We start from the raw sequence: 57032 nt of genomic DNA, 5'->3' as shown, positions 1-57032 counted from the left end.
CGACCGGAGCCACCGTCTGGCTCACGGGTCTGCCGAGTGCCGGCAAGACCACCATCGCGTACGAGCTGGCCGGCCGGCTGCGCGAGGAGGGCCACCTCGTCGAGGTGCTCGACGGCGACGAGATCCGCGAGTTCATCTCGGCGGGCCTCGGCTTCAGCCGCGAGGACCGGCACACGAACGTGCAGCGCATCGGCTTCCTCGCCGAACTGCTCGCCCGCAACGGCGTCAAGGCGCTCGTCCCGGTGATCGCGCCCTACGCCGACAGCCGCGAGGCCGTCCGCAAGCGCCACCAGGAAAACGGGACGGCGTACATCGAGGTGCACGTGGCGACTCCGGTCGAGGTGTGCTCCGTACGCGATGTGAAGGGTCTGTACGCCAAGCAGGCGGCGGGCGAGCTGACGGGGCTCACCGGGGTCGACGACCCGTACGAGGAGCCGCTCTCCCCCGACCTGCGTATCGAGTCGCAGGACCAGACCGTGCGGGAGTCGGCGGCCACGGTCCACGCGCTGCTCACCGAGAGGGGACTGGCATGACGACGACCGCAGCCGAGGTCGACGAGGGCACGGACACCCCGTACGCCCTGTCGCACCTGGACGCGCTGGAGTCCGAGGCGGTGCACATCTTCCGCGAGGTGGCGGGCGAGTTCGAGCGGCCGGTGATCCTGTTCTCCGGCGGCAAGGACTCCATCGTCATGCTGCACCTGGCGCTGAAGGCGTTCGCCCCGGCGGCGGTCCCCTTCTCGCTGCTGCACGTGGACACCGGGCACAACTTCCCCGAGGTCCTGGAGTACCGGGACCGTACGGTCGACAAGCACGGCCTGCGGCTGCATGTCGCGTCCGTGCAGGACTACATCGACCGCGGTGTCCTCAAGGAGCGCCCGGACGGGACCCGCAACCCGCTGCAGACGCTTCCGCTGACGGAGAAGATCCAAAGCGAGAAGTTCGACGCGGTGTTCGGCGGTGGCCGTCGCGACGAGGAGAAGGCCCGCGCCAAGGAGCGGGTGTTCTCCCTGCGGGACGAGTTCTCCCAGTGGGACCCGCGCCGCCAGCGGCCCGAGCTGTGGAACCTCTACAACGGACGGCACGCCCCCGGTGAGCACGTCCGCGTCTTCCCGCTCTCCAACTGGACCGAGCTGGACGTGTGGCAGTACATCGCCCGCGAGGGCATCGAGCTGCCGCAGATCTACTTCGCCCACGAGCGCGAGGTGTTCCAGCGGGCCGGCATGTGGCTGACCCCGGGCGAGTGGGGCGGCCCGAAGGACACCGAGACCGTCGAGAAGCGGCAGGTCCGCTACCGCACGGTCGGCGACATGTCCTGCACCGGCGCGGTCGACTCCGACGCCACCACGCTGGACGACGTGATCGCCGAGATCGCCGCCTCCCGGCTCACCGAGCGCGGCGCCACCCGCGCCGACGACAAGATGTCCGAGGCCGCGATGGAAGACCGCAAGCGCGAGGGGTACTTCTAAGCATGAGCACCATCACGACCGAGGAACTCTCGGCGACCACCCTGCTGCGGTTCGCCACCGCGGGCTCCGTCGACGACGGCAAGTCCACGCTCGTGGGCCGGCTGCTGCACGACTCCAAGTCGATCCTCACCGACCAGCTGGAGGCCGTGGAGCGCGTCTCGGCGAGCCGCGGGCAGGACGCCCCGGACCTCGCGCTGCTGACGGACGGCCTGCGCGCCGAGCGCGAGCAGGGCATCACCATCGACGTGGCCTACCGCTACTTCGCCACGCCCCGGCGCCGGTTCATCCTCGCCGACACGCCCGGACACGTGCAGTACACCCGCAACATGGTGACGGGTGCCTCCACGGCCGAGCTGACGGTGATCCTCGTCGACGCCCGCAACGGCGTCGTCGAGCAGACCCGCCGCCACGCGGCGATCGCCGCGCTGCTGCGCGTGCCGCACGTGGTGCTCGCCGTGAACAAGATGGACCTGGTCGAGTACCAGGAGTCCGTGTTCGCCGCGATCGCCGAGGAGTTCACGGCGTACGCGCTCGAGCTGGGCGTCCCGGAGGTCACCGCCATCCCGATCTCGGCGCTCGCCGGCGACAACGTGGTGGACCCGTCCGCGAACATGGACTGGTACGGCGGGCCGACCTTCCTGGAGCACCTGGAGTCGGTCCCGGTCGCCCACGACCTGAGCCACTGCCACGCCCGGCTGCCCGTGCAGTACGTGATCCGGCCGCAGACCGCCGAGCACCCGGACTACCGGGGCTACGCGGGCCAGATCGCCGCCGGTTCCTTCCGCGTCGGCGAGCAGGTCTCGGTGCTGCCGTCGGGCCGTTCGACGAAGATCGCCGGCATCGACCTGCTCGGCAAGCCGGTCGACATCGCCTGGACCACTCAGTCGGTGACCGTCCTGCTGGAGGACGACATCGACATCTCGCGCGGCGACCTGATCGTGCCCAGCAAGGACGCGCCGCCCACCACCCAGGACATCGAGGCGACGGTCTGCCACGTGGCCGACGCCCCGCTGACCGTCGGCCACCGGGTGCTGCTCAAGCACGGCACCCGCACGGTCAAGGCGATCGTCAAGGACATCCCGTCCCGTCTCACGCTCGACGACCTGTCCCTGCACCCGCACCCGGGACAGCTCGTCGCCAACGACATCGGCCGGGTGAAGATCCGTACCGCCGAGCCGCTGCCCGTCGACTCGTACGCCGACTCGCGGCGCACCGGTTCGTTCATCCTGATCGACCCGAACGACGGCACCACGCTCACCGCCGGCATGGTCGGCGAGTCGTTCGCCTCCCCGGAGCCCGTCAAGGACGAGACGGACGACGACGGGTGGGACTTCTGACATGAACTCCACCGATTTCTACTCCTCGTTCGCGAAGGAGGGCGGCCGCGTCGGCAGCGGTGCTCTCGGCAGCGGGCAGGGCGGGGTGGCGCGATGTGTGCGCTGACGTACGCGCACTGCCTGCGCGCCCGCACCCCCCACCGCCGTAGACGAAAACCTGCCGACCTCCCGGCCACGACCTGAGAGACCGTGACCGCCGGGCCAACGAGGGGAAAACCTCCCGTGCCTGTCAACCGCTCAGCCCTTCTTCGCCGCGGCCTGGCCGCCGTAACCGCTCTTCCGCTGCTCACGCTCGCCGCCTGCGGCTACGGCTCCGACGCCAAGGACGACGGGACCGCCAAGGTCGCCGCCGGGGCCGAGAAGATCGACGGTCTCGACTCCGTCAAGATCGGCTACTTCGGCAACCTGACCCACGCGACCGCGCTGGTGGGCGTGCAGAAGGGCTACTTCCAGAAGCAGCTCGGCGCCACCAAGGCCGCCTACCAGATCTTCAACGCCGGTCCGTCCGAGATCGAGGCCCTCAACTCCTCGTCGATCGACATCGGTTTCATCGGCCCGTCCCCGGCGATCAACGGCTACACCAAGTCGGGCGGCAAGAACCTGCGGATCATCGGCGGTGCGGCGTCCGGCGGGGTGAAGCTCGTGGTCAACCCGGACAAGATCAAGTCCCTGAAGGACGTCAAGGGCAAGAAGATCGCGACCCCGCAGCTCGGCAACACGCAGGACGTGGCGTTCCTCAACTGGATCGCGGACCAGGGCTGGAAGGTCGACGCGGAGAGCGGCAAGGGCGACGTCTCCGTCGTCCGCACCGACAACAAGGTCACCCCGGACGCCTACAAGTCCGGCTCCGTCGACGGCGCATGGGTGCCGGAGCCGACCGCGTCCAAGCTGGTCGCCGAGGGTGCCAAGGTGCTGCTCGACGAGTCGACGCTCTGGCCGGACAAGAAGTTCGTGATCACGAACATCATCGTGCGGCAGGCCTTCCTCAAGGAGCACCCGAAGGCGGTCGAGGCCGTGCTGAAGGCCTCGGTCGAGGCGAACAAGTGGATCAACGCGAACCCGGACGCGGCGAAGGCCTCGGCGAACAAGCAGCTGGAGTCGGACTCGGGCAAGCCGCTGCCGGCCGCCGTCCTCGACCCGGCCTGGAAGTCGATCCAGTTCACCGATGACCCGCTGGCCGCCACCCTCAACACCGAGGCGGCGCACGCGGTCAAGGCGGGTCTGCTGGAGAAGCCCGATCTGAAGGGCATCTACGACCTCACGCCGCTGAACAAGGTCCTCAAGGCCGAGGGCGAGAGCACGGTCAGCGACGCCGGTCTCGGCGTCGGCTGAGTCAGGTCCCGATGAGTTCCCAGGAGGTGACGACCATGGCCACGACCTTCGCCAAGGCCGCCGAGTCGGTGGAGCACGCGGCGCGCATTGAGCATGTCTCGAAGTCCTTCGCGGGCCCCGCCGGGCAACAGCTCGTGCTGGACGACATCAGCATCGATGTCGCACCCGGCGAGTTCGTCACCCTCCTGGGGGCCTCGGGCTGCGGCAAGTCCACGCTGCTGAACCTGGTGGCGGGGCTGGACGAGCCCACCGTCGGGTCCATCACGACGGAGGGCCGCCCGGCCCTGATGTTCCAGGAGCACGCCCTGTTCCCGTGGCTGACCGCGGGCAAGAACATCGAGCTCGCCCTGCGTCTGCGGGGAGTTCCGAAGAACGAACGGCGCGACAGGACCGAGGAACTGCTCGAACTCGTCCGGCTGAAGGGCGCGTACGGCAAGCGGGTGCACGAACTGTCGGGCGGTATGCGCCAGCGTGTGGCGCTGGCCCGGGCCCTGGCCCAGGAGAGCAACCTGCTGCTGATGGACGAGCCGTTCGCGGCCCTCGACGCCATCACACGGGACGTGCTGCACGACGAGCTGACCCGCATCTGGGCGGAGACCGGCGTGTCCGTCCTGTTCGTCACGCACAACGTGCGCGAGGCGGTGCGGCTCGCGCAGCGCGTGATCCTGCTGTCCTCCCGTCCGGGCCGGATCGCGCGCGAGTGGACGGTCGACATCCCGCAGCCGCGCCGTATCGAGGACGCGCCCGTGGCGGAACTGTCCGTCGAGATCACCGAAGTACTGCGTGGGGAGATCCGCCGCCATGGCCAGCACTGACACGAAGACGACCGGCGCGGGCACCAAGGACGGCTCCGCGCTGGGTGGCATCGAGGCGGGCCTCGACGCGCTGGAGACCTCGGTCACCGGCCGTCCGCCCTTCCGGCAGACCTTCCGCGAGAAGATCTTCCCGCCGATCGTCGCCACCGTCGTGGTGCTCGCGATCTGGCAGGGGCTGATCTCCCTGAAGATCGTCGACGACCCGTCGAAGCTGCCCTCCCCCGGCGCCGTCTGGGCCGAGGCCGAGGACGCGTGGCTCAAGGGCACCCTGCTCGACTACATCTGGACGAGCGTCTCGCGGGGCCTGTTCGGCTTCGTGCTCGCCCTGATCATCGGCACGCCGCTCGGCCTGATCGTGGCGCGGGTGAAGTTCGTGCGCGCGGCCATCGGTCCGATCCTGTCCGGCCTGCAGTCGCTGCCGTCGGTGGCCTGGGTGCCGGCCGCCGTGATCTGGCTGGGCCTGAAGCCCGAGATGATGTACGCGGTGATCCTGCTCGGCGCGGTGCCGTCGATCGCCAACGGTCTGGTGTCCGGCGTCGACCAGGTCCCGCCGCTGTTCCTGCGCGCGGGACGGACGCTGGGGGCGACCGGTCTGCGCGGCACCTGGCACATCGTGATGCCCGCGGCGCTGCCCGGCTATGTGGCGGGACTGAAGCAGGGCTGGGCGTTCTCCTGGCGTTCGCTGATGGCCGCCGAGATCATCGCGCAGGCGCCGGACCTCGGCGTGGGTCTCGGCCAGCTGCTGGAGGTGGGCCGCACGAACAGCAGCATGGCCACGGTCTTCCTCGCCATCCTGCTCATCCTGTTCGTCGGCATCGCGATCGACCTGCTGATCTTCAGTCCGCTGGAGCGGTGGGTGCTGCGCAGCCGCGGTCTGCTGGTGAAGAGCTGAGTCCCATGCACACCTTGTCCAAGAAGCCGGTCCTCCTCGTCATCGCCCACGGCAGCCGCGACCCGCGGCACGCCGCGACGGTGCACGCCCTCGTGCGGCGGGTGCGCTCCCTGCGCCCCGACGTGCGGGTGGAGACCGGCTTCCTGGACTTCAACATCCCGTCCGCCCAAGGGGTGCTGGAGTCCCTGGCGGCGGAGGGCGTCCGTGACGTCGTAGCCCTGCCGTTGCTGTTGACCCGCGCGTTCCACGCGAAGGCCGACATCCCGGCGGTCCTGCGGGACGCACCGCCGCAGCTGCGGATCCGGCAGGCGGAGGTGCTCGGCCCCTCCCCAGTGCTGCTCGCCGCACTGGAACGACGTCTGTACGAGGCGGGGCTGACGCCCGCCGACAAGTCCTCGACCGGGGTCGTACTGGCCTCGGCGGGGTCCACCGACCCGGAGGCGATCGCAGTGATCGCAGAAATCGCGCGGGAGTGGCGGCACACCGGTTGGTGCGCCGTGCGGCCTGCGTTCGCCTCCGCTGGTTCTCCCGCGGGGTTCCCCCGCACCGAGGACGCGGTGCGGGAGCTTCGGGCCCTGGGCTGCGCGAAGATCGCCGTCGCCCCCTACGTCCTGGCCCCCGGCTTCCTCCCGGACCGCATCGCGCGGGGCGCGGCCGAGGCGGACGTACTCGCCGACGTACTGGGCCCGGCGCCCGAGGTGGCGCGGGTGCTGCTGGCTCGGTACGAGGCGGCGCGGATGCCGGCGCTGGCGGCGGTCGGCGCCTGACGGTCGCGTGCCTTGCGCGAGCGCGTCCGTCGGCGATACCGGCCTGATGGCTGAGGTCCTACCTGATGGCTGAGGTCCTACCTGATGGCTGAGGCCCTAGTCGCGCACCGCCTCGGCCAGGCGCGGGTCCCGACCGCTCGCCGCGAGCGCCCGCTCGAAAGCGGGCGCGTCGTCCGGCACCGGCACCGGGTCGGCGAAGCCGTCGTACTGCCGGTAGAGGTCACCGTGGGTGACAACCACGTCGAGGACCAACCGGGCCACGCCCTCGGAGACGTGGAACTCCTGGCCGGTGGCCGCGGCGACGTCCCAGCCGTGCACCGCCGTCTCCTTGATGATCAGCGAGGCGAGTTCGGGGGCTGGCATGGTCCCCATGCCCAGGTCCACCTCGCCCTCCCACACCGCGGGATCCGCCCAGGCGGCGACCGCGCGGTCCAGCTGGGCGGCGTACGCCTCGGCCCAGTCGGGGTCGGCGGTGAAGTCGCGGGCGGTCAGTTCCTCGGGGAGCTGTTTGCGCAGGGCGCGGTGCTCCAGGCCGTGGGAGGTGTAGAGGACCCAGTGGTTGACCAGGGCGCGGACGTCCCAGTCCGGGCAGTGGGTGGAGTCGGCGAGCTGTGCCGTCGTCACTCCGCGCGCCACGCGGGCCGCCTCTGCGGCGCATTCCGTCATGTACGGATACAGGTCGTCCTTGTTCATGCGTCCCACGCTAGGGACAGCGCTGCGAGGTCTCTTGAACAAACGCGACAGCAGTGCGCCCGGGGTTGACTCTGCCCCTGGGGCAAGCCCGAGGGTCCCGGGCATGGACCTCTACCTCAGGCAGACGCCGTACAGCGACCCGGGCGACCTGGACCTCGACGACCTGCCACGCGATCCTTCCGAACTCGCCTGGCTCGTAAGGAGTCTGATCATCCATCGGGGGGAGGGTGAACGCCTCGGTCATCCGATCCCCGAGGACCGGCAGCTGGACGACCCCGAGTCACGGTACGTCCGCGAGATCCTGCGGGTCCTGCGCGAGCGCGGGGACGGACCGCTCACCGCGAAACGGAGGTACGACGAGCGGTTCGCGGGCACGTGCCGGGACTTCTCGCTGCTGCTGTGCGCGCTGCTGCGGGCCACCGGTACGGCCGCCCGGATCCGCTGCGGCTTCGCCGCGTACTTCGTGGAGGGTTACCACGACGACCACTGGGTCACCGAGTACCGCCTGCCCGACGGAAGTTGGCGGCTGGTCGACGCGCAGGTGCTGCACCCCGCCTACGAGCTCGCCTTCGACCCGCTGGACGTGCCGAGGGACCGGTTCCTGGTGGCCGGGGACGCGTGGCGGGCGTGCCGGGAGGGCGGGGCCGACCCCAAGACGTTCGGGGTCTGGTTCCACGACGATCTCGACGGCCTCTGGTACATCCGCACGAACGTGTTCCTGGACCTCGCAGCGGTCCATGGCGTGGAGCTGCTGCCCTGGGACGTCTGGGGCCGGGTGGTCCGCGGCGACGCCGGTCTCACCGCGGACGACCTCGCCGTGGTGGACGCGGTCGCCGCGGCCCGTACGGACGACGACTTGCGCCGGCTGTACGAGGACCCGCGGCTCGCGGTGCCGGACGAGGTCATGTCGTACACCGCGCGCAGCGGCTACCGCGAGCTCCGGACCGTCAGCCTCCCGAGGGTCGCGTCAGCTCCACGAGCTTGACGACGGTGTTCCAGTTGCGGGTGGTGGCGATCACGCCCTTGTTGATCCGGGGTTTGGAGAGGTGCTCGGCGAGCTTGGAGCGGCCGAGGCCGTTCGGGGCGTAGAGGTACAGGGCGCGGTCGCCGAGCCTGAACTCCTCGGGCAGGTAGGCGGCTTGGTCGATCTCCGCGAAGCGTTCCGCGTCGACGGGCGCGGAGAAGTAGGTGACGTGGAGCTGCTTGGCCTCCAGTTCGGCGGCCGGGAAGGGGCAGGCGTCGGCGATCGCCTCCAGATAGGCGTGGTCGCGCACGATCACGTCGACGGCGAAGCCGAACCGCTTCTCGATCGCCCCGGACAGCTCCGCGGCGAGGGACTCCTCGTCGCCGTGGACGCTCGCGAACACGGCCTGGCCGCTCTGCAGGTAGGTGCGTACGTCGTCGTGGCCGAGGCCCTCCATCAGCGTGCGCAGGTCGGCCATCGGGACCTTCTTGGCGCCGCCCACGTTGATCCCGCGCAGCAGCGCCGCATACGTCGTCGTCATCCGCACACCATAAAGCGGCCGTCGTGCCCGACTCGTGCGACGAGGCACTGCACCGGCGAACGGGGCTCCCCGGTAGATGTAGGGGGCCGCTGTCCTACCCAGTGGGGAGGAGGTGGGGTCCAGGGGGATGATTCCCGCCCGCAGCACCTCACCGGGCAGCACGACGAGATGGCTTTATCCGGCCCATACCTTCGAAACGGAAGGTGGCGGCAGGGGGCTGCCACCGCTCACAAGGGGGCAAGCCGGTCATGGCGAACGGAGATACACGGGTACGGGGGCTGGCCGCCCGGGCCGGCGGCTGGAGCGCCCGACACCGATGGGCTGCCGTAGGCATCTGGGTGCTGTTCGTCGTCCTGGCGATGGGGCTCGGTTCGGCGGCAGGCCGCGTCGACGTGAAGGACAGCGATCAGCTGAAGGGGGAGACGCACACCGCCGCGAGGATCATCGAGGACGCCGGCATCGACGAACCGGCCGGTGAGACCGTTCTGATCCAGGCGAAGGACGGTGGGGTCAAGGCCACGGACGCCGAGTTCAGGGCCGCCGTCACCGCCGTCGTCCAGGCGGTCGAGGGGACCGGCAAGGTCACGGACGTGACCTCGCCGTACGACACGGACACGATCTCGAAGGACGGCCGCAGCGCGCTGGTGCAGTTCGACATGCGCGGCGACGCGGAGACCGCGGGCGAGCGGGTCGAGCCGGTGCTGAAGGCCGTCGAGGGGGTGCAGAAGGAGCACGGGTCGCTGCGGATCGAGGAGATCGGCGGCGCGAGCATGATGAAGACGTTCGACGACGCGTTCGGGGACGACTTCAAGAAGGCCGAGTACTCGGCGGTGCCGGTGGCCCTCGGCATTCTGCTGATCGCCTTCGGCGCGCTGGTGGCCGCGCTGCTGCCGGTGGCGCTGGCGGTCACCGCGATCATGGCGACGATGGGCCTGATGGGCGTCGTCAGCCATGTGATGCCGATGAGCGACACCGCCAACTCCGTGATGCTGCTGGTCGGTCTGGCCGTCGGCGTCGACTACTGCCTGTTCTACCTGCGCCGGGAGCGCGAGGAGCGCGAGGCCGGACACGACGCCCAGACGGCCTTGCGGATCGCGGCCGCGACCAGCGGCCGCGCGATCATCGTCTCGGGTGTCACGGTGTGCGTGGCGATGGCGGGCATGCTGTTCACCGGGCTCGCCGAGTTCGAGGCGATGGGTCTGGCCTCGCTGATGGTGGTGGCCGTGGCCATGGTCGGTTCCGTGACCGTGCTGCCCGCACTGCTGTCGCTGCTGGGCGGGCGCGTCGAGAAGGGCCGCATACCCTTCCTGGGCCGCCGTCGCCGCAGCGGCAACAACGACAGCCGCTTTTGGACGGCCGTGCTGAAGGCTGTGCTCGCCCGGCCCGTCATCTCCGTCGTGGTGGCGGCCGGCGCGCTGCTGGCGATCGCCGCGCCCGCGGTCGGCATGAAGACGCAGAACCTCACGCTGGACCAGGAGTTCGGCGACTCGCTGCCCATCGTGCAGACGTACAACCGGGTCAACGACGCCTTCCCGGGCGGCTCCGAGCCGGCCGAGGTCGTCGTCAAGGCGGACGACATCAACGCTCCCGAAGTCCGGGACGCGCTCGCCGCCTTCAAGGCGGAGGCGGTCGCCTCGGGCGCCTCGCGCGGCCCGGTCGAGATCAAGCTCCACGATCAGCAGAACCTCGCCTTCGTGTACGTCCCGCTGGTCGGCGGCTCCGACCTGGACAAGGCGGGCGCGAGTCTGGAGAAGCTGCGCGACGAGGTACGGCCCGCCACGCTCGGCAAGGTCGACGGCGTCGAGGCGCCGATCACCGGGCAGGTGGCCGGTTCGCAGGACTTCAACGACCAGCTGGCCGGAGCCGTCATTCCGGTCTTCGCGTTCGTCGTGGTCTTCGCCTTCCTGCTGATGCTGCTGTCGTTCCGCTCGCTGACGGTCGCGATCACCTCGATCGTGCTGAACCTGCTGTCGGTGGGAGCGGCGTACGGCATCCTCGTCGCGGTGTTCCAGCACGGCTGGGGCGCTTCCCTGGTGGGCGCGGAGGGCGTCGGCGCCATCATCACCTGGCTGCCGCTGTTCCTCTTCGTGATCCTGTTCGGCCTGTCGATGGACTACCACGTGTTCGTGGTCTCGCGGATCCGCGAGGCGCGACTGCGGGGCCGTACGACGAGGGACGCGATCCAGCACGGGGTGGTCACCACGGCCGGGGTCGTCACCAGCGCCGCGGTCATCATGGTCGCCGTGTTCGCGATCTTCGGGACGCTGTCCATGCAGTCCATGAAGCAGATGGGCGTGGGCCTCGCGGCGGCGGTGCTGATCGACGCGACGATCATCCGGGGCGTGCTGCTCCCGGCGGTGATGGCGCTGCTCGGCGAGCGCAACTGGTACCTGCCGAAGTGGCTGCACCGGCTGCCCGACCTGACCCACGACGAGTCGCCCGAGACGGTGGCCCGGCCCGTGGCGCGGGACGACGAGGGTGAGCGGCTGGGGGTCTGAAGGTCCCGCAAGGTGAACCGCCCATGACTGAGGGCCCGTTGGCGACCGGGGTGCCAACGGGCCCTCTGCTGTGCCCGCTGTTCTAGGCCTGCCGTACGGGCAGTTCGGCCTCGATCAGATCGGCGGCCCGGCGCGTGCCGCCCTCCCCCGCCATCCCGGCCCGGATGTCCGCCAGTCGGCGGGCGACCTCGGGGTCGTCGACGAGTGCGCGGGCGGCCTCCCGCAGCGCCTCGGCGGTCGCCTCCGCCGTGTCGAGGCGGCGGGCGACACCGAGGCCCTGGAGCATGTCCGCGTTGCCGAACTGGTCCACGGCCTGTGGTACGGCGATCATCGGGGTGGCCGTGGCCAGACCCTCCTGGCTGCCGCCCGCGCCGGCGTGCGTGACGAACAGGTCGGTCTGCTTGAGGATCGCCAACTGCGGTACCCAGGAGCGCACTTCGACGTTCTCGGGTACGTCCCCCAGCTCGGCCGCGTCCACGCGCCTGCCGACCTGAAGCACCAGGTGCCAGCCGGGCAGCTCGCCGAACGCCTTGACGCACTCCCGGTAGAAGGCCGGCTGCTTGGTGAAGGAGGATCCGAGGGACACCAGGACGACCTTCTCGGCGCCGGCCGGCCGCTGCCAGTCGCCCTCCGCGCCGCGGTCGCCCTGGCAGGCGCCGACGAAGGTGTACACCCTCTCGTCGACCCGGTCTGCGTTCGGCTGCAGCGCCTTGGGGATCAGGACGAGGGAGCGGGCGGGGCGGCCCGCGAAGTCGTCCGGGTGCTGGGTGATGCCGTTCTCCTCCAGCCAGGCGTGGAAGCGGGCGTAGTAGGCCTGTCCGCGCTCGGTCTTCTTCGGCTCCGCCCACATCGGCTCGGCGACCTCCTTTTCGTAGCCCTCCCAGGCGACGAGGTTCGGGGAGAGGGAGACGGCGGGCACGCCCCAGCGGTGGGCGAGGACGCGGGCCGGATAGGAGGTGATGTCGTGCAGCACGAGGTCCGGTTCGTCGCCCTCGTACGCCTCGACGAGCTGCGGCAGCGCCTGGATCGCGTCGGCCAGGAACGGCTCCACGTTGTCCAGGAGGGTGGTGCCCCAGGCCTCCGGGTCGGCGTCCGGGCCGGGTAACGTCGAGTTCCAGAGCTTCACCTCGGCACCGGTCTCGGCGACCTTCTCGGCGAACAGGGGCGGGATCGCGTACGTCACCCGGTGCCCGCGTGCGACGAGCTCGCGGATCACCTCGAGGCTGGGGTTCACGTGGCCGTGGGCGGCGATGGAGAACATGGCGATGTGAGCGGGGCGACTGGTCATGTCACCGACCCTAGGCAAGACGAGACGTCTCGTGCAACGCGGTTTTTCGGGACGGTACGGCCGTCAGTCGTCGGGGCAGCTCGCGGCGACCCTCTCGACCCGTCGGCCGCCCGCGCCCGTGACCGTCACCGGTTCGGCCCGGGGTCGGCGACACGCTGCGCCCCGAGGGCCGTACAGATCAGCTGGTCCGCCGCGAGGCCGGTCACCTCTCTCAGCGCTGGTAGCGGGCGAGCACCAGGTTTCCGTCCTCCTCCAGGCGTTCGCGCAGTTCACCGAGGCCGATGGCGCCGCTGTAGTACTCCTGGAAGGCGGGCGTGGCGACCTTGTCCTTCCATTCCGGGTAGCCGCGCACGGACTGCGCGGGCGCCGGGCGCAGGTGCGCGGCGAGGGCGGTGCCGGTGGCCCAGCCGTCCTTCGCGGTGTGCAGGGCGGGGTCCTTGAGGGCCTGGGTGCCTGTGGGCAGCATCCAGTCGCCCAGGGCGAGCCGGACCATGTTCCGCGGCCGGAGCAGGAAGTCGAGGAAGGCGACGGCCTCCTCCTTGTGCGGGCTGTCCTCGGCGACGGACAGGGTCTGGGGGCTGACGCCCTGGGTGAGCCCGCCGGCGCCGGCCGGAGCGGGCAGCACCTGCCACTCGAAGCTCTTGGGTGCCTGCTGGACGATCTGCTGACGGTAGGAGAAGCCGAGCGGGACCATCGCGTACTTGCCGCCGAAGAAGCCGGGCAGGGTGTCCGAGCCGCCGCTGCCCAGGGTGGTGGGCGAGGCGCTGCGGTCGGTGTTCGCCTGGTCGTGGATGGTGCGCGGCACGGTCTGGTCCGCCGCTTCGAACCGGATCGCCACCTTGCCGTCCGCACCCCGGTGGAAGAGCTGTCCGCCCGCCGACAGGGAGAGGTTGAGGGTCGCGGAGACGGGCTCCTTGAGGGGCCAGGCGACACCGTACTTGCCGTCGCCGCTGAGCTGTTCGGTGATCCGCCGGAACTCCGGCCAGGTCCACGGCTCTTCGGGGGTCGGGATGCGTACGCCGGACTGCGTCAGCCACTTCCTGTTGGCGACGAGTACCCGCGGCTCCTGGAGGAACGGCACGCCGTAGACGCCGTCACCGAAGGTCGCCGTGTCCCAACTGCGCTGCGGGACGTCCGACTTGAGTCGCCGGGGCAGCAGGTCGGTCAGGTCGGCGAGGTAGCCGCCGTACGCGAAGTCCGCGAGGTCGTCGGAGGCGTCGTGGATGATGTCGGGTGCCTCACCGCCCTCGAAGGAGGTGAGGAGCTGGTCGTGGACGCTGTCCCAACTCCCCTGGACGTACTCGACCTTGACGTCGGGGTGGGTCGCGTTCCACTCCTTCACCAGTTCCTGGTTGGCCTCGACGGACTCCTGCTGCCAGGCGAGGGACTGGAAGCGCAGGGTGACCGGGCCGGTGCCGGAGTCGCTGCCGCCACTCGTACAGCCGGCGAGCAGCACGGCGAGGACCAGGACGAGGGTGCCCGCGATTCTGGTGCGCATCAGCTCTTCACCGCCCCGGCGAGCATGCCGCCCGTGATCCGCCGTTGGATGATCGCGAAGACGACCAGTGAGGGAAGGGTCGCGAGGAAGGCGGCGGCCGCCAGCGGGCCGAGGTCGGCGACGCCCTCCGCGCCGATGAAGTGGGTGAGGACGACCGGCAGGGTCTGCTTCTCGGGCGCCTTCAGCAGCACGAGTGCGAAGAAGAACTCGTTCCACGCGGTGATGAACGCGAACAGCCCCGTCGCCACGATCCCCGGCGCGAGCAGCGGCGCGGTCACCGACACCAGCGTCCGCACCCGCCCGGCCCCGTCGACCGCCGCCGCCTCCTCCAGTTCGGCGGGCACGGCGCGGACGTACCCGACGAGCATCCACAGCGCGAACGGCAACGCCCACACGACGTACACCATGACCAGCCCCGCCAGTGAGTTGATCATCCGCAGGTTCTTCAGCACCAGGAACAGCGGGATGATCACCAGCACGAGCGGGAACGCCTGGCTGACCACCACCCACCCCGTCGCGGCCTTCGCGAGGCGGGTGCGGTGGCGGGCCATGACGTAGGCCAGCGGGGTGGCGATCAGTACGGCGATCAGGGCGGCGCCGAGCGCGGCGAGCAGGGAGTTGCCCGCGGCGCGCAGCAGCGGCTGTTCGTCGAAGGCCTGCCGGAAGTTGTCGAGGGTGGGGTCCTCGGGGAACCAGGAGGGATGCAGACTGCCCAGCTCGCGCGGCGACTTGAAGGCCGTGGAGACCAGCCAGAGGAAGGGGAAGGCGAGGAAGACGAGATACGCGAGCAGGACGACGTACTGGCCGACCCGGCCGCCGGTGCTGGTCCTCATGTGTCGTCGCCTCCCCTGAGCCGGCCCACCAGGAAGAGGGCGAGAAGCATCGAGATCACGGCGACCATCACACAGCCCATCGCGGCCGCGTAGCCGAACTGGCCGTAGCGGAAGGCCTCTTCGTAGGCGAAGAGCATGGGCAGGCGGGTGCGGCCGCCGGGGCCGCCGCTGGTCAGCACGTAGACCAGGGCGAAGGAGTTGAAGTTCCAGATGAAGTTGAGGGCCGTGATCGCGAGTGCGACCGGCCGCAGTGCCGGCCAGGTGACCGTCCTGAAGCGCCGCCAGGCGCCGGCGCCGTCCATCGCGGCCGCCTCGTGGAGTTCGCGCGGGGTGTTCTGCAGACCGGCGAGCAGGGCGACCGTCGTCTGCGGCATGCCGGCCCAGACACCGACCACGATCACGGCGGGCAGGGCGGTCCCGAGCCCGCTGAGCCAGTCGCGGCCGTCTCCGAGGCCGAGGTCGCGCAGGGTCTCGTTGAGGACGCCCGCGTCCGGGTTGTAGACGAGCCGCCACATCACGCCGACCACGACCTCGGGCATGGCCCACGGGATGATGGCGAGGGCGCGGGCCAGCCAGCGCAGTTTGAGCTCCTGGTTGAGGAGAAGGGCGAGGCCGAGCGCGAGCAGGAACTGCGGGACGGTCACCCCGACCGCCCAGACCAGGCCGATCCGGAACGACTCCCAGAACAGTGTGTCGTGCAGCAGGTCCCGGAAGTTGAGGCCGCCGATCCACTGCGTGGGCCGGGTCCGGCCCGACTGGGCGTCGGTGAAGGCCAGCAGGATCCCGTACAGCAACGGTCCGACGCTGAGCACCAGGATCGGGATCAGCGCGGGCAGTACCAGGAACCAGGCCCCGTGGTCCGGCGGCGGCCGGCCCCCGTCGGTGCGTGGCGCCCCCTGCGCCGACCGCTTCGTCGCGGTCACCAAGGTCACGGGATCGGCTCCTTCACGCGGCTCACGACGAGTGTTGGACAGGTCCTGGGCCCGGCGGGGCCTCCGTCATGGTCGTGAAGGCGTGGTATGCCGTCAAGGGACCGCGCACATCGCTCGACCTGTGCGAATGCGAGACTGGCCGACAGATGGCGGGATCCCGACGTCGGGTGCCGGGGGGGCACACGGTGGGCGAACCAGCCCGTCCAGGACATCGAAGACGCCGAGGACGGAATACGGAGGCGGACGCATGGACGAGGCACGGGCCCGGGAGGTGCTGGCCGCGGCGGGTGTGCTGCCCGGCCCGGCGCGGGAGGCGCGGCTGCTCGCCCTGGGCGAGAACGCGGTGTTCGCCGCCGGTGACCTGGCCGTCAAGGTGGGCCGCGACGCCGAACTCCTCGGCCGCGCGCGCCGCGAGGTCGACATCGCGGCGTGGCTCGCGGAGGCGGGTGTGCCAGCGGTACGGGCCGCCGAGCCCGAGGCGCTGCTGGTCGAGGGACACCCGGTGACCGTGTGGCACCGGCTGCCCGACCCCGTACGACCTGCCGAACCCCGGGATTTGGCCGAATTGCTCCGGTCCGTCCACGCCCTGCCCTCCCCCGGCTTCGCGCTGCCGCCCCGCGAACTGCTGGGCGGCGTGGAACGCTGGCTGCGCCTCGCGGACGACGCGATCGACCCGGCCGACGCGGCCTATCTGCGTGAGCGCCGCGACGGCTTCACGACGGCCGCCGCCGCGCTGACGCCGCATCTGCCGCCGGGCCCGATCCACGGCGACGCGCTCCCCCGCAACGTGCACGTCGGGCCGGACGGGCCTGTGCTGGTCGACCTGGAGACCTTCTCCGCCGACCTGCGCGAGCACGACCTGGTGGTCATGGCGCTGTCCCACGACCGCTATGGCCTGCCGACCGAGGCCTACGACTCCTTCACGGAGGGGTACGGCTGGGATGTGCGGGAGTGGGAGGGGTGCTCGGTGTTGCTGGGCGCCCGGGAGACGGCGAGCTGTGCGTGGGTGGCGCAGCATGCGCCGAGCAATCCCAAGGCGCGGATCGAATTCGAGCGGCGGGTGGCGTCTCTGCGGGACGGGGACGAGAAGGTGCGGTGGTTTTCGTTCTGAGCGCCCACTGGCTCGGTGCGTGACGTTTTCCTGCGACTGCGGGCGTCATGTGGCTGGTCGCGCAGTTCCCCTCGCCCCTTGGGGCGGCGTCACCTTGCCGTCGGTGTCACGGTCCTGGATGGTTCGCGCGGCGCGGCGCAGTTCGGTCAGAACCCTCTGGACCGCTCCCCGGGCTGTGCGTTCCGGGCGGCAGAGGGCGTCGATGTGCCGACTCGCCTGCACCCCGCTGAGCGGCCTCAGGACCAGCGCGGGGTGCGGGCGCATCGTCCAGCGCGGCATCAGCGCGATGCCGCCGCCCGCGGCCACCGCCTCCGCCGCCACAGTGAAGTCGTTGATGGTGTGGGCCAGTCGGAGCCTCCGCCCCGCCGCCGCGGCGATCGCCTCGATGGTCGCCCGGACCGGGAAGCCCTCGTGCACGGTGATCCACGGCTCGTCGGCCACGTCGTCCGGGGTCAGCCGGCGTTTGGCGGCGAGCGGGTGGTCGGCGGGCAGCGCCACGTCGAGCGGTTCCCGCAGCAGCATGGTCGCGGTCACCGCGCGCGGCCACGGCGGGGCGTGGTCCAGGCGGTGGGCCAGCACCACGTCGTACTCCCGGGTCAGCCGCGGGAAGTCCTCCTGCGCCACGTCCTCGTCGGCGAGCGCGAGCACCGGGTGGCCGGGGCCGGCGAACGCGCGCAGCAACAGGGGGAAGAACGCCGCACCCGCGCTGTGGAACGCCGCCACCGACACCTCGCCGTCCGGCCGACCCACGAACTCCTCAACGGTGTGCCGGGCGCGCGCCAGCGCCGTCTCCACCTCTACCGCCGCACCCGCCAGCGCCTGTCCGGCGTCGGTGAGCACCAGCCGCCGCCCCTCGCGCTCGGTCAGCGGCACGGGGATCGAGCGCTGCAACAGCCGCAGCTGCTGCGAGATCGCCGACGGTGTCACCAGCAGCGCCTCGGCGACCGCGGTGACGCTGCCCAGTTCGCCCAGCTCCCGCAGGATCCGCAGCTGCCGTTCGTCCACCCCCTCAGTGTAGAAGGACTTTGTAGGATCGCTAAAAGATTGTTTTAGAAGGTGGCCCTGGGCTTCAGTGGTCTCGCCGGTGCACGGTGGGCGGGTGTCCAACACCCGCCGTACCGATGCGGTACTCCTCCTCGTCGCGCTCGTCTGGGGTTCCAGCTATCTGTCCGCCCAGACCGCCACCGCCGCCCTCCCCGTCCTGATGGTCCTCTTCGTCCGGTACGCCCTCTCCGCACTCGCCTGTCTCGGCATCGTCGCCGCCCGCGCCGGGTCGCGGCACGGCTCCCGACGCGACTTGCGTGGCTGGACCCGCGAGGAACTCCGGGTCGGCGTGCCCCTCGGTGTCACGCAGGCCGCCGTCCTGGTCGTGGAGACGTACGGCGTCGCCCACACCACCGCCGCCAACGCGGGGCTGATCATCAGCCTGACCATCGTCCTCACCCCCTTCCTCGACCGCACCGGTCATCGCGGCGGCCTGCCTCCCGCCTTCTACGCCGCCGCCGGCGTGTGCGTCCTGGCCGTCGGACTCCTCATGTCCGGCAACGGCTTCCACGCGCCTCGCCTCGGCGACCTGCTGATGCTGGCCGCGGCGTTCGTCCGGGCCGCCCATGTCGCGCTGGTCGGCCGGCTCACAGCGGGCCGCGCGATACGCCCCCTGCACCTGACGACCGTGCAGACCCTCGTCGGCTCGGCGCTGTTCCTGGCACCGGCCGCCCGGGAGCTGCCGACACTGGCCCGCACCGACGCCGCGACCTGGACGCAGCTCGTGTATCTCGCCCTGTTCTGCAGTGTGTTCGCCTTTCTCGCCCAGACCTGGGCCGTCCAGCGCACCTCCGCCAGCCGGGCCAGCCTGCTGCTGGGCACCGAGCCGATCTGGGCCGCGGCGGTGGGCATCGCCCTCGGCGGTGAGCACCTCACCGCGCTCACCGGCATCGGCGCGGCCCTGATGGTCGCCGGTACCTACTGGGGGCAGGCGGTGGAACGCGCCCACCGGGCGGCGACGCCACCGAAGACCCCCGTCACCACAGATACCTCCCCGACCGCAGAGGAACCCGCATGTCCGGCCACGACACTTACGAGCGCCTGATCTCCCTGCTCGACACCTCCTCCGTCGCCTACCGCCTCATCGACCACGCTCCCGAGGGCACCACCGACAAGGTCAGCGCACTGCGCGGACACCCCGCCTCCGAGGCCGCGAAGTGCCTCGTGCTGCGGGTCAAGGTCGAATGGCGCACCACCCGCCACGTCCTCGCGGTCGTCCCCGGGGATCGACGGGTGGACCTGGATGCCGTCCGCGCATTGTTCGACGCCCGGTATGTCGGTTTCAGCGACTCGGAGACGGCCGAGCGGCTGGCGCGCGCGGTGCCGGGCACGGTCCTCCCCTTCAGCTTCGACCCCGGCCTCGAAGTCGTCGCCGATCCGCACGTGGTGGCACAGCCCAGGCTGTACTTCAACGCGGCCCGGCTGGACCGCTCACTCCTCATCTCGGGCTCCGACTACGAGCAGCTCGCCCGGCCCCGCGTGGAACCCGTTTCGAGCCCTGTGGAGGCGTGACGCGTCAGACCGGCTCGTCGGCCGGCTCCCGCAGCGGCCAGGTGCCGTCCACCACCGCGTCCGCCTCGCCCTTGCGGCGCAGGAAGCTCTGGAAGTCCGCGGCCCACTCGGCATACCACTCGATCTGACGGCGGTGCAGCTCCGCCGGACCGAGGGCGGCGATCTTGGTGTGGCGCCCGGCTATCGCGCAGGCCAGCCGGGCCGCGGCGAGGGCGTCGGCCGAGGCGTCGTGGGCGTCGTCGAGTGGGACGCCGTACTCCGTGCAGACCGCCTCGAGGTTGCGCTTGCCGCGGCGGTAGCGGTCGGCCCAGCGGTCGATCGTGTACGGGTCGACGACCGGGGCGGGGTCGACGCCGCCCAGGCGGTCCCGCAGGGACGGCAGGCCGTACCTGCGCAGTTCGGCGGAGAGCAGGGTCAGGTCGAAGGCCGCGTTGTAGGCGACGACCGGCACGCCCGTCTTCCAGTACGCCACGAGGACGTCGGCGATCGCGTCCGCGACCTGGTCGGCCGGGCGGCCCTCGGTGGCCGCGCGTTCGTTGCTGATGCCGTGTACCGCCACGGCGTCCGCCGGGATCTCCACGCCCGGATCCGCCAGCCATTCCCGGCGCCCGAGGGGCTGCCCGTCCTTGACCTCTATCACGGCCGCCGTGACGATGCGCGCCTCGCGCGGATCGGTCCCGGTCGTCTCCAGGTCGAAGCCGATCAGCAGCTCTCGGTGCCAGCCCATGGGTGGTCCCCCTTCGTGGTGGTGCTTTCCCCCAGTGGTCTCCACGATCCCATGGGCCACTGACAATCCGAGGACCGCATTCCGCTTACGGGCTTGCGGCGGGGGACAGTTCAGGACACCGGCCGCGAATCCGCCCAGGCCACCTCGAACTCCTCGCGATAGGTCGGGAAGAGACCGGCCTCATCGACTTCGTCCGACTTGACCAGCTTGCTCCCGCCACGCAGGACCAGCACCGGCGCCTCCATGCCCCGCGAGCGCCGCAGATAGGACTGCACCACGGCGATGCCGTCCGAGCCGTCGCCGTCGACAAGGTACGCCGTGAAGCGGGGCGTCTCGTCGTAGACCTGGATCTCGAAGGCCCCGGGGTCGCGCAGTTTGGAGCGCACCCGGCGCATGTGCAGGATGTTCATCTCGACCGCGCGGCTCAGTTCGCCCCGCTTTATGCCGAGTTCGCGCTCGCGCCGCTTGACCGCGCTGGAGGCCGGGTTGAGGAACAGCAGCCGTACCCGGCAGCCGGACTCGGCCAGGCGCACCAGGCGGCGGCCGGAGAAGTTCTGCACGAGCAGGTTGAGGCCGATGCCGACGGCGTCGAGCCGACGGGCGCTGCCGAAGATGTCCTCGGCGGGGAACTGGCGCATGAGCCGCACCCGGTCGGAGTGCACGGCGACCACGTCCCCGTACCGGTCGCCGACGAGGTTCTCGACCGCGTCGACGCGCAGTCGGCGTGCGGAGGGCACGTCGCCGGCCGTGCCGAGTATCTCCAGGAGCCGGGCCGAGGCCCGCTCGGCCTGGCCGAGGACGGCCTCGGACAGGGCCCGGTTGCGCGAGACGACGTTCCGGGTCACCTCGAGCTCGTCCAGGGCGAGTTCGACGTCCCGGCGCTCGTCGAAGTACGGCTCGAAGCATGGCCAGTGCTGCACCATCAGCTCGCGCAGCTGAGGCAGGGTGAGGAAGCTGAGCACGTTGTCGTCGGCCGGATCGAGCAAGTAGCCCTTGCGGCGGCTGACTTCGCGTACGGCGACGGCGCGCTGCACCCACTCCTGTCCGGCGGGCCCGGCGGCGGCGACCACCCAGTCGTCGCCGTGGACGGGTTCGTAGATGGGGCGCAGGACGGCGGCCACGACCGCGCGCAGCCGCTGTTCGACGAGGTTCAGCCAGATGTAGGCCCGCCCGGCCCGCTGGGCGCGCGTACGCACCTCGCGCCAGGCGTCGGCGTCCCAGTCCAGCTCCGGCCCGATGGCACCCGCGTCCATCGGTCGGGCCAGGGACACCGTGCCGGGCGGGGCGTCTGCGGAGTGCCCCTCGTGACCCTCGTCACCAGGGGGCAGCTCCAGCCCTCCCGAGCCCACCCGCGCACCGCCTTCCGCTCCCCCGAGCTCCCCACTCAACGATCAAGGAAGGGTACTCCGGGAGCGGTCGGCGGTGCAGCCGGATGGACAGGTCGTTTCTCAACTACCGTCCGCCGGGCGCCCGTTCTCTCCGGCGAGGGCTGGCGGAGTGAGCGGATTCATAGCGGTGACGTCCCGCGGGGCGATGGAGAAGCCCTGCCAGTGGACCGGCATGGGCTGCTGGTCCTCGTCCCGGGCTATGTGATGGAAGCCGACGTTCACCCAGGCCACGGGGTGGGTGAGGGTCTGCCCGTTCACCCACTTGTCGACGGACTTGGGGTGGTTGCGGTCGCAGCGCGGGTTGTTGCTGGCGAACAGCTCGCACTTGTCGTACTGGGTGAAGTAGACGTCGTGCTGAGTGAAACTGCGACCCGGGTAGCGGGTGGTGGCGCCGGGGACGAACTCGTACGACCGGGCGTGTCCGTCCTTGTTCTTGCCGGTCGCGCTGACCATGCGCCACCAGCGATAGGCCTTGGCGTCGCCGGCGCGTTCCTTGGTGACCTTGGTGCGGGTGGTCTTGGTGGTCGGGGTCAGTCGGCCGCGGGCGGTGACGGCCGAGTCGTACTGCTCGACCCGGTTTTTGGTGGAGCCGTCGAGGGCGAAGTCCAGCCGCCAGAAGGCGTTGTGGCTGTGGCTGGTGGCCTTGCCCTTGGCGCCCGTGCCGATGGGCCAGCCGCGCCCGTCGCCCGCGTCGTAGTCGAACGGGGAGAGGCTCCCGGTCGCGCCGACGTTCATGTTGATGGTGCCGTCGTCCTGGAAGCGCCACTCGGTCATGTACTCGTACCAGCCGACCTGGTTGACCGTATAGACAAGGAGGTCCTTGCCCTGGGCCTGGTAGACCTTGTTCCCGGTGTCGCTCTGCATGCGGTAGGCGTGGCCGCGGGAGCGCGTGGTGGTGCACAGGCCCTTCACGTTCGGGTTCTCGCCCGGGTACTGGTCCGGGATCTTGACCGTCTTGATGGTGCCGCCGGGGCACTCGGCCGGCGCCAGCGGCATCAGGTCCTTGGCGAAGTCCTGGCCCGTCAGGTCGTCGTACTCCTCGTTCCCGTCGTCGTACGGGACGTGGATCTGACCGAGCCGGGCGCTGTCGAGGACCTTGATCGGCTTGCTCTCACCCTTGGGCTGGTAGGAGACGTCGTCCAGGACGAGGCCGGCCAGGCCGTCGTAGCGCCAGCACATCCGCCAGGTCGTGCCGGTGGAGAGCTTCTGCTCGATGCGGTAGGCGGCGCTGCAGTCGGCGGCCGCCGCGGCGGCCGCTCTCGGCTGGGCGGCGGCCGGTCCCGTGCCGGTGGTCAGACCGGCGGCCAGCGCGGCCACGGCGAGGCCGAGGGCGGCCGTCCGCTTGCGGGCACGGCTGATTCTGTTCACGCGCATGAAGAAGTGACTCCCTCGCAGGAGGTGCGGGTTCGAAAGGTGGACGGAGGCCGGACGAAAGGCCGGGTCAGCGGTCGAGCTCGGCGACCTTGCGGGCGCTCAGGTCGATCACCAGGGACCTGGCGTCGATCCACGGCCCGTTCTTGACCTTCGGGAACAGCCGTACGCAGCGGTGCTCGCCGCACTTGTCCAGCGCGGCGGGCTGGGCACCCGGCGTGGCCCGGTAGACGCCGCCGCTCAACCGCAGCTGGTCCGGGGAGGTGAGGTCCTTGCCCGTGGCGTCCTTGTAGTCCGCCCTGAGGCCCGCGCCCAGCGGGTCGGCGATCAGGAGCCTCGCCGCCTCGAGGCTCTCGGCGCGGCTCGGCGGCGGCTGGACGCCCTGCTGCTCGCCGGTCCGCACGACCTTCCCGGAGTCCAGGTCGACGGTCCTGGTGACGAGGGTGTCGTCCCGGTAGTCGTAGAACGTCACGTCGGCGCGCCGGGGCGCGTCCGTGGCGTCGGCCTCGTCCGCCTCCGGTTCGGCGAGGTCGACGGTGAGGCGCTGCGGGCCGCGCTCGCCCTCGACGTCCTCGCTGGCGTTGAACAGCTGCCGGCTCACGGCGATCTGTTCGACCCGCTCGATCTCATCGTCGGTCAGCGGGTCGCTGCCCCGGCCCTTGTCGCCCTCGGCCGGGGCCTGCTCGACGACACCGGGTGCGACGGCCGCGCCCTGCTCCCGGCCCTGGCCCTGATCTTGTCCTGCCTGTTGCGTGGACCGGCTGCCCGCCTGCCCGCCTGTGTCGTCGGCCCCCGCCGCCCCCGGTAGCGTGATGCCGACCATCACGGCGGTCGAGGCCACCGCGATCGCCGTACCGGCCATCACCTTGCCGAGATGGCGGCGCACTGTGTCGCGCACGTCTTCCCCCTACTCCCCCAAGATCCCGGGAGTACGAATTTGCCCCACTGGTTCGGCATACCGGCCGCATGAGGCGGGGTATGCACTGGTCGCTCGGTAAGAGGGACCTACGTCATAGGTGGTTCCATCACTTTCGTGGACACTCGGGGCCAAGGCGCCCCCAGCGGCGCGGGACACCTGGAAGAGTCGTATCCATGCAGGTCTGGCCTGGAGAGGCGTATCCGCTCGGCGCTACGTATGACGGCGCCGGCACCAACTTCGCGGTCTTCACGGAGGCCGCGGACCGAGTAGAGCTGTGTCTGTTGCACGACGACGGCTCGGAGACGGCGGTGGAACTGCGGGAGAGCGACGCGTTCGTCCGGCACGCGTATCTGCCCGGCGTCATGCCGGGGCAGCGGTACGGCTTCCGTGCCCACGGGCCGTACGCCCCCGAGCGCGGTCTGCGCTGCAATTCGGCGAAGCTGCTGCTCGACCCGTACGCGCGCGCGATCAGCGGCTCGATCCACTGGGGCGAGGAGGTGTACGGCTACCACTTCGACGCGCCCGACAGGCGCAACGATCTCGACTCGGCGCCGCACATGATGGCGTCGGTCGTGGTGAACCCGTACTTCGACTGGGGCGACGACCGGCGGCCGCGCACCGAGTACCACCACACGGTGATCTACGAGGCCCATGTCAAGGGCCTCACGATGCGGCATCCCGGGCTCCCGGAGGAGCTGCGCGGCACCTATGCCGCGCTCGCGCATCCGGCGATCATCGAGCACCTCACCGAGCTGGGCGTCACCGCGCTGGAGCTGATGCCCGTACACCAGTTCGTGAACGATCACCGGCTGGTCGACATGGGCCTGAACAATTACTGGGGCTACAACACCATCGGCTTCTTCGCCCCGCACAACGCGTACGCCTCCTGGGGCGACCGCGGGCAGCAGGTCCTGGAGTTCAAGTCGGCGGTGCGGGCGCTGCACGAGGCCGGTATCGAGGTCATTCTGGATGTGGTCTACAACCACACCGCCGAGGGCAACCACCTGGGCCCGACGCTGTCCTTCAAGGGCCTCGACAATCCGCAGTACTACCGCCTGGCGGACGATCCCCGCTACTACACGGACACCACAGGCACCGGGAACTCGCTGCTCATGCGGTCCCCGCACGTCCTGCAGCTGATCATGGACTCACTGCGTTACTGGGTGACCGAGATGCATGTGGACGGGTTCCGCTTCGACCTCGCGGCCACCCTGGCCCGCCAGTTTCACGAGGTGGACCGGCTGTCGTCGTTCTTCGACCTGGTGCAGCAGGACCCGGTGGTCTCCCAGGTGAAGCTGATCGCCGAGCCCTGGGACGTCGGTGAGGGCGGCTACCAGGTGGGCAACTTCCCGCCGCTGTGGACCGAGTGGAACGGCAAGTACCGCGACACCGTACGGGACCTGTGGCGCGGTGAACCGCGCACGCTGGCGGAGTTCGCGTCCCGGCTGACCGGCTCCTCCGACCTGTACCAGGACGACGGGCGGCGCCCGCTCGCCTCGATCAACTTCGTGACCTGCCACGACGGCTTCACCCTGCGAGACATGGTCTCGTACAACGAGAAGCGCAATCAGGCCAACGGCGAGGACAACCGGGACGGCGAGAGTCACAACCGGTCCTGGAACTGCGGGGTGGAGGGCGAGACCGACGACCCGGCCGTGCTGGAGCTGCGGGCGAGGCAGATGCGGAACTTCATCGCCACGCTGATGCTGTCCCAGGGTGTGCCGATGATCAGCCACGGCGACGAGGTCGCGCGCACACAGAGCGGCAACAACAACGCGTACTGCCAGGACAGCGAGCTGGCCTGGGTGCGGTGGCCGGACGACGAGGGGCCGGAGCGTGAGCTGCTGGACTTCACGCGCGCGATCGTGCGGCTGCGCAAGGAGCATCCGGTCTTCCGCCGGCGGCGCTTCTTCCACGGGCGGCCCGTGGAGGGCACGCACGACGACCTGTCGGACATCGCCTGGTTCACGCCCGGGGGCAAGGAGATGACCCAGCGGGACTGGGACCGGGCGCAGGCGTCCGCGCTGACGGTGTTCCTGAACGGCAACGCGATCTCCGAGCCGGGCGCGCGCGGCGAGCGGATCACCGACGACTCGTTCCTGCTGATGTTCAACGCCTCACCGAAGGCCCTTGAGTTCGTGGTGCCGGTCAACCACGGCCGGCAGTGGCAGGTGCTGGTCGACACCGCCCGCACGGACGGGGTACCGCCGGGCACGGTCGCGAAGGTGCAGGCGGGGGACCGGCTGAGGCTGGTGGACCGGAGCATGGTCGTGTTGCAGCGGCCGGTCTAGGAAGGCGCGCCCATGCGTCTGTCGTGCCGGTCGCCGGGCACGCGCGCGTGGAAAGCGCTTTCGATGCGTCCGGCATACGGCGCCGGGGCACCGTCACCGGGATAGCAGAGGCGGGTGGGCGAGCCGGACGCGGCGGTCCGCGGGGGATCTCGCGGACCGCTCCCGGCAGGGCTTGGCGCGTCGATGACACGAAAGGCGGCGGGGCGGGTACGTAGGTTTGCATGACACCTGAGCGATCTGACCCGGCGGTGCCGACGGCCACCTACCGGCTGCAGCTGCAGCCCGAGTTCCCGTTCCCGGCCGCGGCGGCGGCCGTGCCGTACCTGGCGTCGCTCGGCGTCTCGCACCTGCACCTCTCGCCCGTCCTCGAGGCGGTCCCCGGCTCGGGTCACGGCTACGACGTCGTGGACCACGCGCGCGTGCGGGAGGAACTGGGCGGCGAGGAGGGCCTGCGGGCACTGGCGCGCACCGCGCGGGAGCACGGGCTCGGCCTGGTGGTGGACATCGTGCCCAACCACATGGCCATGGCCCCGCGGCACAACCGGGCCCTGTGGGACGTCCTTCGGGAGGGCCCCAAGTCGCCGTACGCGCGCTGGTTCGACATCGACTGGGAGGCGCAGGGCGGCCAGGTACTGCTGCCGGTGCTCGGGCACCCGCTCGGCACGGAGACGGAGCACTTGAAGGTCGACGGCAGCCTCCTGCGCTACTACGACCACGTCTTCCCGCTGCGCGAGGGCACCGAGGAGCTGCCGCTGCCGCAGCTGCTGGACGCGCAGTGGTACCGCCCGGTGTGGTGGCGGCTGGCCCGTACGGAGCTCAACTACCGGCGTTTCTTCAGCATCTCGGAGCTCATCGGCGTACGGGTCGAGGACCCGGAGGTGTTCGAGGCCACCCACGCCAAGATTCTGCAGTTGCTCCACGAGGGCGTGATCGACGGCCTGCGCGTCGACCACCCCGACGGCCTCGCCGACCCCGACGCCTACCTCCTGCGGCTGCACGAGGCGACCGGCGGCCGCTGGACGGTCGTGGAGAAGATCCTGGCGGACGGGGAGGCCCTGCCGGCCTCTTGGCCCGTCGCGGGCACCACCGGCTACGACGCCCTGCGGCACGTCGACGGTCTCTTCGCGGATCCGGCGGGGGCCGGGGAACTCCTCGGCCAGTACCGGCGGTTCGCGGCCCCGCAGACGGACCGAGGCGGGGACTGGGACGCGACCGTGCGGCGGGCGGCGTACAAGGTGCTCACGCACGAGCTGGCGACGGAGACCGACCGGCTGACCCGGGTGGCGAGCCGCCTGTGCGCCCGGTCGCCGGAGCCGGCGCTGCACGACCGGGCGCCCTGGGCGCTGCGCACCGCGCTCCAGGAACTCCTGGTCCGCCTGGAGGTCTACCGGCCGTACGCCTCCGGGGACGCGGCCCGGGTCGTCACCGAGGCGGCCGCGGCCGAGGCCAGGCTCGCCTTCGTCGTCCCGGAGGAGGCCGACGCGGTCGACGTCGTACGCGACCTGGTGCTCGGGCGGTACGGCGACGGGCCCGCACACGTTGAGTTCCGCACCCGGTTCGCCCAGACCTCGTCGGCGCTGCGCGCCAAGTCCGTGGAGGACACGGCGTTCTACCGCTATGTGCCGCTGCTGTCGGCGACCGAGGTGGGCGGGAACCCGGGGAGCCCGACCGTGTCCCCGGAGGACTTCCACGCCTACTGCGCGCGCGTGCAGCGCGACTGGCCGGTGTCCGGGACGGTCGTGTCGACGCACGACACCAAGCGCAGCGCCGACGTACGCGCGGCCCTGGCGGTGCTCACGGAGTGCCCTCAGCACTGGGCCGACGTCCTGGCCGAGGTCACGCGCACCGGCGAGGGCGTGCCGGACCCGCAGCTGGCCTGGGCGGCCTGGCAGACGGTGTTCGGTCTGGGGCGGGCGGCCCCGGAACGCGTCCAGGAGGCCCTGCTGAAGCACGTGCGCGAGGCCGGCCTGTACACGAGCTGGACGGAACAGGAGCCCCCGTACGAGGAGGCGGTGGCGGCGTTCGTCGCGGCGGGGCCGTGCGGAGTGCCCGGCGAGCACGTGACCGCCCTCCGGGACCGGCTGGAGCCCCACATCCGAGCCAACCTTCTCGGCACGGCTCTGGTCCACCTGACCATGCCGGGCGTGCCGGACATCTACCAGGGCACGGAGAGCGAGTACCGCGCCCTGGTCGACCCGGACAACCGCCGGCCCGTGCGGTTCCCTCCGGAGAACCCCGGTGCCAAGGACGCGCTGACGCGCGCGGCACTGGGCCTGCGCGCCCGACGCCCCGACGTCTTCGGCGACTCGGCGACGTACGCGCCCCTGGCCGCCGAGGGCCCGGCGGCGGCTCACTGCGTGGCGTTCACCCGTTCCGGAGAAGTCCTCACGGCCGTGACCCGGTTGTCGCTGCGGCTGGCGGAGGCGGGCGGCTGGCGGGACACCCTGCTGCCGCTGCCACCGGGCCGGTGGGCGGACGTCCTGGTTCCGGAACGGGAGTTCACGGGGCACGCGCTATTGGAGGAGCTGTTCGAGGGGCTGCCGGTGGCGCTGCTGGAGCGGACGGGCTGAGGCGGGCCGAGAGGGGCCGACGGAGGGGCGTGCGCCCCTCCGCCCGCACCGCGGCCCCGCCCTCGCGACCGGCGTGCGCCCGCGCGCGCTCCCGGGGCTCGTGCCGGAGAGGCGGCGTGTGATGGCGAGTACCGGGGGGCCGGCCGCCGGGGGGCTCGACGACGGCGTACCCGCGCATGGACGCGCGGCGGTCGGTGAGAGATACCGGGTTTCGGCCGGGTGTGAAACGCGGCAGAGCGGGTATCCGGGCCCGGTACCCCGACGGGCCGGGCGCCCACAGGCCCGCTGGCACGAACGGCTCTACCTGCTGCCGGTAAGTGCATCTGGGCGCCCCCTGGAGCCTCCCCCGTGCCGTCCTTGACACGTCAACGGGAGCATGGAGTACTGCGGATTGCGAAGCCGGGCGGATGTGACGGGGGTGAGTGTCCTGCCGGAGCTGCGCTACCCCACGGTGACCGAACTGGTCACGGCCGCAAGGGCGTTGGCCGCCCACCGGCACGGCGCATGCGCCCTGAGACAGGTGGGCGTCTCCCGGGCGGGCAGGCCCCTGTATCTGCTGTCCGTGGGCCAGGCCCGCCGTGCCGTGCTGGTGGTCGCGGGCGCCCACGCCAACGAGCCGACCGGCGGTGCCACGCTCCTCGCGGTCGCCGAACGGGTCCTGCACGAGCGGGAGTTGCGCACCGACACGTCCTGGCACTTCCTGCTGTGCGCCGATCCCGACGGGGCGAGCCTGCATGTCACCCCGGCGCCGCGCAGCCTGTTCGACTACCACCTCGGGTTCTTCCGGCCCGCGGGACCGGAACAGCCGGAGTGGTCGCCCTCCGTGTTGCCGCCCGACCGGCTGCCGCCCGAGACGCGCGCCCTGACCGGGGTCATCGACGAACTGCACCCCTACCTCCAGGTGACCCTGCACGGGACCGATCTGGGCGGCACCTGGGTGCAGTTGACCAAGGACGTCCCGGGTCTCGCCGAGCCGTTCGCCAAGTCCGCGGCGGAGCTGAACATACCGGTGGAGACGGGCGCCTCGGACGCCGCGGGCTGGCCCGCCTCCGGGCCCGGGGTGCACGTCATGCCGTCGCCGGGCGCGGAGGCGGCGTACCCGAGCCTGCCGGACGACGCACGGCAGAGCACTTGGTACCACGCCCACCGGTACGGCGGTCTGACCGCGGTCGTCGAGGTGCCGATGTGGGCGAGCGACCTGGTGGACGACCCGGTGCCGCACCCGGCGCCGGCCGCGGCGCTGCGGCAGCTGGCGGGGCGGCTGTTGCGGGACTCGCTGGAGGTGGAGGAGGTGCTCGCCGACGCGCTGCCACGTCTGCGGGGCGCCGACGGACCCCTGTTGCGGGCCGCCAAGTGGGGCCTCGAGCTGGTGCCGGGGCTGGCCGCGGACTGGGTCGGCACCCCGCCCGCCGACAACACCAGGGCGTACGTCGGCAGCGTGGACGCCTTCGCACGCCGGGTGCCGCTACGGGCGGCGGCCATGCTGCTGCGGGTCCTCCGGGAGACCGACGACCCTGCGGCACCGCGTCTGGAACGGCTCGTGGCGACCTGGAGCCACGCCTTCGCCGACCGCTTCCGGGCCCGCTGGGTGCCCCTGGAGCACCAGGTCGAGCACCAGTCCCGCACGGTCGTCGCGGCGGCGCTGCACGCCCGCGACCGGGTGGCATGAACGGCCGTACTGGCTTGGTCGCCACACGGCCGTAGGGCTTGGTCGCCACACGGCCGTATGGACTTGGTCGCCACACGGCCGTACAGGATCCGTCGCCACGCGCGCGTGCAGAGCGCCTCGCGATCTGCCGCCTCAGCCGTCCAGCGCGAAGACCGCCCCGGTCCGCGCCGCCAGTACGCACTTGTTGGAGAAGGTCTCCCTGTACTGGACGGGCCGTCCGTGCCACTGTCCGCGCGCGTGGGCGGTCACCGGCGCGTAGATCATCGGGCAGTACACCTCCCAGGACGAGATCGCGCCGATGTCGCCGTCGGCCGACTCGAGCTGCGCGCAGGCCTCGGCGGCGCGCCCGTGGCCCTGGGGCGGGTCGCATCGCAGCAGGGTGCTGCGGGTGTCTCTGGAGCGGGCGTCGCCCGTGGTGAGCGTGACGAAGAGCCAGTCGCCCCGGGTGGACTCCTGGGGTGCCGCCTGCGCCGAGGGGGCGGTGGCGAGGAGGAGGGCGGCCGCCGCGAGCAGCCCGCCGCGTACCGCTGTCGTTGTGTTGGTGTGTGTCATTCCCGATGCATCGGCACGGCGGCCTCGGAACCCCACCCCGACTCACCCGAACGGGAGCGGGCGGGTGCGTCGTGCCCGGCGAGCTCGAACGCGGCGAGTACGACCCGTGACTGGTACTCCACCTGGCGTGCGACGGGGATCCAGCGCGCCCCGCAGCCGTCTCGGTAGTCGGCGCACCACTCGTCGACCAGCCGGTCCAGGTCCGGCAGGACGCCGGCCGGATCGGTGCCGGAGCGGGTCAGGAGCTGGTGCAGCAGCCCCGCGGTCCGCAGGGCGAGGCGTCGTCCGGCGATGCGCAGGGCGGTCAGATGGGCGGTGCTGAGGGGTGGCAGCGGGCGCTCACCCACGGCGACGTCGGGGTCCCACGCGTCGGCTAGGCCGGGGCAGACCAGTAAATAGTCCTCGACCGGGGCGAGCAGGCGGGCCGCGTCCGGTGCGGCCGCGAGGTGGGGCCGGATCCGGGCGAGGATCCGCTCCAGGAGGTGCGCGTCGTGGCGCAGGGTGTGGCTGACGGTGCGCAGCACCGCGGCGGCGTCGGCGGGCGGTGTGGCGTCCTCCACGGCGGCCACCCCCCACATGGGCGCTTCGACGACGGCGGTCACCGTGCCGTGCCGGTGCGGGTGGAACCAGGTGGACTCGACGGCTGCCTCGGTGATCGCCGCGGCCAGGTCGGTCGGCCTGGGCGGCGGTATTCGGTACACGGCCGGCCCGAGATTCGGCCAGTACAGGGTGTCGTACGGACCGAGTTCGCGCGGTATGCCGAGGCGGGCCGCGGTGTGCGCGACGCGCTGCGCGAGGCCGGGCAGGTCGCGGGTGAGCTCGACGAAGCCGCCGCCGACGTCGACGCCGTGCAGGGAGCACTGGAAGAAGGGCCGCAGTTCGTCCTGGACGTCGAGCAGGGCCCGGGTTTCGGGCAGTATGGCGCCGGCCGCGCCGTCGGGCAGCCATTCGGGCTGTTCCAGGAAGCCGGGCCGGAAGAAGTTCCGGAAGTAGTGACCGAGGGTGTACGGGCCGCGCAGCCAGCGTTCGTTGCGGCGCAGGCCGTCGGGGTCGAGGCAGAGCAGCAGGTTCCAGGTGGCGTCGGCGCCCGCGGTGAGGGTGGGGTCGGCGAGGGCACGCTCGGCCAGCCGCAGGACGGTGGCGCCGCCCACGGGCTCGTTGGCGTGCGGGCCCGCCACGACGAGGGCCTGGCGGCTGCCGTGACCGATGGAGAGCAGCCACATGGGGGTGCCCGCCCGGGAGGTGCCCGCCCGGCGCAGTCGGGCGTCCTCGGGATGGCGGGCGACGAGGGCAGCCGCCCGGGCGCCGAGTTCGTCGACGGTCGGGTAGCGGAGGAGTGGCGGCAGGGCACACCTCCACAATGCGGTGCCGTCGGTTCACCTGATGTGCATGGTGTACGCACAGTCAGTCACGACTTGGCGGGTACGTCAACACTATGCAGAGCAAAGGGACTTGAGGCACAGCAGTGCGTAAAGCATGGGCCAGAGCTAAGCGTTGACTCAGTGCATCTAGTGGACTCGGTGGGCGGACTCAGCCGGTCGCGAGGCGGAAGGCCATCCGCCCGAACCCGACCTGGTCTCCCTCGCGGACGACGGCCGCACCGATGACCCGACGGCCGTTCACCGTCGTGCCGTTGGTCGAGCCGAGGTCACGCAGCACCCACATGCCGCCCTGGCGGCTGAGTTCGGCGTGCACACGGGACACCGTCTCGTGGGTCAGGCGCAGCCCGTTGGCGGGGTCGCGGCCGATCCGCAGGGCGTGGCCGGATCCGGGGTGGGGCAGCAGCAGCTTGGGCAGCCGCTCGGCCTGCCAGGCCCGGCGCAGCCGTACCGTGAAGCCGGAAACCGCTTCCACGGCGCCGAACACCAGGCGTGAGACGCGGCTCTCCGTCGGCAGGTCGGCGGTGAGCACCGCGAGCTCGTCGGAACGGCGGGCCGAGAGCGCCAGTTCCATCCGCCGCACGAACGTGTCGTGCGAGAGCCGACCCATGGCGACGCCGTCACGGAGCACCTTCAGCGCCTTGTCGCGCTCCGCGTCGGACAACCGCGCGGGGTACGTGTTGAACTCGAAGGACGACGTCACGCTCGTGATTGTCGGACAGTGAACGCCGGGTGTCCAGAAAACACGGAAACGGCCGCCACGCGCGCGTACCTTGCGACACCTGCCGCGATAGGGCGGATTCACCGACGTATTGATCGCGTTTGAAGCACGATGGACGGGCTACATCACGGTGAGCAGACGAAGGGGAACCGTCCGTGCAGTTCGAGGTGTGGGCACCGCAGGCCGATCGTGTGACGCTCCATTGTGACGGCGCCACGCGCGCGTTGGAGCGCGATCCGCGGCGCGTGGGCTGGTGGTGGGGAGAGGCGGACGCGCGGGACGGCACCCGGTACGGCTTCGCGGTGGACGACGGCCCGGTGCTGCCCGATCCGCGGTCGCGCCGGCAACCGGACGGGCCGGACGGGCTGAGCGCGGTCGTCGAGCACGAGCGGTACGCGTGGCGCGCCGACTGGGCGGGCCGTCCGCTGCCGGGTGCGGTGCTGTACGAGCTGCACGTGGGCACGTACACGCACGAGGGCACCCTGGACGCGGCGGCCGAGAGGCTCGGGCACCTCGTGGAACTGGGCGTCACGCACGTCGAGTTGATGCCACTGTGCCCCTTCCCCGGGCGGCACGGCTGGGGGTACGAGGGGGTCTCGTTGTGGGCGGTGCACGAGCCGTACGGCGGCCCCGAGGCGCTGAAACGCTTCGTCGACCGGGCGCACGAGCTCGGTCTGGGCGTGGTCCTGGACGTGGTGCACAACCACCTGGGCCCGTCCGGCAACTACCTCCCCGCGTTCGGCCCCTACTTCACGGACACCCACCACACGCCCTGGGGTTCCGCGGTGAACCTGGACGCGCCCGGTTCGGACGAGGTGCGGACGTATCTGGTGGGCAGCGCGCTGGCGTGGCTGCGCGACTACCGGATCGACGGGCTGCGCCTGGACGCGGTGCACGCGCTGGCGGACACGCGCGCGTGCCACTTCCTGGAGGAGCTGTCGACGGCCGTGGACGGTCTCGCCGGCGATCTGGGCCGGCCGCTGTTCCTGATCGCCGAGTCCGACCTGAACGATCCGCGGCTCGTCACCCCGCGCGCGGAGTGGGGCCTCGGGCTGCACGCGCAGTGGAACGACGACTTCCACCACGCCCTGCACGCCGCGCTGACCGGCGAGTCGCAGGGCTACTACGCCGACTTCGCGCGCGCCCCGCTGGCGGCGGTCGCCAAGACACTCACCGGCGGCTACTTCCACGACGGCACCTACTCGAGCTTCCGGGACAGACACCACGGTCGGCCCCTGGACCGCAACCGCGTCGCGGGGCACCGGCTCCTCGGCTACACCCAGACCCACGACCAGATCGGCAATCGCGCCCTGGGCGACCGGCTGTCCGCCTCCCTCTCCCCCGGCCTGCTGGCCTGCGCGGCGACGCTGACGCTCACCTCGCCCTTCACGCCGATGCTGTTCATGGGCGAGGAATGGGCGGCGGGCACGCCCTGGCAGTTCTTCACCGACCACACCGATCCCGAGCTCGCGGAGGCCGTACGGCGGGGCAGGCGGCGGGAGTTCGCAGCGCACGGCTGGGCCGAGGAGGACGTACCCGACCCCCAGGACCCCGCCACCCGCGACCGCTCCTGCCTCGACTGGTCCGAGCCCGAGCGCGAGTCCCACGCGCGCGTGCTGGACTGGTACCGCCTGCTCATCGCCCTGCGGCACGAGCAGGCGGACCTCACGGATCCGGACCTCGCCGACACCAAGGTGGCGTACGACGAGCAGAGCCGGTGGCTGGCCTTCCGCCGCGGTGACGTCCGGGTGGTCGTGAACCTGGCCAAGGAGCCGGCGGCGATCCCGCTCGGCACCCGCCCCGCGCGCGTACTCGCCGCGTGGGAGCCGGTCGAGGCGCCGGGCGCGGACGGGGTGCTGCACGTGCCCGGGGAGTCGTGCGTGGTGCTGCTGCAGGACTGAGCGGGCAGGTCAGGACCGGCCTCCTACTCGTCCGTCTCCTCGTCGCGCAGTTCCGTCACCCGTTCCAGCAGGATCGCCTCCCAGGCACGTCGCAGCCGGGTCCTGAGGAGAGGGATCGGGGTGTCGTCGCGGCCCTGAAGGCAGGCGGTGAGGTGGATGACGGTGTCGCAGCGGGCGAGCCAGAGGCCGCGCAGGCAGGGGCGGGCACCGTAGCCGGCGAGGGTGGCGGCGCGGACGGCGGCCGGGGAGCCGACGGCGCGGGCGAGGCCGGCGATGTCCTCGGCGGGGTCGCCGAGGACCGCGTCGGTCCAGTCCAGGACTCCGCGCACCCGGCCGTCGCCGCTGACCACGAGGTGGTCGCCGGTGAGGCCGTGGTGGACGAGGACCGCCGAGCCGGGCTGGGCGGCGAGCTGGACCGCGGCCGGGACCGTGAGCTGCTGGAGACGGGCGGGGTCGAACTCGTCGGCCGCGGCGAGGCGTTCGGCGGCGCGCTCGGCCTCCCGGCGCAGCGCCTCCAGGGAGCGCGGGGCGGTGCGCGGCACGCCGAGCGCCTCCGCCTGCCGGACCGGCACCTCACGCAGGCCCGTGAGCAGCCCGGCCAGGTCGGCCTCGCCCACGGCGGACACGTCGTGGTCCTCCCCCGAGCCGCCGGGCAGCTTCGTGTCCAGCGTGTACGTCAGTCCGGGCGCCCACTCGCCGTGCGCCACGCTCGTCGGCACGGCGACCGGCAGGTGGGGGCGGACCAGGTCACGCAGGCGCAGTTCGCGGCGGCGGCGGGCGGCCGCCGCGCTGTCGGGGTCGAGGCGCAGGACATGGCGCGTGCCGACCCACCAGGTGGCGGGCTCGCCGCCCTCGGCGGCGGGCCGCACGTCGGGGCCGGCGGCGTTGGCCGCACTCTCCTTGAGGAGGGTACGGACCAGCCGGCGGACGGTGTCCGCGGTGGGTGTCGGTGCCTGGGTCATGGTCGCGCCGTTGTCGGTCGGGGACGGTGGGGACTCGTGGTGCTCGTCACTCCACTATGACCATCTCCCGGCTGGTGGTGTTGAGGCGGCGCCCGCCGTCGTCGGTGACCGTGACGATGTCCTCGATGCGTACTCCGAACCGGCCCGGCAGATAGACGCCGGGTTCCACGGAGAAGCACATGCCGGGCACGAGGGGCTGTTCCTCGCCCTCGATCATGTACGGCGGCTCGTGCGTGGTGACGCCGATGCCGTGGCCGGTGCGGTGGATGAAGTACTCGCCGTAGCCGGCGTCGGCGATGACCGCGCGGGCGGCCCGGTCGACCTCCTGGCAGGCGACGCCGGGCCGTACCGCCCCGACGCCCGCCTCCTGGGCCGCGCGCACGAGGTCGTGGACCCGGCGTTCCTCGTCGGTGGGTTCGCCGACGTGGACCGTGCGGGAGGTGTCGGAGCCGTAGCCGTCCTTGAGGCCGCCGAAGTCCAGGACGACCATGTCGCCGCGCTCGACGACCCGGTCGCCCACCCCGTGGTGCGGGTTGGCGCCGTTCGGGCCGGAGGCGACGATCGTGAAGTCGACCTGTGCATGCCCGTGTTCACGCAGCAGCCGGCTGAGGTCGGCGGCGATCTCCGACTCCCTGCGGCCGGCGAAGGGAACGTTCCGGATGTCCTCGAACGTGGCGTCCGCGGCCGCGCCCGCGGCCGCCAACAGCTTCAGCTCCGCCGCGTCCTTGACGGCTCGCAGCATCGGCAGGGCCTCGGTGAGGGAGGCGTAGAAGGTGGCGGGGAGCGCCTTCTGCAGTCCCAGGAGGTGCATCGCCCAGGCGTTGTCGCTGATGCCGATGAGGGCACCTCCCACGCCCTTGAGGCTGTGGGGGATGCCGGAGGCGTCGAGGAGGGCTGCGGTGGCGGCGTAGGGGTCCTTGCCGTCGGTCCAGTCGCGCAGGGTGAGGGCGGCCGCGCCGGCCGCCTTCGCGGCGTCCGGGGCCTCCAGGGTGGGCACGACGAGGACGGGGTCCTGTCCGGGCGCGAGGACCAGCAGAGTGAGCCGTTCGGTGGGCGCGGTGGGCGCGTAGCCGGTGAGCCACACCAGGTCGGGTCCCGGTGCCACCAGCAGCCCGGCCAGTCCGGCCTCGGCGGCCGCCCTCGCCGCGCGTTCCATACGGGCCCTGTAGTCGTCGGCGGTGAAGGGCGCGGCCGTACTGCCGGTCATCCGGGCCTCCCGGGCGGGTGAAGGGGCTACGGGCAGCATCCTGCCCGGACAGCGGGGGCCGCGCGAGCCGGTTGTCAGGTCTTTCGGACGCGGCGCCGGCCATCTCCTCCACCGTCTGGGCGTCGCGCAGCCATCAACGCCCATGCTTGGATCACCTCTCTCCGTCAGACAGGGTCACGGGAGGCGACGCGCTGTCGGTGGCCAGGCGTCGCCGGGCGGTCACGTGACGACGCCGGGGACGACCGTCAACTGCTGGTAGCCGCCCCTGCGGTGGCGGACCGTCAGCACGATCTCCTTGCCGGGTCGGGCGTCGGCGACCGCTCGGGCGAGGTCGGCCGCCGAGTCGACACGGGTGCGGCCGAACGCGAGCAGCAGGTCACCGCGGACCAGGCCCGCCGTGAACCCCGGGCCGGGGACATTGACGCCGACGACCAGGGCGCCCGGCTTCCCGGCGTCCACGGCCTCCAGACCGAGAGTCGGGCGCACGGACTCCGGTGAGGCGGTCGTGGTCGGCGTGGCAGGGCCGCGGTGCGCCGAGGCGAAGGTGCTTGTCCGGCCGTCAGGCCCCGACATCCCCTGCTCCCTCGCCTGTCGCTGGAGTTCTGCGAGCTTGCTCATGCCGATCACCGTGGCGCCGACCGTGCCGAGGCCGATCCCGGTCAGGACCAGGACCGTGCCGACGAACAGGGCGAACAGCGCGGTTCTCAGCCGTCGGCCACGTCGGCGCGCGGCGTGCGGGCGCCGGGCCGGGCCGGACGTGTTGCCGCCGCCGGGTTCCTGACCGGGCATCGGCTTGGGACACAACGCAGTCTGTTCCATGGATCGCCTCCGCCTGGTGATCTACCCGGCGCACCGGCGCACCACGAGCCACGAACGAGTGAGACTGCCCCTCGGTCAACAGCGGGAAGGTACTCACATCCGCCCCACCAGCACCTCCACCAGCCGAGCCGCCGCTCCCCGCGGCGCCCCCGCGCACACCAGTTCCGTCCGGTGCACGACCCGCGGTTCGGTGACCGGGACGGCGACCGCGCCCGGCACCCCGCCCGCCGCCGTGAGAGGCAGCAGGGTCAGGCCATGGCCCGCGGCGGACAGGGCGGTCAGGACGCGCACGTCGGTGCCCTCGTAGCGCAGGGCGGGCCGGAAGCCGTGGCCGCCGCCCGCCGCCCGGAGTTGGGCGAGCGGCAGGCCGGCGTCGGATGCGTCCAGCCAACGCGCGTCGGCGAGGTCCGCGAGGCGCAGCCCGGTGCGCCGGGCCAGGGGATGGGTGTCGGGCAGCAGGACACACACGGGTTCCTCGCTCACGCCGTGCGTGGTCAGCGGGGCCACGTCGGGCAGCCGCAGCGGGTCGCTGGGCGCGGCCAGGCCGTCGACCAGGCCGAGGTCGGCCGTGCCGGTGGCGACGGCCGCCGGGATCCCGTCGCGGGCCATCACCCGTACCGTCACGCCGACGGCGGGCAGCGCGGCGACGGCAAGCGGGCCGAGGGCGGTCGGTGCGGCGGCGAGCGTCAGCCCGGGCTCGGGCGCGCCGGCCATCCGTACGACGTCCGCGCGGGCCGCGTCCAGGCGCAGCAGCAGCGGGCCCGCGTGTTCGAGGAGCCGTTCTCCGGCCGCCGTGGGTGCGACCGGGCGGCGGGTGAGCAGCGGTGCGCCCAGGTCCTGTTCGAGCGCCGCGATGTGCTGGGACACCGCCGACTGGGTGTAGCCCAGCGTGCGGGCGGCCTCCGAGAAGGAGGCGAGCCGGGCAACGGTGACGTACGTACGCAGGAGGTGCGGGTCCATGTCCGCCAGGATCCCGCACCCCATCAGCTCTCCTTATCGCGAGTGCAGAAATCATCGTTGGACGTGAACTCCGCGTCCCGCGCAGGATTGCGTCCATGACCACCACAGCCCGGCTCGCCCTCGTCGGCGACCGCTCCCCCAACGTCGTGTCGCACACCCGCATCCCGCGCCTCCTCGATGCCCTGACCGAGCGCGACCGGCTCGTCCTGGACGCCTACTGGATCCCGTCCGAGGAGGCGGCGGACGAGGACGCCGTACGCGGGTTCGACGCGGTGTGGGTCGTGCCCGGCAGCCCGTACCGCAGCGAGGCGGGCGTGCTCGCCGCGATCCGTACCGCGCGCGTGACGGGCATTCCGTTCCTGGGCACCTGCGGCGGATTCCAGCACGCACTGCTGGAGTACGCCCGTGACGTGTGCGGGCTGACGCGGGTGGCGCACGCCGAGAACGACCCCGACGCCGGCGACTTCCTCATCGAGCCGCTGGCCTGTTCGCTCGTCGGCCACGAGGCCGTGGTGAACGTCGAGCCGGGTTCGCTCGCCCAGTCCGTGATCGGCTCGGAGCGCACGGTCGAGCGCTACTTCTGCGCGTACGGCCCCACGCGCCACCTCGACACGCTGCGCGCGCACGGCCTGCGCTTCTCCGGGTACGACGAGGACGGCCACGTCCGGATCGCCGAACTCCCCGGCCACCCCTTCTTCCTGGCCTCCCTCTTCCAGCCGGAGCTGTCCGGCGACGGCTCGCGCCCGCACCCGATCGTCCGGGCGCTGGCGCGAGCGGCGGTGGAGCACGCGGCGCGGGCCGCGGGACAGCCCGTCTGACGCCTGGACCTCAGGCGACCCGTACGGCGGGGGCCCGGTCCGGCAGGAACCCGTGGGCACGGCCGGCCAGCCAGTCGGCCTTGTAGCGGTCGACCTCTCGGTGCCAGTTCAGGATGCCCGCCATCCAGTTCTGCAGGTCGAGCACGTAGCCCTGCATGACCTCGCGCGCCTCGCCCGAGAGGGCGAAGTCGTCGTAGACAATGGGCAGTTCGTGTGCGGCGACGTGTTCGAACTGCTGCATGCGCTGGGTCATCAGGTCGTGGACGACGCCGAGCGCGGTCGGGTAGTCGATGCCGAAGAAGTTCTGCACGACGAGGACGGCGTTGTGGATCTCGCCCTCGTACTCGATCTCCTTCTGGTACGAGAAGACGTCGTTCAGGAGGCACGCGTAGTCGACGGCGGCGTTCTCCAGGGCGCGGACGGGTCCGGTGCGGTAGACCTCCGGCGGGACGGCGGGGCCGTGGCCCATCCGGCACAGGCTCATGGTCAGGTCGGCGCCGAAGGTGGCGCGGCGCATCTCCAGGTAGTCGACGGGGTCGGGGATGCGGTTCTGGATCTGGTTGGACACCTCCCAGACCCAGCTCTCGGTCATCACGTTCACCGCGTCCTTCAGGCCGCGCCGTTGGTCGGGGGTCATCTCCGCCGTGGTCCGCACCCACAGGTCGAGGAGTCCGCGCTCCATGGCGTTGAGCGGGACAGGGACCTCCTCGCCGTCGACGGACATGCAGTCCGACAGGCGCTGGGTGGTCACCCGGGCGGTGGCCAGGTCGCGGCGGTGGCCGAAGACGAGCGGGTAGTAGTCGTCGCCGTAGGTCCCCCAGGCGAGCCACTGCGAGCTGAGGTCGAGGGCCTCGGGCGTCGCGTCCGGGTCGAGGCCCGCCGCGCACAGCGGAAGGTCGTAGGCGGCGAGCTTGTCCTCGTCCCAGACGCCCTCATGGAGGATGCCCATGCGGTGCATCCAGTCGGTGAGACGGTCGCGGGCACCGGCGAGATGCGGGCTGAGTTCGAGCGGGAAGGGCATGTAGAAGTCGGGCAGCAGGGAGGGGCCGACCTTCTGGAAGGGCACGTGCGTGTAGGCGCGCAGGCGTTCAGCGCCGGCCGACGCGAGCAGCGCGCGGACGTCGGCGGCGGAGGTGCCGGGGCCGGTCAGGCCCTGCCAGGGCGTGGTGGACCGCGCGCGTGCGTTCATGTACCGGCTGGAGCGCATGTGCCATTCGTGGCCGCCGGACTGCCAGTCCTGCAGGCCCTGCGTGTACTTGGCGACGGCGGCGACCTCAGCCGGGGCGAGGCCCTTCTCCAGGGCCAGTGCGGGCACTTCGGTGACGGCGGTGTGCTCGAACTGGTGGAGCCGTGAGGTCAGGACGTCGTTGACGGTGTCGGCGGCCTCCTGGGTGGTGCAGCCGAAGAAGGTCTCCAGAACGAGCACGCCGTTACTGAGCTCGCCCTCGTCCTCGACCTCCCGCTGGTAGGAGAACAGGTCGTTGCGCAGGTGGACGCCGTCGGAGAAGGTCTCCATCAGCACCCTCAGCGGCCTCGATCCGGCCACGGACAGGGGCACTTCGGCGGTCGCGTACTCCACGAGTCCGGCCGACCAGGGGGCACCGCCCACCTTGCGGCGCATCTCGATGTACTCGACGGGGTTGGCGATCCGCCCCTCGTTGATGTTGGACAGCTCCCACAGCGACTCGTTGAGCAGGTGCTCGGTGGCCACGGCGAAGCGGCGGCGCCAGTCCGCGGACATCGACGGCACGGTACGCGTCCACAGGTCGGCGAGACCGGCCTCGACCGGGTTCCGTGGTTCGGGCATCGGTGTGGACAGGTCCATCGGCATGAACAGCGGGAGCCGGTCCAGGTAGGCCTTGCCGCCGGCGCGGTCCTGGGTGCGCTTGAAGATCTCCAGGAAGTGGTCGTCGAAGAAGAAGACCCACACGTACCAGTCGGTGATCAGTGAAAGGGCGGGGCCGTCGCAGTCGGGGTGGGTGTAGGCGCAGAGCAGACCGTAGTCGTGCGCGTCGAGGTCGGACTGCTCCCAGATCCCGGATCCCTCCAGCATGCCCATGTCGCGCGCCCACTCGGTCGAGTGGACGCGGGCCTCGTCGACATGTGGGTTCAGCCGCGCGGGATACGGCATGTAGAAGTGCGGGAGTTCGAAGGGCTGCTGCGTCATGGCCGGGCCCTACCCAGGGCCCTGCGGGGGCATCCGCGGGGCAGGGGATGATCACACCATCGCGTGAATCGAGCGCACATCCGGGAGTTCTGAGCGGGACTTGTGGTGCCCTCGGTGGGCGTGGCGTCGGATGATTCACGTCCACCGGACGAGGTCCGAGCCGATCAGACCGGTGAAGCAGGTGAGCAGCAGTCTGCCGCGCTGGGCTTCCGTACCGTCGCCGAGCACCGAGCGCACCAGGTTTCCGTTGATTGGTGGCCGGCGGCTCCGGTCGAGTGTCGACGTCCGGCCGTCCACCCGCCGGGCGCGACGGTGCACGTCGCGGGCCGAGGTACATGCCGCGGATCCCGTGGTGCCGCGCAAGCCCGGCCGGCCCTCGTCGGCCGGGCTTCCGCGGCGAGCCGGACGTTCGAGCTCAGGAGGGCTGCCGGTCGCGCGTCGGGCGACGGGACGTCAGTCGTGGAGTCAGCCCCAGTACCAGCGAGCAACTACCGACGATCACGGCCGTTCCCAGCAGCTGCACCGCGGAAAGCCGTTCGCTCAGGACGAGGGAGCCGACGAGCACCGCGACGGCCGTCACCGCGAACTCGACGCTGAGCGCCCTGGTGGCCCCCACTCCGGCGACGAGCCGGAAATAGAGCACGTACATCACGCCACTCATGACGCCGCCGAGCAGCAGCAGATACGCGTAGTCGGCAAGGTGAGGTGTCTGGGCCACGGGAACCACGAACAACAGCGGAAGGGTGAGCAACCCGCCGAAGAGGAACGACCCGATGGTCAGTTCCCACGACCCGACGTTGTGCAGACGCACACGGGCGTAGTTGCTTCCGAACGCCGCCGAGAGCGCGCCGATCAGCGAGCCGACGCAGCCGAGGCGGAAGGAGTCGGTGATCGACGTCTCCGGGAAGCCCACGAGCAGGATGATGCCCGCGATGCCGAGGGACAGGCCGACCCAGCCTCGAACCGACATCCGCTCGAGCCCCCAGAGGTGACTGATCAGCATGGAGAACAACGGAATCGTGCCCACGAAGATGGCAGCCATGGCCGATCCGATACGGGGGGTGGCGTAGGAGACTCCGATCAACTGGCCCGCGACGGTTGTCGCGCCGACCACGGCGAACGGCCACCAGCCGGTCGCGAAGTCGAGCCGGCGCCTCATGACCCGGGAGGCCAGCAGCACGATGACCCCGGCGATGAGCGCTCGGAACGCGACCGCGCCCACCCAGCCGAAAGCCCGCTCCGTTCTCGCCAGCACCGCGAACGAGACACCCCACACGACTGCCAGGGTCCCGTAGTCGGCCATGTCCCTGCCCCGCATGAAAGTCCTCTCCGTGTGCGCGGTTTCCTCCCGAAGGCGGGAGTGCCCGGGACAGCTCCTCAAACGCGAGTACGGCGGAGGCATCGTTTGCACGGGAATTCGTGCGCCCTTCCAATCGCGCGTCTAACATTTACTGCAAATAGTAATCAAATGAGTGCCAGTCGACCATGCAAGCCGAACGTTTGACTCCTCCGCGTGGCACACTGGGCCACATGGACAAACTTGATTCGGCGATCATCCGGCATCTTCAGCTGAACGCTCGGCAGTCCAACCGCGAACTGGCCCGTCAGCTCGGCGTGGCCCCGTCCACGTCACTGGAGCGCGTGCGCGCGCTCGAGGAGCGGGGGGTGATCAACGGCTACCGGGCGGAGTTGAACCTCTCCGCGCTGAACAGGGACTACCAGGCGTTCGTTGCCGCGCAGGTCAGGCCACTCAGCCGCTCGGTCATCACCTCCTTCCAGGAATCGGTCGCCGAACACCCCGAAGTGGTCGGTGTGTTCGTCGTGGCCGGCGGCGACGACTTCCTCATTCACGTCGCCGTGCAGAACAACGAGGCCCTGCACGCGTTCCTGATGGACCGCCTCAGCCAACGACGTGAGATCGTCGGCTTCAGGACGATCGTGATCTTCCAGCACACTCCTCCCCCGGTGCTGACCGCGCTGCCGGACACGAATCGCCAGCCGCAGGCCGCGCAGGCCCCCAGTCGGCGGGCACAGCGCGACGAGGACGCCAGGCGGGCCCGCTCAGGCGGCTGACCTCCCGTCAGCGAGCCGCTTCCACCAGCCGATCCACCGCTTCCCGGATCAGGCCCTCGCCCTTGCAGAAGCTGAAGCGCACCAGCCACCGAGGCGTGTCGGGGCTCTGGTAGAACGCGCTCGTCGGTACGGCCACCACCCCTGCGAACTGCGGAAGTTCGCGGCAGAAGCGCGTACCGTCCTCGTATCCCCAGGAACGTACATCGGCCTGGACGAAGTAACCGCCGCTCCGGTCCACCGATGTTTCCCGGGCGGCCACTTCTACCTCTACGAGCGGTCCGAGCCGGGCATCGAACTCGGCGAACTCGTCACCGAGGCCGCCACCGGCAAGTCCTCCGTCTGAGTCGTCCGGCCATCGACGGCGACGCGTCCGCTCCGACTGCGCCAATACAGCGCCGCGCAGCCGGCGACAGTGAGCGGCAGCACCAGCAGCCATCCGCTGAAGGCCATCACCACCAGCGTGAAAACCGCGGCGACCGCGGCCGCGTACCACAGTGGCGTACGGCGCGGCAGCAGCCGCAGCGAGGCGGCCATTCCGGCGACGGTCACCGCGGCCAGGAACGCCGACGTGGCTCGCATCAACGGATCCAGGGGTACGTTCAGCAGAGCGACGACAAGCGTCAGGGCCGCGGTGAGCACCGCCTGCACGGTCAGGCTGCGGCGCGGAACCTGGCCCGCGCTGCCCCCCTTCGCCAGCCAGACCGGCAGCGCACCGTCGCGGCCCAGGGCCGCTCCCAGCCGAGCGGCGCCCGCTATGAAGGTGTTGACCGCGCCCATGCTCAGACATATCGCCGCCGCCGCGGTCAGCCCGCGCGCCGATGAGCCGAATCCGCGCTCCAGGAGAAGCATCAGAGGAACGTCCGAGGTACGCGCTTCCGGCCCCAGTACGCCGACGGTGACGAAGGACAGACCGAGGTAGAGCACACCGACGATCACCAAGGTGATCGCCGTCGCCCTCGGCAGATGTCTTGTCGGATGCGCGAACTCCGCGGAGAGATGACTCGCCGCCTCCCAGCCGCTGAACGCGTAGAACAGCACCAGGGCGGCCGAACCGATGGAGAGCCAGCCGTCCGGCATGAAGGGGGTGAAGTGGGCCGTCTCGGTGTGCGGCGCCGCGAAGACGATCGCGCACGCCAACAGCAGCACCAGCAGGCCGACGAGCACCAGTTGCATCCGGCCCGACACCTGAAGCCCGACATAGTTGGCGGCGACGGCCACCGCCAGGATGGCCGCGGCGCACGCGTACCCGGCGCTCCCGGAAAGCCCGAACGCCTCGGCGACGTATTCCCCGCCCGCCATCGCACCGGCCAGCACACCGACCGGCACCGCCGCGTAGAACAGCCACCCCACACATGTCGCCGCTCGCGGACCGTACGCCCGGGCGACGAAGGTGGAGACGCCGCCGCCGTCGGGGTGGCGCGCGCCCAACGCCGCGAACGTCACCGCCACCGGGACACTGAGCAGCAGGAGCACGGTCCAGGAGACGATCGATGCCGGGCCGGCCACCGCGGCCGCGAGTGCCGGCAGCGCCAGCACCCCGGGCCCCAGCACCGCGCCGATGTACAAGGCGGTGCCTTCGCCCCATCCGAGCATCCCCCGCTGCATGCGCGCTGCCCCTTCCCGTCCGGTTGCCGGTTGGGAGTCTAGGCAGCGGCACCGAGAGCGGCCCCGTCCGCCGAACAAAATTCGGCACACCCTCGAAACTCGCGATTCCGAACGCCATTAATTCGACGATCAGCCTCCAACGGAAATCACTTCGACGGTTCGGAACGGATTCCTCTCCCAGCACCGCGGCGAGCGCATCACCGGTACCGCACCACGGCGACGGCTATTCACTGCGGTCAATATCCGGACATCCGTCGCGCTTGGCGAGCAGTTCACCCAACTCGCTTTGTTCTCTCGAATATTGAGACCAGGAACCGAAAGCTAATGACAGGGACTGTCCCGTCTGCTTACTCTCCCGAAGTCCCATCGGATCCCGCTTTCAGAGGGCATCCACGGGACCCGTCATGTGCACCACTCAATTGAGGAGGCACCATGCCCAGCACCATCACCGAGCAGCAGTCGGAGCAGGAGATCGACACGGCTGTCGAGCTGCCGGAAGTCACCAGCAGCCAGCTCGTCTTCGACCACGGCGTCCAGTCCCAGCCGCACATCTGCCCGTCCGCGGCTGCTCGCGCCGCCTGAGCTAGACGTCGACTGTTCCTGAGTTGACCGTGAGGGGCCCGTTCACGGGGCGCAGCCTGTTCCCGAAGCAGTTGTTCGCGTACAACGCCTTTCCCCGCATCTCGCCGGACGGGGGGATCTTCGCCGACCAGTTGTGGGTCGACAAGGACTGGTCCCTCGGCAACGTTCGCGACACCACGCTTGAAGAGGCGTTCCGCAGCGACAAGTTCAGGGAGCACATCGCCAGGTTCCGCCGCCGGGCCGAGGCCGTCGACGAGTGCCGCTCGTGCGAATGGGTCGAACTGTGCGGAGGCGGCCACCCGGGCCACACTCTCTCCGAGTACGGCACCCTCGACCACAAGGACGCCTTCTGCGACACACGCAAGTATTGGTTCGAGCGTTACGTGGGCAGCCACGTCGAAAGGGTACTCAAGGGTGTCTGAGGATCCGTACGAGAGCACCGAGGACTGGGGCGTCACCTTCCGCGGCATCGCCGACGGCTGGCTGTTCTCCGACGTGGTGGGACAACTCCCCGGCGTGGTCGTGCTGCCGCTCGAGAACCCCGACCTGTACGACCGCACGGACTGGGAGAAGAAGGTGGCGATCGAGGGCCACCACCGGTCCGTGTCGATCGCCCGGCACCGGGGCCGCAGGTTCGGCATCCTGTCGGCCAAGCTCGGTGCTCCGGCCGCCGCCATGGCCGTCGAGGCCGCGGCCGCCCGAGGCGTGCACACGCTCATCGGAATGGGCTACTGCGGTGCCATCGCCCCTGAGATCAACTGCGGCGACCTGGTCGTGCCGACCGGCGCGGTGGCAGGGGACGGCACGAGTGCGGCCTACTGCTCGGAGCGCTACCCGGCTGTCGCGGACCACTCATTGGTGACCGCCTTGCGGCAGGCGTCGGGCGGACGAATGCACGACGGCCTGGTCCACTCCCTCGACGCCGTTCTCACGCAGGATTCGGCTCTGGTGGAACGGTGTCGTCGGCTGCGCGTCTCGGCGATCGACATGGAGACCTCGGCGGTGCTCACCGTCGCCCGCCTGCGGCAGGTGCGCGCCGCCACCGTCCTGGTGGCCAGCGATCACCCCGGCCGGGGCATCTACACCGACCCGGTCATGCTCACCGCCGGATCGCGGTCGGCGGTGGAGGTGGTGTTGGAGGCGGTGAGCAACCTTGCTGCGGAATTGGACTGAACTCAACAAACACGCACACCTGTTCATCGCTGCCTCGGCCGTCTCCTTCGTCGGGGACGGCATGCGGTACGCGGCGCTGCCGCTGCTCGCCGCCCAGCAGGGTGCCGGTCCCATCGGCCTGGGACTGCTGCTCGGCTCTGCCACGCTCCCTTTCCTCGTCCTGGGAGTCTTCGGCGGCGTCCTGGCAGACCGTGTACGCCGGCGCAGTGTCCTGATCGCCTGTGACGCCCTGCGCTTCGGGATCATGGGCGTTTTCGTGCTTCTCCTGATCAGCGGCCACACGTCGTTGCCGCTGCTCTACGCCGTCGCGTTCCTGATGGGACTGCTGGAGTCCGTGGCGACCTCGGCGACGTTCGCGTACTTGCCGCCACTCGTATCCGAAGAGCATCTCGAGCGGGCCAACGCCATGTCATCCACGGCACTGCTGCTGGGGAGACAGTTCATCGGTCCCCTCCTCGGCGCAGCGCTGCTCGATGCCGCAGACGCCCTGCCCTTCGCTCTGGACTGCCTTACGTTTCTTGTGTCAGTGCTGCTGCTGGGCCCGCTGCCGAGGTCCCTGGAGAGTAAACCGGAGCGATCTCCTACTCGTCGGGATCGCTCCGCTGCTTCTGCTGCCGCTCTTCCTGAAACGTGATGCCGCCTCACCCGGACCGCAGTCGTTGCCCAAGGACGAGAGGCCGGACAACCTGAGCGGTGACGTGGCGGCGCCGTACCCCCTGCCGTAGACCGGCTCACGTCCCATCAAATGCCCTTGAACACACGGAACATGAGACCCTGAAGTCGGGAAGAGGGGTTCGGACGTAGCCGTCGAGGTGTGTGCCGACAGGGGGTCCTCGATGTTCGGGGCAGAGTTGTTCACCCAGACCGCTGCCGCCGCCGCGGGCACGATGGTCGGGCTGATGACCACGGACGCCTGGCAGGCGGCCCGGCAGCGGATCCTGCGGATCCTGGGGCGCGAGGGCGTGGCGGAGCTGGACCGGGCGCGGGCGGCGCTCGATGCCGCGCCGCCGGGCCGGCAGGAGATCATCCTGCGCGAGCAGCGGGAGCGGTGGGACGCCACGCTGCGCACGCTGCTGGCCCGCGACCCGGAGCTGTCCGGTCAACTGACCGCGTTCGTCGAGGAGTTCTCCGGCGTGGCCCGGTCGATCGTCATCCACGCCCCGCACGCCCAGTTCGGGCTGCCCGCGGCGGCACCCGAGTCGCCCACTCCGGGCGCGCTGACCGTCGCCCCGCCCCTGGGCCGCCTCGACCGCCGGGTGCGCGGGCGGGAGCCGCTGCTCGACGCGCTCAAGTCCCTGGTGGGCAAGCCGACTTCGGGTGTGCGGGTGCTGCACGGCATGGGTGGTGGCGGCAAGACGACGGTCGCGCTGGAGATCGCCGCGTACGCCTCCGCGCTGGGCGTGGACGTGTGGTGGGTGACCGCGTCGAACCCGGCCGCGCTGAGCGCCGGGATGCGCGAGGTGGTGGCCGCGCTGGGCACGCCCGCCGACCTCATCGACCGGGCCTGGTCGGGGCGTTCCAGCGCCACGGACCTGCTGTGGCGGCGACTGTGCGACCGGGCGGACCCGTGGCTGCTGATCGTGGACAACGCCGACGAACCCGAACACCTCGCCCCGCACGGCCGGTTGGCGGAGGGCACCGGCTGGATCCGGCCGGCCGCCGAGCTGCCCGGCCTGGTGCTGATCACCAGCCGGGACGGCAGCCCGGCGACCTGGGGGCCGTGGGCGACGCTGCACCCGGTGGACGCGCTGGAGGAAGCCGACGGCACCGACGTGCTGTGGGACCTCGCCGGGCCGCGGGCCGGATCGCGCGAGGACGCGGGGCTGCTGGCGCGGCGGCTCGGCGGGCTGCCACTGGCGCTGCGCATCGCGGGCTCGTACCTCGCGGCGGCGTCCGCGTTCCCGGCCTGGCCGGGCACCAGCGCCGTACGGACGTACGCCGACTACCACGCCGCCCTCGACGAGCGCTTCACCGAACTCCTCGACGAGGACCCGCCCGGCCAGCCCGGCATCCCCAACACCGTTCCGGTGAGCCGCACTTGGGAGCTCTCCCTGGACCTGCTGGAGCGGCGCGGCATCTCCCAGGCCCGCCCGCTGATGCGGCTGCTGTGCTGCCTGGGCGACGCCCCCGTGCCCCTGGTCGGGCTGCTGCGCCCGGACCGGCTCGCCGCCTCCCGGCTGTTGCCCGGCGTCACCCCGCAGGAGCTGTTCACCGCGCTCACCTCGCTCGCCGACTTCGGCCTGATCGAACTGCACACCCCGCGCGGCGGCGACGAGCAGGCGCGCACCCTGCTGCTGCATCCCCTCGTCCGGGACGCCGGCCGCCACCAGCGGGACCTGGTCGAACACCTCCAGGAGTACGGCGCGGTGGTCGCCGACCTGGTCGTCACGGCCACCGCCGAGTTCAGCGAGGACGACCCGCGCGACTGGCCGCGCTGGCGGCTGCTGCTGCCGCACTGCGACGCCCCGCTCGCCCTGATCGGCGACCCGTACGAGGTGGAGGACGAACTCGTCTCGAAGGCGCTGCGGGCGGCGGCGGCCGGGGCCCGGCATCTGATTCGGCGGGGCTGGCTGGACCGGGCGGAGGAGGTGCTCGGGGCGTGCGAGCCGGTGGTGCTCGCGTGCGGTCCGCGTGACCCCGACGCACTCGAAGTACGCTCCGCTGCCGCCCACTTGCTCCATCTGCGCGGTCGGCTGCCGGCGGCCGAGTCGCTGCTTCGCACGGTGTTGGAAGACACCCGGGCCCTGTTCGGCGACGCGGCCGGCGAGACCGCCGACGCCCGGTACGCACTCGCGAACCTGCTCAACGGCCGGGGCCGTCCGGTCGAGGCGGCGACCGAGTACCGCGCGGTCCACGCCACGCTCCGGACCCTGCTGGGCGAGCGCGACCCCCGGACCCTCGCGGCCCGCAAGGGCGTGGCCTGGATGGCGCGCTACCGAGGGCTGCTCGCCGAGGCCGAGGAGGACTACCGCCTGCTCCTGGACGCCTATCGGGAGACACTCGGCGCGAACCACCCCGACACCCTGGTCACCCGGCACGAGATGGCCCAGGTGCTGCACGAGCGGGGGATGTTCCGGCAGGCGGAACTGGAGCTGCGGGAGACGCTCCAGGTGTGCGCGGACGTACTGGGCGAGCGCCACCCGAGCACCCTCGCCGTGCGCCACGACCTCGCGGACGTCCTGCGCGACCGCGGCCTGCTCGTGGAGGCCGAGCACGAGTTCCGTACGGTGCTCGGGCTGCGCGCAGACGCCTACGGCGAGGACCACCCGGAGACCGTGGCCGCCCGGCACGGCCTTGCCACCGTGCTGCGCGACCGGGGCTGGCCCACCGACGCGGAGACCGAGTTCCGGGAGGTCTTCGAGGTCCAGCGCAGGCTGCTCGGCGACATGCACCCGCATACCCTGGTGGTCCGCCACAACCTGGCCGACCTGCTGATGGAGCGCGGCCAACTGGAGGCGGCGGAGGCGGAGTTCCGCGAGGTCTACGAGGCCCGCCGCGAGGTGCTCGGCGAACAGCACCTGCTCACCCTGTCCGTACGGCACGGCGCCGCCCACGTCCTGCACCTGCGCGGGCGCACCGACCGCGCCGAGACCGAGTACCGGACGGTCCTCGCCGACTGCATCGACACCCTCGGCCCCCGCCACCCCGGCACCCTCGCGGTCCGCCACAACCTGGCCGACCTGCTGACGGACCGCGGCCAACTGGAGGCGGCGGAGGCGGAGTTCCGCGAGGTCTACGAGGCCCGGCGGACGGTTCTGGGCGAGCAACACCTGCTGACCTTGTCCGTACGGCACGGCGCGGCCCACGTCCTGCATCTGCGCGGGCGCGTCGAGCCGGCAGAGGCGGAGTACCGGACGGTGCTGGCGGACTGTGTGGAGACGCTGGGGCGCCGGCATCCGGGGACGCTGGCGGTACGGCACAACCTGGCCGACCTGCTGTGCGTGAAGGGCGAACTGGCAGCCGCAGAGGCCGAGTTCAGTGAGGTACGGGAGACCTGCGAGGAGGTGCTGGGGCTACGGCATCCACGGACCCGGGCGGCGCAGGAGGCGCTGCGCGTCGTGGCCGGCATGCGCGCCGGGGCACCGGGGACGCCGGACGACGTTCCGCCGGCCGCACCGGGGGCTCACGCGCCCAGCGACCCCGACTCGGCCGCCGCCGGCTCGTAGCCGGGGAAGCGGGCCGGGATCTGCCCGAGGTCCCACAACGCGAGCGCCTTGTCGTCGTAGAAGTCGTCGGACTCGTCGTCGCCGATCACTCGCAGCGGCTCGGGCAGCCCGAAGGGGGCGAGCCGCAGGTTGATCGGCCGCCACCAGCCGGTGAGGATGTCCGTGTTGGCGGAGGTACCGAAGAAGGTCGTGGTGAGCAGGTAGCGCGAGCCGCTCTCCCGGAAGCGGGTCAGTGCCTCCACGACGTGCTGGTAGGAGAAGTGCACGAGGGCGTCCCGGCACAGGATGAGGTCGACGCACGGCACGGGCTGGGCGGTGAAGTCGAGCAGTTGGAAGTCCCGGCCGGGCGTGCGGTAACGGGCGCGGTTGCTCTCGACGAGTTCCGCGACGACGTCCCCGCCCAGGTAGTCGGCGCCGTGCAGGTCGACGTACCGCATCCAGTTGAAGTCGCCGCACGGCGCGTCCAGCACCGAGCGGATGCTCAACTCACTGATCAGTTCGCCGAGTCGGGCCATGACCCGCTTCATGCGCTGCAGTTCGGAGCCGGGTCCGGAGCGGGTCTCGTCGGAGCCCCAGCGGTTGGTGCGGTAGATGTCCGTGAACACGTCGTGCAGGTCGGGCTCGTCAGGGACGTCCGTGACGTCGACGTACCGCCGCGCGTGCACGTCGTAGACGGGCTCCCCTGGATTGCTGAGGTACCGCGGGGTCAATGACGTCCTCTTTCGCTGCCCGTCGGCGGGACGTAGGGCAGCCCACCGGTACAACTCGGCAGCATAACGCTCCTCACGGCCGGACCTGGATCAGCGCATGGGTCCCGCCGGTGCGCCAGCGCTGCCCCTCGGCGGCGACGAGCGCGGCCTCCGTGTCGGCGTCGAGGCCGGTGATCACGTCGGACTTCAGGGTGCGCAGGGCGGCGACGCGGCCGGGGAAGTGGGCCGTGACGTCGGCGAAGGGGGTCGTCGGGGGCCACCTGCGGTCTCCCACCAGGCGGCGGTAGTTGAGGTCGCCCTTCACGACCGTCAGCGTGGACGCGGCGAGCTCGGTGCGCAGGTCGTGGGGCAGGTCCGCGTACGGCAGCGGGGCGCAGGAGAAGGGGTGGGCGCGGACCGTGAGGCGGCCGTCGGCCATGGCGGACCAGAGGCGGCGCCCGTACTCGGCGGCCCGGCCCGGCGCGTCCGTGAGGCGGCGCAGTGCGTCGACGACGTCGGCGGTCGTGGCGTCGGAGACGTAGTAGGGGTACGGCTTGACGTGCAGGACGGCGCGTTCGATGCGGCCGTGGGCGAGGAGGTGGGCGATCAGCAGCAGGTCGGGGATCAGCTCGCGGCCGGCGTTGTCGGCGATCAGGCACAGCGCGCCCCCGCCCGTGAGCGACGACCAGAGGGCGTCGCTGTCGTCGGCGACCAGGCCCGGGACGGCCGCCCGGCCCTCCGCGTCGGCGTCGGAGAGGCGGAAGCCGAGGTCGGCGCGATTGCCCCACAGCGAGCCGTGCAGCAGGGCTGTGGCCTGTTCGTCCTCGGGCTTGTCCGCGAGGTCGTCGAGCGCGGCCAGTTCCTCGTCCGTCTCCCGGGAATCGAGCTCGGCGAGCTTGAAGGGGCGGAAGGGGTCGATGCCCTGCCACGCGCCGGGGCCGAAGTAGCCGACCGCGTCGAGGAGCCGACGGTAGAAGTAGCTCTCGGACCACAGCCACGGCACGTCGAACCAGGAGCGGCCGGTGTACCCGTCGATGCCCCACGCCTTCCAGCGGTCCCGGTCGTGCGCGTCGGCGGGCAGCGCTTCGACGACACCCTCGGTACAACTCACGAGCAGCTCGTCGAGGCCACGGTGCTGCTCGGGCCCGTACGGAAAGGCCTCGCGCACCTGCCGGACGATGGCGGGATGCCGCTCGGCGAGGACGCTGTGCGGGAAGGAGCCGGGTTCGTTGCCGAGGATCACGGGCGCGGGCGGGGTGTCGGGCATACGGCTCACGGTATCGCGCACGTCGGCGTGGACCGGGGAGCCCTCCGGTCCGCCGAGGACCCCTGCCGGGGCCGGGGTACCCGCCCGCACGCACGTTCACAGCCTCCGCGGCAGCCCCCGCCCCTCACCCGGCCCTGGTCTCCCGTTCCAGCTGTGCGACCAGCGTCAGGTAGCGGGCGCGGCGCGGGACCGGGACCATGCCTCGGATCAGGAGGTGCCACATCTGGGCGAGTCTGCGTGGCTGGCGGGCCACGGGTTCGAGGTGGCGGCCGACGACGCGGGTCCCGACGAAGGAGCAGACGAGGGAGTGGGCGGCGGCGTCGATGTCGGTGTCGGGGTGGAGGTCGGACTCCTTGACGGCGCCGAGGAGTTTGCGGGAGGCGATGTCCAGCCACTCGGTGAAGGGATGCCGCAGCGGGGCGCGCACCTCCACTCCCCCGGTGGCGAGCCGGAGGCCGGCTCGGGGGATGGGGTCCTCGACGGACAGGTGCGCTATGCCGAACGTGAGGCGCATCAGGGCTTCGAGGGAGGTGGAGCTACGGGCGTCCATCTCGTGCGCCAGCCCGCGCGAGGCGCGGGACTGGAGCTCCATGATGGCGTGCGCCAGGTCCTCCTTCGCTGCGAAGTGGAAGTAGAGGGCGCCCTTGGTGACTTGGGCGTGCTCGACGATGTCGCTCAGGCTGGTCGATTCGTAGCCGTGCCGGTCGAACAGGTCGGCTGCGGCCGTGATGATCGTCGCGCGGGTCTGCTCGGCGCGTAACTGCCTCGGCATCGACGGAACACTCCAGGTGCGGGAAAGAACGGGTCACGCCGTTTGTTTCTTGCTCTCTCCCCACGATAGCTCACTACTCGGCGCCGCCGACGGCGCATGCGAAGACCTCCGAGTCCCCCTGCCTGCCGACGACTTGTACGGTGCCGTCGCTTCCTTCCGAAAGCTCTATCCAGGTGGGTTCGTCCAGTTCCGCGTACTGGTGGAAGGCGATCCGGAACGAAACGGGCAGCCCGCCGCCGGGGGTTCGTGCCCATACGGCCTGGCGGGCGGCCTCGAGGAGCAGCATGCCGGGCACATGGTCGAGCGGGTGGTCGAAGAAAACGGGATGTGCGGTATCTACTCTCAGCTGCCAGCGGTCCGGGCGGTCGGCCGGTGCGAGGACGACGTCCTCGGGCAGCGCGCGTCCCACGGCGGCGGCCGGCAGAGCCGGCGGGACCGGCAGAGCCGACACGGTGGCGGGCGTACGGCCGCCCCGCAGCCGGCGGTAGACGGCGTCGCTGGTGCAGGAGAACGCCACATGCGCGGTCGCGACACGGTCGCCGCCGCGTACGACGTCCGCCGTGTAGCGGGCGGACACCGGGCGTCGACCCCGGTACTGGACCTCGGTGAAGGCGACCTCGACGACCGGCTCGGCCGGCACCGCGCCCACCGCCAAGTGCCGGGGAAACGTGTCGACTTCGAACTCCTGGAGCACGAAGTGGTGGCCCAGCGGCACGTCGTACTCGGTGTGCGCGATCAGCGTTCCGCTCTGCCGTACGGTCTCCACGACGAGCAGGGGTTCGTATGCGGACCGGTCCGCCGACACGTGTAATCCGTGTGCGCGCGGCCACTGCGCCGACACGGAGAACCGGTCGTCCGCGATCCGGCTCCAGCCGGTGAGGAATGTTTCCGCCACCGCCGCGCGGTGTACCAGTTGACAGGGGACGGTCGCCGTCATGGGCGGGGTCTCGGCAAGATGCCGTGGTTGAGGCATGTCTCTCCCTACGGTTCTCCCGAAGGCCATGGCGGACAGTGAGATGCCCACTCCGGTGAGCGTTAGAGTACGAGCCGACCGGTTTGTTTTCAATGAGATCAGTCCGCGGCGTTCTATGATCGGGGTCACTGCGGCACACGATCGCCGGCTTGTTCAACTCGGCGCAGTGGAGGGGCTCTTATGGCACAACAGGAGCGCGCCATCAGGACGCGCAGAGCGATCCTGGAAGCGGCGGGCGCGGTCTTCGACGAGCACGGCTACACGTCCACGACCATCGCCATGGTCCTCGAGCGGGCCGAAGTCACCAAGGGCGCCCTGTATTTTCATTTCCCTTCCAAGGAATCCCTCGCGCAGGCGGTGCTGAACGAACAGGTCCCGTTCGGGGCCGTGCCGCCGCAGCCCTGCAAGGTGCAGGAGATCATCGACATGACGTTCGTGGTGGGGCAGCGGCTGCTGACCAACTCCCTGCTGCGGGGCAGCGTCCGACTGGCCGTCGACCAGGAGACGCCCTCCGGCGTGGACCACGGTGAGCCGTTCCGGCAGTGGGCGCACCGGCTGACGGCGCTGCTGGAACAGGCGCGCGCACAGGGCGAGTTGCTGCCGACGGCGAACCCTCGGGACACGGTGGAGCTGCTGGTCGGCGCGTTCACCGGCATCCAGCTGATGTCACGCGCGCTGACCAACCGGTCCGACCTCGGCCACCGGCTGTCCGTGCTGTGGGCCCACATCCTGCCCAGCATCGCGGTCCCGGGGCTGCTGATCGCACTCGACAGCGGGGCCGACCGCGGCGCCCGGGTCCTGGAGTCTCTGGAGATGGCGGCCTCGTGATCCTGCTGACCGGGGCGACCGGCACGGTCGGCGGACAGGTGGCCCGGCGACTGCCCGGCACCGAGCCGGTGCGCCTGCTGACCCGCGACCCGAGGCGCGCCGCCGGCCTGGCGGGCCCGCACACCGAGGTGGTGGGCGGGGACTTCGACGATCCCGGCAGCCTGCTGCGGGCGCTGACCGGCGTACGGGCCGCGCTGCTCGTCACCGCGAACCCGCTGACACACGCCCATGACGAGAACTTCCTGACGGCCGCCCGTGCCGCGGGAGTCCACCATGTGGTGAAGCTGACGACCCTGTCGGTGACCGAACCGGACGCCACCGATCTGGTCACCGAGTGGCAGCGGGAGAACGAGCGGCTCCTGCGTGCCTCGGGCCTGGCGTGGACGCTGCTGCGACCGCGCGCCTTCATGTCCAACACCCTGGGCTGGGCACGCTCGGTGCGGGAGGAGGGCGTGGTGCGCGCCCTGCACGGCGACACGGAGGTCGCGGCGGTGGATCCGCGGGACGTCGCGGACGTGGCGGTGCGGGCGCTGACGGATGCCGAGGGGCACGCGGGCCGGGCGCATCCGCTCACCGGGCCCGAGGCCGTGAGTCCCGTACGGCAGACGGAGATTCTCGCGGAGCTGCTCGAACGGCCACTGACCTTCGTCGAATCGACCGAGGACCAAGTCCTGCCAAGGCTGCTGGAGCGCTACTCCGCCGAGGTGGCCCGTGCCCTGGTGGAGAGCTCAGCGCGCGGGCGGGACGGGACGAAGGCGCACGTGGAACCCGCGGTCGCCGAGGTGCTCGGCGGGCCGGCCCGCGCCTACCGGGACTGGGCGGGCGACCACCTGAGCGCCTTCCGCGCATGACGGACAGCGGGCCGGGCCGGGGGGGCGGGCCCCCCCCCGCCCCCCCCCCCGGGGACCACCCACCGGGGCCGAGGGGGGGTTTGGGGGGGTGTTTGTTGGCCGGGGAC

50 protein-coding genes and 1 pseudogene (1 of these 51 cut by a window edge) are annotated in these 57032 nt (G+C 71.3%); 25 read left to right on the top strand and 26 right to left on the bottom strand.

Going from position 1 to position 57032, the window contains the following annotated elements:
- From cysC to ACFYO2_RS13085, 7 genes are all read left to right on the top strand, one after another.
- On the top strand, positions 1–533 hold the 3' portion of the coding sequence (gene cysC, locus ACFYO2_RS13115) for an adenylyl-sulfate kinase (RefSeq protein WP_388347888.1). Its footprint begins 40 nt before the window's first position; the window shows 533 of its 573 coding nt (coding positions 41–573); its start codon lies beyond the left edge, outside the window; it ends in the stop codon at positions 531–533.
- A complete protein-coding gene (gene cysD, locus ACFYO2_RS13110) occupies positions 530–1468 on the top strand; it encodes a sulfate adenylyltransferase subunit CysD (protein WP_388347886.1) in 939 nt (312 codons plus the stop codon). The genes cysC and cysD overlap by 4 nt, the downstream gene beginning before the upstream one ends.
- Before the next feature lie 2 nt (positions 1469–1470).
- A complete protein-coding gene (locus tag ACFYO2_RS13105; protein WP_388347884.1) occupies positions 1471–2805 on the top strand; it encodes a sulfate adenylyltransferase subunit 1 in 1335 nt (444 codons plus the stop codon).
- A gap of 222 nt (positions 2806–3027) precedes the next feature.
- On the top strand, positions 3028–4137 hold the full coding sequence (locus tag ACFYO2_RS13100; protein ID WP_388347882.1) for an aliphatic sulfonate ABC transporter substrate-binding protein: 1110 nt from the start codon (positions 3028–3030) through the stop codon (positions 4135–4137).
- 11 nt (positions 4138–4148) lie between these two features.
- Entirely contained in the window at positions 4149–4952 is an 804-nt protein-coding gene (locus tag ACFYO2_RS13095; protein ID WP_217236732.1) for an ABC transporter ATP-binding protein, read from the top strand.
- Entirely contained in the window at positions 4939–5844 is a 906-nt protein-coding gene (locus ACFYO2_RS13090; RefSeq protein WP_388347879.1) for an ABC transporter permease, read from the top strand. The genes ACFYO2_RS13095 and ACFYO2_RS13090 overlap by 14 nt, the downstream gene beginning before the upstream one ends.
- Positions 5845–5849: 5 nt before the next feature.
- On the top strand, positions 5850–6611 hold the full coding sequence (locus ACFYO2_RS13085; protein ID WP_388347877.1) for a sirohydrochlorin chelatase: 762 nt from the start codon (positions 5850–5852) through the stop codon (positions 6609–6611).
- Between the two features lie 96 nt (positions 6612–6707).
- Here ACFYO2_RS13085 and ACFYO2_RS13080 read toward each other — a convergent pair whose 3' ends face one another.
- On the bottom strand, positions 6708–7304 hold the full coding sequence (locus ACFYO2_RS13080; protein WP_388347875.1) for a TIGR03086 family metal-binding protein: 597 nt from the start codon (positions 7302–7304) through the stop codon (positions 6708–6710).
- Positions 7305–7407: 103 nt separating this feature from the next.
- Here ACFYO2_RS13080 and ACFYO2_RS13075 point away from each other — a divergent pair, with 103 nt between their 5' ends.
- The gene (locus ACFYO2_RS13075; protein WP_388347873.1) at positions 7408–8289 is read left to right on the top strand and encodes a transglutaminase-like domain-containing protein; all 882 of its coding nucleotides are present in this window, start codon (positions 7408–7410) and stop codon (positions 8287–8289) included.
- Here the strand turns inward: ACFYO2_RS13075 and ACFYO2_RS13070 are convergent.
- A complete protein-coding gene (locus ACFYO2_RS13070) occupies positions 8252–8809 on the bottom strand; it encodes a DUF1697 domain-containing protein (protein ID WP_388347871.1) in 558 nt (185 codons plus the stop codon). The genes ACFYO2_RS13075 and ACFYO2_RS13070 overlap by 38 nt on opposite strands.
- Before the next feature lie 248 nt (positions 8810–9057).
- Between ACFYO2_RS13070 and ACFYO2_RS13065 the strand changes: the two genes are divergently transcribed.
- Positions 9058–11307, top strand: a complete 2250-nt coding sequence (locus tag ACFYO2_RS13065) for an MMPL family transporter (protein ID WP_388347869.1) — start codon at positions 9058–9060, stop codon at positions 11305–11307.
- 82 nt (positions 11308–11389) lie between these two features.
- Here ACFYO2_RS13065 and mgt read toward each other — a convergent pair.
- From mgt to ACFYO2_RS13045, 4 genes and pseudogenes are all read right to left on the bottom strand, one after another.
- Positions 11390–12662: pseudogene (gene mgt / locus ACFYO2_RS13060) on the bottom strand (macrolide-inactivating glycosyltransferase).
- Between the two features lie 144 nt (positions 12663–12806).
- On the bottom strand, positions 12807–14093 hold the full coding sequence (locus ACFYO2_RS13055; RefSeq protein WP_388347867.1) for an ABC transporter substrate-binding protein: 1287 nt from the start codon (positions 14091–14093) through the stop codon (positions 12807–12809).
- The gene (locus ACFYO2_RS13050) at positions 14093–14926 is read right to left on the bottom strand and encodes a carbohydrate ABC transporter permease (protein WP_388347865.1); all 834 of its coding nucleotides are present in this window, start codon (positions 14924–14926) and stop codon (positions 14093–14095) included. Before ACFYO2_RS13050 ends, ACFYO2_RS13055 begins: the two co-directional genes overlap by 1 nt.
- Positions 14923–15858 carry a carbohydrate ABC transporter permease gene (locus ACFYO2_RS13045; RefSeq protein ID WP_388347863.1) on the bottom strand — a complete coding sequence of 312 codons (936 nt, stop codon included), beginning with the start codon at positions 15856–15858 and terminating at the stop codon, positions 14923–14925. The genes ACFYO2_RS13050 and ACFYO2_RS13045 overlap by 4 nt, the downstream gene beginning before the upstream one ends.
- A 247-nt stretch (positions 15859–16105) precedes the next feature.
- Here ACFYO2_RS13045 and ACFYO2_RS13040 point away from each other — a divergent pair, with 247 nt between their 5' ends.
- Positions 16106–16969 carry a phosphotransferase enzyme family protein gene (locus ACFYO2_RS13040; RefSeq protein WP_388347861.1) on the top strand — a complete coding sequence of 288 codons (864 nt, stop codon included), beginning with the start codon at positions 16106–16108 and terminating at the stop codon, positions 16967–16969.
- Between the two features lie 45 nt (positions 16970–17014).
- Here the strand turns inward: ACFYO2_RS13040 and ACFYO2_RS13035 are convergent, their stop codons facing one another.
- Entirely contained in the window at positions 17015–17974 is a 960-nt protein-coding gene (locus ACFYO2_RS13035; protein WP_388347859.1) for a LysR family transcriptional regulator, read from the bottom strand.
- A 94-nt stretch (positions 17975–18068) separates the two neighbouring features.
- Between ACFYO2_RS13035 and ACFYO2_RS13030 the strand changes: the two genes are divergently transcribed.
- Positions 18069–19058, top strand: a complete 990-nt coding sequence (locus tag ACFYO2_RS13030; RefSeq protein WP_388347857.1) for a DMT family transporter — start codon at positions 18069–18071, stop codon at positions 19056–19058.
- Positions 19028–19525 carry a YbaK/EbsC family protein gene (locus tag ACFYO2_RS13025; protein ID WP_388347855.1) on the top strand — a complete coding sequence of 166 codons (498 nt, stop codon included), beginning with the start codon at positions 19028–19030 and terminating at the stop codon, positions 19523–19525. The genes ACFYO2_RS13030 and ACFYO2_RS13025 overlap by 31 nt, the downstream gene beginning before the upstream one ends.
- 4 nt (positions 19526–19529) lie before the next feature.
- On the opposite strand, the gene ACFYO2_RS13020 is transcribed toward ACFYO2_RS13025, so the two are convergent.
- The 4 genes from ACFYO2_RS13020 to ACFYO2_RS13005 form a co-directional block, all read right to left on the bottom strand.
- Complete coding sequence (locus ACFYO2_RS13020) at positions 19530–20252, bottom strand: 3'-5' exonuclease (RefSeq protein ID WP_388347853.1); 723 nt, start codon at positions 20250–20252, stop codon at positions 19530–19532.
- Between the two features lie 110 nt (positions 20253–20362).
- Positions 20363–21601, bottom strand: coding sequence for an SAV2148 family HEPN domain-containing protein (locus tag ACFYO2_RS13015; protein ID WP_388348597.1), 1239 nt, complete (start codon positions 21599–21601; stop codon positions 20363–20365).
- A gap of 99 nt (positions 21602–21700) precedes the next feature.
- Complete coding sequence (locus tag ACFYO2_RS13010; RefSeq protein WP_388347851.1) at positions 21701–23014, bottom strand: copper amine oxidase; 1314 nt, start codon at positions 23012–23014, stop codon at positions 21701–21703.
- A gap of 67 nt (positions 23015–23081) precedes the next feature.
- Positions 23082–23909 (bottom strand): Tat pathway signal sequence domain protein, encoded by an 828-nt coding sequence (locus ACFYO2_RS13005; RefSeq protein WP_388347849.1) that lies wholly within the window; start codon positions 23907–23909, stop codon positions 23082–23084.
- Between the two features lie 194 nt (positions 23910–24103).
- On the opposite strand from ACFYO2_RS13005, the gene glgX reads away from it, so the two are divergent.
- The 3 genes from glgX (at position 24104) to ACFYO2_RS12990 (ending at position 30460) form a co-directional block, all read left to right on the top strand.
- Positions 24104–26221: a glycogen debranching protein GlgX gene (gene glgX, locus ACFYO2_RS13000; RefSeq protein ID WP_388347847.1), complete on the top strand. Its 2118-nt coding sequence runs from the start codon at positions 24104–24106 to the stop codon at positions 26219–26221.
- A gap of 221 nt (positions 26222–26442) precedes the next feature.
- The gene (treY, locus tag ACFYO2_RS12995) at positions 26443–28791 is read left to right on the top strand and encodes a malto-oligosyltrehalose synthase (protein WP_388347845.1); all 2349 of its coding nucleotides are present in this window, start codon (positions 26443–26445) and stop codon (positions 28789–28791) included.
- A gap of 418 nt (positions 28792–29209) precedes the next feature.
- A complete protein-coding gene (locus ACFYO2_RS12990) occupies positions 29210–30460 on the top strand; it encodes a M14 family zinc carboxypeptidase (RefSeq protein ID WP_388347843.1) in 1251 nt (416 codons plus the stop codon).
- Between the two features lie 132 nt (positions 30461–30592).
- On the opposite strand, the gene ACFYO2_RS12985 is transcribed toward ACFYO2_RS12990, so the two are convergent.
- The 3 genes from ACFYO2_RS12985 to ACFYO2_RS12975 form a co-directional block, all read right to left on the bottom strand.
- On the bottom strand, positions 30593–31012 hold the full coding sequence (locus tag ACFYO2_RS12985; protein ID WP_388347842.1) for an SSI family serine proteinase inhibitor: 420 nt from the start codon (positions 31010–31012) through the stop codon (positions 30593–30595).
- Positions 31009–32373: a M14 family zinc carboxypeptidase gene (locus ACFYO2_RS12980; RefSeq protein WP_388347840.1), complete on the bottom strand. Its 1365-nt coding sequence runs from the start codon at positions 32371–32373 to the stop codon at positions 31009–31011. Before ACFYO2_RS12980 ends, ACFYO2_RS12985 begins: the two co-directional genes overlap by 4 nt.
- A gap of 169 nt (positions 32374–32542) precedes the next feature.
- Positions 32543–33094, bottom strand: a complete 552-nt coding sequence (locus ACFYO2_RS12975; protein WP_388347838.1) for an FHA domain-containing protein — start codon at positions 33092–33094, stop codon at positions 32543–32545.
- 173 nt (positions 33095–33267) lie between these two features.
- Here ACFYO2_RS12975 and treZ point away from each other — a divergent pair, with 173 nt between their 5' ends.
- The gene (treZ, locus tag ACFYO2_RS12970) at positions 33268–35013 is read left to right on the top strand and encodes a malto-oligosyltrehalose trehalohydrolase (RefSeq protein WP_388347836.1); all 1746 of its coding nucleotides are present in this window, start codon (positions 33268–33270) and stop codon (positions 35011–35013) included.
- A gap of 23 nt (positions 35014–35036) precedes the next feature.
- Here treZ and ACFYO2_RS12965 read toward each other — a convergent pair whose 3' ends face one another.
- The 4 genes from ACFYO2_RS12965 to ACFYO2_RS12950 all read right to left on the bottom strand — a co-directional run bounded on the left by ACFYO2_RS12965 (position 35037) and on the right by ACFYO2_RS12950 (position 38961).
- Positions 35037–35975: an aminoglycoside phosphotransferase family protein gene (locus ACFYO2_RS12965; RefSeq protein ID WP_388347834.1), complete on the bottom strand. Its 939-nt coding sequence runs from the start codon at positions 35973–35975 to the stop codon at positions 35037–35039.
- Between the two features lie 46 nt (positions 35976–36021).
- Positions 36022–37182 (bottom strand): M24 family metallopeptidase, encoded by a 1161-nt coding sequence (locus ACFYO2_RS12960; protein WP_388347832.1) that lies wholly within the window; start codon positions 37180–37182, stop codon positions 36022–36024.
- A gap of 219 nt (positions 37183–37401) precedes the next feature.
- Complete coding sequence (locus ACFYO2_RS12955) at positions 37402–38001, bottom strand: PDZ domain-containing protein (protein WP_388347830.1); 600 nt, start codon at positions 37999–38001, stop codon at positions 37402–37404.
- 93 nt (positions 38002–38094) lie between these two features.
- Positions 38095–38961, bottom strand: coding sequence for a LysR family transcriptional regulator (locus ACFYO2_RS12950; RefSeq protein ID WP_388348595.1), 867 nt, complete (start codon positions 38959–38961; stop codon positions 38095–38097).
- 95 nt (positions 38962–39056) lie between these two features.
- Here ACFYO2_RS12950 and ACFYO2_RS12945 point away from each other — a divergent pair, with 95 nt between their 5' ends.
- Entirely contained in the window at positions 39057–39779 is a 723-nt protein-coding gene (locus tag ACFYO2_RS12945; RefSeq protein WP_388347828.1) for a hypothetical protein, read from the top strand.
- Positions 39780–39789: 10 nt separating this feature from the next.
- Here ACFYO2_RS12945 and cyc2 read toward each other — a convergent pair whose 3' ends face one another.
- Together cyc2 and ACFYO2_RS12935 are read right to left on the bottom strand one after the other, a co-directional pair.
- Positions 39790–41946, bottom strand: a complete 2157-nt coding sequence (gene cyc2 / locus ACFYO2_RS12940; RefSeq protein WP_388347826.1) for a germacradienol/geosmin synthase Cyc2 — start codon at positions 41944–41946, stop codon at positions 39790–39792.
- A 415-nt stretch (positions 41947–42361) separates the two neighbouring features.
- Complete coding sequence (locus ACFYO2_RS12935) at positions 42362–43264, bottom strand: DMT family transporter (protein WP_388347824.1); 903 nt, start codon at positions 43262–43264, stop codon at positions 42362–42364.
- A 212-nt stretch (positions 43265–43476) separates the two neighbouring features.
- Between ACFYO2_RS12935 and ACFYO2_RS12930 the strand changes: the two genes are divergently transcribed.
- Positions 43477–44019: an Lrp/AsnC family transcriptional regulator gene (locus ACFYO2_RS12930; RefSeq protein ID WP_388347822.1), complete on the top strand. Its 543-nt coding sequence runs from the start codon at positions 43477–43479 to the stop codon at positions 44017–44019.
- 7 nt (positions 44020–44026) lie between these two features.
- Here ACFYO2_RS12930 and ACFYO2_RS12925 read toward each other — a convergent pair whose 3' ends face one another.
- Both ACFYO2_RS12925 and ACFYO2_RS12920 read right to left on the bottom strand, forming a co-directional pair.
- A complete protein-coding gene (locus ACFYO2_RS12925) occupies positions 44027–44257 on the bottom strand; it encodes a hypothetical protein (protein WP_388347820.1) in 231 nt (76 codons plus the stop codon).
- A gap of 29 nt (positions 44258–44286) precedes the next feature.
- On the bottom strand, positions 44287–45624 hold the full coding sequence (locus tag ACFYO2_RS12920; RefSeq protein ID WP_388347818.1) for an APC family permease: 1338 nt from the start codon (positions 45622–45624) through the stop codon (positions 44287–44289).
- A 432-nt stretch (positions 45625–46056) separates the two neighbouring features.
- Between ACFYO2_RS12920 and ACFYO2_RS12915 the strand changes: the two genes are divergently transcribed.
- The 5 genes from ACFYO2_RS12915 to fxsT all read left to right on the top strand — a co-directional run bounded on the left by ACFYO2_RS12915 (position 46057) and on the right by fxsT (position 51545).
- Entirely contained in the window at positions 46057–46206 is a 150-nt protein-coding gene (locus ACFYO2_RS12915) for a hypothetical protein (protein ID WP_388347816.1), read from the top strand.
- A 29-nt stretch (positions 46207–46235) separates the two neighbouring features.
- Positions 46236–46628, top strand: coding sequence for an SPASM domain-containing protein (locus ACFYO2_RS12910; RefSeq protein WP_388348593.1), 393 nt, complete (start codon positions 46236–46238; stop codon positions 46626–46628).
- Entirely contained in the window at positions 46621–47379 is a 759-nt protein-coding gene (locus ACFYO2_RS12905; RefSeq protein WP_388347814.1) for a hypothetical protein, read from the top strand. The genes ACFYO2_RS12910 and ACFYO2_RS12905 overlap by 8 nt, the downstream gene beginning before the upstream one ends.
- Complete coding sequence (locus tag ACFYO2_RS12900; protein WP_388347812.1) at positions 47360–48013, top strand: MFS transporter; 654 nt, start codon at positions 47360–47362, stop codon at positions 48011–48013. The genes ACFYO2_RS12905 and ACFYO2_RS12900 overlap by 20 nt, the downstream gene beginning before the upstream one ends.
- A gap of 202 nt (positions 48014–48215) precedes the next feature.
- Positions 48216–51545, top strand: coding sequence for an FxSxx-COOH system tetratricopeptide repeat protein (gene fxsT / locus ACFYO2_RS12895; protein ID WP_388347810.1), 3330 nt, complete (start codon positions 48216–48218; stop codon positions 51543–51545).
- On the opposite strand, the gene ACFYO2_RS12890 is transcribed toward fxsT, so the two are convergent.
- The 4 genes from ACFYO2_RS12890 to ACFYO2_RS12875 all read right to left on the bottom strand — a co-directional run bounded on the left by ACFYO2_RS12890 (position 51503) and on the right by ACFYO2_RS12875 (position 55210).
- Positions 51503–52255, bottom strand: coding sequence for a class I SAM-dependent methyltransferase (locus tag ACFYO2_RS12890; RefSeq protein WP_388347808.1), 753 nt, complete (start codon positions 52253–52255; stop codon positions 51503–51505). The genes fxsT and ACFYO2_RS12890 overlap by 43 nt on opposite strands.
- A gap of 73 nt (positions 52256–52328) precedes the next feature.
- On the bottom strand, positions 52329–53501 hold the full coding sequence (locus ACFYO2_RS12885) for a damage-control phosphatase ARMT1 family protein (protein WP_388347806.1): 1173 nt from the start codon (positions 53499–53501) through the stop codon (positions 52329–52331).
- A gap of 124 nt (positions 53502–53625) precedes the next feature.
- The gene (locus ACFYO2_RS12880) at positions 53626–54273 is read right to left on the bottom strand and encodes a ScbR family autoregulator-binding transcription factor (protein WP_388347804.1); all 648 of its coding nucleotides are present in this window, start codon (positions 54271–54273) and stop codon (positions 53626–53628) included.
- A 73-nt stretch (positions 54274–54346) separates the two neighbouring features.
- Entirely contained in the window at positions 54347–55210 is an 864-nt protein-coding gene (locus ACFYO2_RS12875; RefSeq protein WP_388348591.1) for a ScbA/BarX family gamma-butyrolactone biosynthesis protein, read from the bottom strand.
- Between the two features lie 216 nt (positions 55211–55426).
- On the opposite strand from ACFYO2_RS12875, the gene ACFYO2_RS12870 reads away from it, so the two are divergent.
- Both ACFYO2_RS12870 and ACFYO2_RS12865 read left to right on the top strand, forming a co-directional pair.
- On the top strand, positions 55427–56074 hold the full coding sequence (locus ACFYO2_RS12870) for a ScbR family autoregulator-binding transcription factor (protein ID WP_388347802.1): 648 nt from the start codon (positions 55427–55429) through the stop codon (positions 56072–56074).
- The gene (locus ACFYO2_RS12865; protein WP_388347800.1) at positions 56071–56925 is read left to right on the top strand and encodes an NAD(P)H-binding protein; all 855 of its coding nucleotides are present in this window, start codon (positions 56071–56073) and stop codon (positions 56923–56925) included. Before ACFYO2_RS12870 ends, ACFYO2_RS12865 begins: the two co-directional genes overlap by 4 nt.
- Positions 56926–57032: the final 107 nt, after the last annotated feature.

It is taken from the genome of Streptomyces sp. NPDC006602 (genome assembly GCF_042870385.1).
Classification (GTDB): domain Bacteria; phylum Actinomycetota; class Actinomycetes; order Streptomycetales; family Streptomycetaceae; genus Streptomyces.
The sequence above is the reverse complement of the archived record's forward strand: the minus strand, read 5'-3'. Positions and strand labels throughout refer to the sequence as shown.

Bases quoted from the DNA above. Each gene is read 5' to 3' on its own strand.
- cyc2 (WP_388347826.1), bottom strand. From the start codon at position 41,946: ATGACGCAGCAGCCCTTCGAACTCCCGCACTTCTACATGCCGTATCCC.
- ACFYO2_RS13080 (WP_388347875.1), bottom strand. From the start codon at position 7,304: ATGAACAAGGACGACCTGTATCCGTACATGACGGAATGCGCCGCAGAG.
- ACFYO2_RS13065 (WP_388347869.1), top strand. From the start codon at position 9,058: ATGGCGAACGGAGATACACGGGTACGGGGGCTGGCCGCCCGGGCCGGC.
- ACFYO2_RS13040 (WP_388347861.1), top strand. From the start codon at position 16,106: ATGGACGAGGCACGGGCCCGGGAGGTGCTGGCCGCGGCGGGTGTGCTG.
- ACFYO2_RS12955 (WP_388347830.1), bottom strand. From the start codon at position 38,001: ATGGAACAGACTGCGTTGTGTCCCAAGCCGATGCCCGGTCAGGAACCC.
- ACFYO2_RS12965 (WP_388347834.1), bottom strand. From the start codon at position 35,975: ATGACCCAGGCACCGACACCCACCGCGGACACCGTCCGCCGGCTGGTC.
- ACFYO2_RS13020 (WP_388347853.1), bottom strand. From the start codon at position 20,252: ATGGGCTGGCACCGAGAGCTGCTGATCGGCTTCGACCTGGAGACGACC.
- treY (WP_388347845.1), top strand. From the start codon at position 26,443: ATGACACCTGAGCGATCTGACCCGGCGGTGCCGACGGCCACCTACCGG.
- ACFYO2_RS12915 (WP_388347816.1), top strand. From the start codon at position 46,057: ATGCCCAGCACCATCACCGAGCAGCAGTCGGAGCAGGAGATCGACACG.
- ACFYO2_RS12870 (WP_388347802.1), top strand. From the start codon at position 55,427: ATGGCACAACAGGAGCGCGCCATCAGGACGCGCAGAGCGATCCTGGAA.
- ACFYO2_RS13050 (WP_388347865.1), bottom strand. From the start codon at position 14,926: ATGAGGACCAGCACCGGCGGCCGGGTCGGCCAGTACGTCGTCCTGCTC.
- ACFYO2_RS13085 (WP_388347877.1), top strand. From the start codon at position 5,850: ATGCACACCTTGTCCAAGAAGCCGGTCCTCCTCGTCATCGCCCACGGC.
- ACFYO2_RS12960 (WP_388347832.1), bottom strand. From the start codon at position 37,182: ATGACCGGCAGTACGGCCGCGCCCTTCACCGCCGACGACTACAGGGCC.
- ACFYO2_RS12885 (WP_388347806.1), bottom strand. From the start codon at position 53,501: ATGCCCGACACCCCGCCCGCGCCCGTGATCCTCGGCAACGAACCCGGC.
- cysD (WP_388347886.1), top strand. From the start codon at position 530: ATGACGACGACCGCAGCCGAGGTCGACGAGGGCACGGACACCCCGTAC.
- ACFYO2_RS13090 (WP_388347879.1), top strand. From the start codon at position 4,939: ATGGCCAGCACTGACACGAAGACGACCGGCGCGGGCACCAAGGACGGC.
- ACFYO2_RS12935 (WP_388347824.1), bottom strand. From the start codon at position 43,264: ATGCGGGGCAGGGACATGGCCGACTACGGGACCCTGGCAGTCGTGTGG.
- ACFYO2_RS12930 (WP_388347822.1), top strand. From the start codon at position 43,477: ATGGACAAACTTGATTCGGCGATCATCCGGCATCTTCAGCTGAACGCT.
- ACFYO2_RS12950 (WP_388348595.1), bottom strand. From the start codon at position 38,961: ATGGACCCGCACCTCCTGCGTACGTACGTCACCGTTGCCCGGCTCGCC.
- ACFYO2_RS12920 (WP_388347818.1), bottom strand. From the start codon at position 45,624: ATGCAGCGGGGGATGCTCGGATGGGGCGAAGGCACCGCCTTGTACATC.
- ACFYO2_RS12945 (WP_388347828.1), top strand. From the start codon at position 39,057: ATGACCACCACAGCCCGGCTCGCCCTCGTCGGCGACCGCTCCCCCAAC.
- fxsT (WP_388347810.1), top strand. From the start codon at position 48,216: ATGTTCGGGGCAGAGTTGTTCACCCAGACCGCTGCCGCCGCCGCGGGC.
- ACFYO2_RS12985 (WP_388347842.1), bottom strand. From the start codon at position 31,012: ATGACACACACCAACACAACGACAGCGGTACGCGGCGGGCTGCTCGCG.
- ACFYO2_RS13075 (WP_388347873.1), top strand. From the start codon at position 7,408: ATGGACCTCTACCTCAGGCAGACGCCGTACAGCGACCCGGGCGACCTG.
- ACFYO2_RS13025 (WP_388347855.1), top strand. From the start codon at position 19,028: ATGTCCGGCCACGACACTTACGAGCGCCTGATCTCCCTGCTCGACACC.
- ACFYO2_RS13070 (WP_388347871.1), bottom strand. From the start codon at position 8,809: ATGACGACGACGTATGCGGCGCTGCTGCGCGGGATCAACGTGGGCGGC.
- ACFYO2_RS13105 (WP_388347884.1), top strand. From the start codon at position 1,471: ATGAGCACCATCACGACCGAGGAACTCTCGGCGACCACCCTGCTGCGG.
- ACFYO2_RS12875 (WP_388348591.1), bottom strand. From the start codon at position 55,210: ATGACGGCGACCGTCCCCTGTCAACTGGTACACCGCGCGGCGGTGGCG.
- ACFYO2_RS13055 (WP_388347867.1), bottom strand. From the start codon at position 14,093: ATGCGCACCAGAATCGCGGGCACCCTCGTCCTGGTCCTCGCCGTGCTG.
- ACFYO2_RS13010 (WP_388347851.1), bottom strand. From the start codon at position 23,014: ATGCGCGTGAACAGAATCAGCCGTGCCCGCAAGCGGACGGCCGCCCTC.
- ACFYO2_RS13095 (WP_217236732.1), top strand. From the start codon at position 4,149: ATGAGTTCCCAGGAGGTGACGACCATGGCCACGACCTTCGCCAAGGCC.
- glgX (WP_388347847.1), top strand. From the start codon at position 24,104: ATGCAGGTCTGGCCTGGAGAGGCGTATCCGCTCGGCGCTACGTATGAC.
- ACFYO2_RS12880 (WP_388347804.1), bottom strand. From the start codon at position 54,273: ATGCCGAGGCAGTTACGCGCCGAGCAGACCCGCGCGACGATCATCACG.